This is a genomic window from Paracidovorax citrulli (genome assembly GCF_900100305.1).
Lineage (GTDB): Bacteria > Pseudomonadota > Gammaproteobacteria > Burkholderiales > Burkholderiaceae_C > Paracidovorax > Paracidovorax citrulli.
Genome location: NZ_FNEY01000026.1, coordinates 1 through 55206 on the forward strand (window position 1 = coordinate 1; position 55206 = coordinate 55206).

General features: G+C 69.3%; 51 protein-coding genes and 4 pseudogenes (1 of these 55 only partly in view). 20 read left to right on the forward strand and 35 right to left on the reverse strand.

The window, feature by feature from the left end:
• Window positions 1–120: 120 nt before the first annotated feature.
• From BLR99_RS23895 to BLR99_RS22695, 3 genes and pseudogenes are all read left to right on the forward strand, one after another.
• Window positions 121–308 (forward strand): annotated as a pseudogene (locus tag BLR99_RS23895) (RHS repeat-associated core domain-containing protein); the annotation flags it as partial.
• Complete coding sequence (locus BLR99_RS23900) at window positions 300–668, forward strand: polymorphic toxin type 47 domain-containing protein (RefSeq protein ID WP_434802316.1); 369 nt, start codon at window positions 300–302, stop codon at window positions 666–668. The pseudogene BLR99_RS23895 and the gene BLR99_RS23900, both read left to right, overlap by 9 nt.
• A 2-nt stretch (window positions 669–670) precedes the next feature.
• The gene (locus BLR99_RS22695) at window positions 671–1087 is read left to right on the forward strand and encodes a hypothetical protein (RefSeq protein ID WP_011796402.1); all 417 of its coding nucleotides are present in this window, start codon (window positions 671–673) and stop codon (window positions 1085–1087) included.
• Window positions 1088–1268: 181 nt separating this feature from the next.
• On the opposite strand, the pseudogene BLR99_RS23525 reads toward BLR99_RS22695, so the two are convergent.
• From BLR99_RS23525 to BLR99_RS16415, 7 genes and pseudogenes are all read right to left on the reverse strand, one after another.
• Window positions 1269–1376: pseudogene (locus BLR99_RS23525) on the reverse strand (IS5/IS1182 family transposase); the annotation flags it as partial.
• 251 nt (window positions 1377–1627) lie between these two features.
• Window positions 1628–2314: a class I SAM-dependent methyltransferase gene (locus BLR99_RS16390; protein WP_017438583.1), complete on the reverse strand. Its 687-nt coding sequence runs from the start codon at window positions 2312–2314 to the stop codon at window positions 1628–1630.
• Window positions 2311–3234, reverse strand: a complete 924-nt coding sequence (locus tag BLR99_RS16395) for an NAD(P)/FAD-dependent oxidoreductase (RefSeq protein WP_011796400.1) — start codon at window positions 3232–3234, stop codon at window positions 2311–2313. The genes BLR99_RS16390 and BLR99_RS16395 overlap by 4 nt, the downstream gene beginning before the upstream one ends.
• Before the next feature lie 2 nt (window positions 3235–3236).
• The gene (locus tag BLR99_RS16400; protein WP_074687374.1) at window positions 3237–3692 is read right to left on the reverse strand and encodes an Rrf2 family transcriptional regulator; all 456 of its coding nucleotides are present in this window, start codon (window positions 3690–3692) and stop codon (window positions 3237–3239) included.
• Between the two features lie 74 nt (window positions 3693–3766).
• Window positions 3767–4783 carry a S1 family peptidase gene (locus BLR99_RS16405; RefSeq protein WP_011796398.1) on the reverse strand — a complete coding sequence of 339 codons (1017 nt, stop codon included), beginning with the start codon at window positions 4781–4783 and terminating at the stop codon, window positions 3767–3769.
• 101 nt (window positions 4784–4884) lie between these two features.
• Complete coding sequence (cspE, locus tag BLR99_RS16410; protein WP_011796397.1) at window positions 4885–5097, reverse strand: transcription antiterminator/RNA stability regulator CspE; 213 nt, start codon at window positions 5095–5097, stop codon at window positions 4885–4887.
• A 237-nt stretch (window positions 5098–5334) separates the two neighbouring features.
• Complete coding sequence (locus BLR99_RS16415; protein WP_011796396.1) at window positions 5335–5943, reverse strand: NUDIX domain-containing protein; 609 nt, start codon at window positions 5941–5943, stop codon at window positions 5335–5337.
• A gap of 313 nt (window positions 5944–6256) precedes the next feature.
• On the opposite strand from BLR99_RS16415, the gene BLR99_RS16420 reads away from it, so the two are divergent.
• Entirely contained in the window at window positions 6257–7111 is an 855-nt protein-coding gene (locus BLR99_RS16420) for an IclR family transcriptional regulator (protein ID WP_011796395.1), read from the forward strand.
• Window positions 7112–7529: 418 nt separating this feature from the next.
• On the opposite strand, the gene BLR99_RS23695 is transcribed toward BLR99_RS16420, so the two are convergent.
• From BLR99_RS23695 to BLR99_RS16440, 4 genes and pseudogenes are all read right to left on the reverse strand, one after another.
• A complete protein-coding gene (locus tag BLR99_RS23695) occupies window positions 7530–7847 on the reverse strand; it encodes a tripartite tricarboxylate transporter substrate-binding protein (RefSeq protein ID WP_017440392.1) in 318 nt (105 codons plus the stop codon).
• Between the two features lie 107 nt (window positions 7848–7954).
• Window positions 7955–8581 (reverse strand): annotated as a pseudogene (locus tag BLR99_RS23700) (Bug family tripartite tricarboxylate transporter substrate binding protein); the annotation flags it as partial.
• Window positions 8539–9510, reverse strand: a complete 972-nt coding sequence (locus BLR99_RS16435) for a Bug family tripartite tricarboxylate transporter substrate binding protein (protein ID WP_011796393.1) — start codon at window positions 9508–9510, stop codon at window positions 8539–8541. The gene BLR99_RS16435 and the pseudogene BLR99_RS23700, both read right to left, overlap by 43 nt.
• 49 nt (window positions 9511–9559) lie before the next feature.
• Window positions 9560–10195, reverse strand: a complete 636-nt coding sequence (locus BLR99_RS16440) for a glutathione binding-like protein (protein ID WP_011796392.1) — start codon at window positions 10193–10195, stop codon at window positions 9560–9562.
• Between the two features lie 216 nt (window positions 10196–10411).
• Here BLR99_RS16440 and BLR99_RS16445 point away from each other — a divergent pair, with 216 nt between their 5' ends.
• The 6 genes from BLR99_RS16445 (at window position 10412) to BLR99_RS16470 (ending at window position 16874) form a co-directional block, all read left to right on the forward strand.
• Window positions 10412–10777, forward strand: a complete 366-nt coding sequence (locus tag BLR99_RS16445) for a Rossmann-fold NAD(P)-binding domain-containing protein (protein WP_049762173.1) — start codon at window positions 10412–10414, stop codon at window positions 10775–10777.
• Window positions 10778–10884: 107 nt separating this feature from the next.
• Entirely contained in the window at window positions 10885–13098 is a 2214-nt protein-coding gene (locus tag BLR99_RS16450; protein WP_011796391.1) for a TonB-dependent receptor, read from the forward strand.
• A gap of 14 nt (window positions 13099–13112) precedes the next feature.
• Complete coding sequence (locus tag BLR99_RS16455; protein WP_011796390.1) at window positions 13113–13886, forward strand: ABC transporter ATP-binding protein; 774 nt, start codon at window positions 13113–13115, stop codon at window positions 13884–13886.
• The gene (locus BLR99_RS16460) at window positions 13883–14869 is read left to right on the forward strand and encodes an ABC transporter substrate-binding protein (RefSeq protein WP_011796389.1); all 987 of its coding nucleotides are present in this window, start codon (window positions 13883–13885) and stop codon (window positions 14867–14869) included. The genes BLR99_RS16455 and BLR99_RS16460 overlap by 4 nt, the downstream gene beginning before the upstream one ends.
• A gap of 41 nt (window positions 14870–14910) precedes the next feature.
• On the forward strand, window positions 14911–15897 hold the full coding sequence (locus BLR99_RS16465) for a FecCD family ABC transporter permease (protein WP_074687378.1): 987 nt from the start codon (window positions 14911–14913) through the stop codon (window positions 15895–15897).
• Between the two features lie 254 nt (window positions 15898–16151).
• Complete coding sequence (locus BLR99_RS16470; protein WP_011796387.1) at window positions 16152–16874, forward strand: DUF2325 domain-containing protein; 723 nt, start codon at window positions 16152–16154, stop codon at window positions 16872–16874.
• 24 nt (window positions 16875–16898) lie between these two features.
• Here BLR99_RS16470 and putA read toward each other — a convergent pair whose 3' ends face one another.
• Entirely contained in the window at window positions 16899–20648 is a 3750-nt protein-coding gene (putA, locus tag BLR99_RS16475) for a trifunctional transcriptional regulator/proline dehydrogenase/L-glutamate gamma-semialdehyde dehydrogenase (RefSeq protein ID WP_048857767.1), read from the reverse strand.
• Between the two features lie 95 nt (window positions 20649–20743).
• On the opposite strand from putA, the gene BLR99_RS16480 reads away from it, so the two are divergent.
• The 3 genes from BLR99_RS16480 to rlmD all read left to right on the forward strand — a co-directional run bounded on the left by BLR99_RS16480 (window position 20744) and on the right by rlmD (window position 23195).
• Window positions 20744–21256, forward strand: a complete 513-nt coding sequence (locus tag BLR99_RS16480; RefSeq protein ID WP_011796385.1) for an Lrp/AsnC ligand binding domain-containing protein — start codon at window positions 20744–20746, stop codon at window positions 21254–21256.
• Between the two features lie 99 nt (window positions 21257–21355).
• On the forward strand, window positions 21356–21685 hold the full coding sequence (locus BLR99_RS16485) for a hypothetical protein (protein ID WP_011796384.1): 330 nt from the start codon (window positions 21356–21358) through the stop codon (window positions 21683–21685).
• Between the two features lie 34 nt (window positions 21686–21719).
• Entirely contained in the window at window positions 21720–23195 is a 1476-nt protein-coding gene (rlmD, locus tag BLR99_RS16490) for a 23S rRNA (uracil(1939)-C(5))-methyltransferase RlmD (protein WP_011796383.1), read from the forward strand.
• Between the two features lie 107 nt (window positions 23196–23302).
• Here the strand turns inward: rlmD and BLR99_RS16495 are convergent, their stop codons facing one another.
• Together BLR99_RS16495 and BLR99_RS16500 are read right to left on the reverse strand one after the other, a co-directional pair.
• Window positions 23303–23716, reverse strand: a complete 414-nt coding sequence (locus tag BLR99_RS16495; protein ID WP_017438666.1) for a hypothetical protein — start codon at window positions 23714–23716, stop codon at window positions 23303–23305.
• A gap of 137 nt (window positions 23717–23853) precedes the next feature.
• On the reverse strand, window positions 23854–24546 hold the full coding sequence (locus tag BLR99_RS16500) for a Bax inhibitor-1/YccA family protein (protein WP_011796381.1): 693 nt from the start codon (window positions 24544–24546) through the stop codon (window positions 23854–23856).
• Window positions 24547–24784: 238 nt separating this feature from the next.
• On the opposite strand from BLR99_RS16500, the gene BLR99_RS16505 reads away from it, so the two are divergent.
• A complete protein-coding gene (locus BLR99_RS16505) occupies window positions 24785–25192 on the forward strand; it encodes a GlcG/HbpS family heme-binding protein (RefSeq protein WP_011796380.1) in 408 nt (135 codons plus the stop codon).
• 185 nt (window positions 25193–25377) lie between these two features.
• Here BLR99_RS16505 and hemP read toward each other — a convergent pair whose 3' ends face one another.
• The 6 genes from hemP to BLR99_RS16535 all read right to left on the reverse strand — a co-directional run bounded on the left by hemP (window position 25378) and on the right by BLR99_RS16535 (window position 28770).
• Window positions 25378–25599: a hemin uptake protein HemP gene (gene hemP, locus BLR99_RS16510; RefSeq protein ID WP_017438665.1), complete on the reverse strand. Its 222-nt coding sequence runs from the start codon at window positions 25597–25599 to the stop codon at window positions 25378–25380.
• A 97-nt stretch (window positions 25600–25696) separates the two neighbouring features.
• Window positions 25697–26104, reverse strand: coding sequence for an ExbD/TolR family protein (locus tag BLR99_RS16515; protein ID WP_011796378.1), 408 nt, complete (start codon window positions 26102–26104; stop codon window positions 25697–25699).
• Between the two features lie 6 nt (window positions 26105–26110).
• Window positions 26111–26827 carry a MotA/TolQ/ExbB proton channel family protein gene (locus BLR99_RS16520; RefSeq protein ID WP_011796377.1) on the reverse strand — a complete coding sequence of 239 codons (717 nt, stop codon included), beginning with the start codon at window positions 26825–26827 and terminating at the stop codon, window positions 26111–26113.
• Between the two features lie 35 nt (window positions 26828–26862).
• Window positions 26863–27561, reverse strand: a complete 699-nt coding sequence (locus BLR99_RS16525; protein WP_011796376.1) for an energy transducer TonB — start codon at window positions 27559–27561, stop codon at window positions 26863–26865.
• Window positions 27562–27687: 126 nt separating this feature from the next.
• Window positions 27688–27963 carry a (2Fe-2S)-binding protein gene (locus BLR99_RS16530; RefSeq protein WP_011796375.1) on the reverse strand — a complete coding sequence of 92 codons (276 nt, stop codon included), beginning with the start codon at window positions 27961–27963 and terminating at the stop codon, window positions 27688–27690.
• 228 nt (window positions 27964–28191) lie between these two features.
• Window positions 28192–28770 (reverse strand): phasin family protein, encoded by a 579-nt coding sequence (locus BLR99_RS16535; protein ID WP_011796374.1) that lies wholly within the window; start codon window positions 28768–28770, stop codon window positions 28192–28194.
• A gap of 226 nt (window positions 28771–28996) precedes the next feature.
• Here BLR99_RS16535 and BLR99_RS16540 point away from each other — a divergent pair, with 226 nt between their 5' ends.
• Window positions 28997–29482 carry an acyl-CoA thioesterase gene (locus BLR99_RS16540; RefSeq protein ID WP_041828076.1) on the forward strand — a complete coding sequence of 162 codons (486 nt, stop codon included), beginning with the start codon at window positions 28997–28999 and terminating at the stop codon, window positions 29480–29482.
• Between the two features lie 63 nt (window positions 29483–29545).
• On the opposite strand, the gene ggt is transcribed toward BLR99_RS16540, so the two are convergent.
• Complete coding sequence (ggt, locus tag BLR99_RS16545) at window positions 29546–31555, reverse strand: gamma-glutamyltransferase (protein WP_011796372.1); 2010 nt, start codon at window positions 31553–31555, stop codon at window positions 29546–29548.
• Window positions 31556–31847: 292 nt separating this feature from the next.
• Between ggt and pncB the strand changes: the two genes are divergently transcribed.
• The 4 genes and pseudogenes from pncB to BLR99_RS16565 all read left to right on the forward strand — a co-directional run bounded on the left by pncB (window position 31848) and on the right by BLR99_RS16565 (window position 36788).
• Entirely contained in the window at window positions 31848–33056 is a 1209-nt protein-coding gene (gene pncB / locus BLR99_RS16550) for a nicotinate phosphoribosyltransferase (RefSeq protein ID WP_011796371.1), read from the forward strand.
• Between the two features lie 93 nt (window positions 33057–33149).
• A complete protein-coding gene (locus BLR99_RS16555; protein WP_011796370.1) occupies window positions 33150–34130 on the forward strand; it encodes a 2-hydroxyacid dehydrogenase in 981 nt (326 codons plus the stop codon).
• A 63-nt stretch (window positions 34131–34193) separates the two neighbouring features.
• Entirely contained in the window at window positions 34194–35618 is a 1425-nt protein-coding gene (locus BLR99_RS16560; protein WP_011796369.1) for a DNA recombination protein RmuC, read from the forward strand.
• A 1-nt stretch (window position 35619) separates the two neighbouring features.
• A pseudogene (locus BLR99_RS16565) lies at window positions 35620–36788 on the forward strand (MFS transporter).
• Here BLR99_RS16565 and BLR99_RS22700 read toward each other — a convergent pair.
• The 7 genes from BLR99_RS22700 to BLR99_RS16600 all read right to left on the reverse strand — a co-directional run bounded on the left by BLR99_RS22700 (window position 36782) and on the right by BLR99_RS16600 (window position 44056).
• A complete protein-coding gene (locus BLR99_RS22700) occupies window positions 36782–37618 on the reverse strand; it encodes a hypothetical protein (protein ID WP_011796367.1) in 837 nt (278 codons plus the stop codon). The pseudogene BLR99_RS16565 and the gene BLR99_RS22700 sit on opposite strands and share 7 nt — an antisense overlap.
• Window positions 37619–37752: 134 nt before the next feature.
• Complete coding sequence (locus BLR99_RS16575) at window positions 37753–38616, reverse strand: LOG family protein (protein WP_041828074.1); 864 nt, start codon at window positions 38614–38616, stop codon at window positions 37753–37755.
• 70 nt (window positions 38617–38686) lie between these two features.
• Window positions 38687–39067 carry a fluoride efflux transporter CrcB gene (gene crcB / locus BLR99_RS16580; RefSeq protein ID WP_011796365.1) on the reverse strand — a complete coding sequence of 127 codons (381 nt, stop codon included), beginning with the start codon at window positions 39065–39067 and terminating at the stop codon, window positions 38687–38689.
• A 39-nt stretch (window positions 39068–39106) separates the two neighbouring features.
• The gene (locus BLR99_RS16585; protein WP_011796364.1) at window positions 39107–40420 is read right to left on the reverse strand and encodes a TRAP transporter large permease; all 1314 of its coding nucleotides are present in this window, start codon (window positions 40418–40420) and stop codon (window positions 39107–39109) included.
• Window positions 40421–40505: 85 nt separating this feature from the next.
• Window positions 40506–41039, reverse strand: coding sequence for a TRAP transporter small permease (locus tag BLR99_RS16590; RefSeq protein ID WP_011796363.1), 534 nt, complete (start codon window positions 41037–41039; stop codon window positions 40506–40508).
• 7 nt (window positions 41040–41046) lie between these two features.
• Window positions 41047–42048, reverse strand: coding sequence for a TRAP transporter substrate-binding protein (locus tag BLR99_RS16595; protein WP_017438585.1), 1002 nt, complete (start codon window positions 42046–42048; stop codon window positions 41047–41049).
• 199 nt (window positions 42049–42247) lie between these two features.
• Window positions 42248–44056, reverse strand: a complete 1809-nt coding sequence (locus tag BLR99_RS16600; protein WP_011796361.1) for a M14 family metallopeptidase — start codon at window positions 44054–44056, stop codon at window positions 42248–42250.
• A gap of 156 nt (window positions 44057–44212) precedes the next feature.
• Between BLR99_RS16600 and BLR99_RS16605 the strand changes: the two genes are divergently transcribed.
• Complete coding sequence (locus BLR99_RS16605) at window positions 44213–47875, forward strand: hydantoinase B/oxoprolinase family protein (RefSeq protein ID WP_011796360.1); 3663 nt, start codon at window positions 44213–44215, stop codon at window positions 47873–47875.
• Window positions 47876–47929: 54 nt separating this feature from the next.
• Here the strand turns inward: BLR99_RS16605 and BLR99_RS16610 are convergent, their stop codons facing one another.
• From BLR99_RS16610 to lapB, 7 genes are all read right to left on the reverse strand, one after another.
• Entirely contained in the window at window positions 47930–48301 is a 372-nt protein-coding gene (locus BLR99_RS16610) for a monovalent cation/H(+) antiporter subunit G (protein ID WP_011796359.1), read from the reverse strand.
• Window positions 48298–48588 (reverse strand): K+/H+ antiporter subunit F, encoded by a 291-nt coding sequence (locus tag BLR99_RS16615; protein ID WP_011796358.1) that lies wholly within the window; start codon window positions 48586–48588, stop codon window positions 48298–48300. The genes BLR99_RS16610 and BLR99_RS16615 overlap by 4 nt, the downstream gene beginning before the upstream one ends.
• A complete protein-coding gene (locus BLR99_RS16620; RefSeq protein ID WP_011796357.1) occupies window positions 48585–49079 on the reverse strand; it encodes a Na+/H+ antiporter subunit E in 495 nt (164 codons plus the stop codon). The genes BLR99_RS16615 and BLR99_RS16620 overlap by 4 nt, the downstream gene beginning before the upstream one ends.
• Complete coding sequence (locus tag BLR99_RS16625; protein ID WP_011796356.1) at window positions 49076–50881, reverse strand: monovalent cation/H+ antiporter subunit D; 1806 nt, start codon at window positions 50879–50881, stop codon at window positions 49076–49078. The genes BLR99_RS16620 and BLR99_RS16625 overlap by 4 nt, the downstream gene beginning before the upstream one ends.
• Window positions 50882–50933: 52 nt before the next feature.
• Window positions 50934–51299: a Na+/H+ antiporter subunit C gene (locus tag BLR99_RS16630; protein ID WP_011796355.1), complete on the reverse strand. Its 366-nt coding sequence runs from the start codon at window positions 51297–51299 to the stop codon at window positions 50934–50936.
• Window positions 51299–54319 (reverse strand): monovalent cation/H+ antiporter subunit A, encoded by a 3021-nt coding sequence (locus tag BLR99_RS16635; protein ID WP_011796354.1) that lies wholly within the window; start codon window positions 54317–54319, stop codon window positions 51299–51301. The genes BLR99_RS16630 and BLR99_RS16635 overlap by 1 nt, the downstream gene beginning before the upstream one ends.
• Before the next feature lie 111 nt (window positions 54320–54430).
• Window positions 54431–55206, reverse strand: the 3' portion of a protein-coding gene (gene lapB / locus BLR99_RS16640; protein ID WP_011796353.1) for a lipopolysaccharide assembly protein LapB. It continues 382 nt past the right edge of the window; only the last 776 of its 1158 coding nucleotides appear in the window; the start codon falls outside the window, past its right edge; its stop codon occupies window positions 54431–54433.

A 55206-nucleotide genomic window follows, 5' to 3' on the forward strand; every position in this document is an offset into this window, starting at 1 on the left:
GAGCGCGACGGCATCTCCAATGCCGCGGCGACCGCATCGAATACGCAGCCTCGGGCTGCTTGATCGACGCGACAACTACCTTGACATGCTCCGGCACGAAACGAGCCAGCGACCGTGCCTATGCCGCAGAACCTGCGCTTGCAGGGGCAGTCCTGGACCGGAAGACCGGGCTGCACTACAACACCTTTCGGTACTATGACGCGGATCTGGGAGCGTTCACTACGCCGGATCCTATCGGGTTGGCGGGAGGAGTAAATCTCCATGAGTACGCGCCAAATCCGTTGTCTTGGATTGACCCGTTGGGATGGTGTAAAGGGCTGAGCGGCGGCAACTGGAAGTTCAATCCAGTCAAAGACGTCGACATGAGAGGTGGAGCGTCGTATCGCAGCGCTCTTGATGAAGCATTCCGAAGAACCGGTGTTCCAAAAGAACAGTTTACGGTAACGAAATGGGGTAAAACAATCGACGGCAAAAGCATTCCGGTTGAATACGCCGGACCAGGAGGCGCCAATGTTAATATGGATATCCCGTCTCTTGATAACGTTAAGTCAAATGGTGGTTTGGGAGAGGGGCCTCATCAACCCCATATTGGTTACCAAACTCCTGGGAAAGGGTCGAGTAGAACTCGAGGGCATATTTTTGTGGATAACGTTCCTGCAACGAGGTAAAGATGCAAAAAACTAAGATTTCAGAATTGCTGGACGCTTGCTCTGTTTTGAATTTGCCAGCAAAAGAAATAAGTGCGGAAAATTTTGAGGATAAGAAGAATGAAATATTCAAAAAATTCCGCCCGGAACAAACGGTAAACCATTATTCTATAGGCGGCGATTCGATAGTGCTACCTACGGAGGATTATGAGTTTACATTGTTTGAGAATTTCCCGGACATTGGTTTTTTGTTGTTTTTTGGCAATGATTCCAAAGAGGGGTGCCTTTCAATCGAGGGGCTTTCCAAGTTGTCGAAAATAATGGAGAATTGCTATGGAATGGAATATTTTGTTTCCGAACAGGATGCAAGTTTTTTGATATCTGTTAACTGGTATGTTATCAATTTGCAGGGGGCGGCCAAGGAATGGATGCCCAGGTAGTTTAAAAAGATCTGCAAAACCTCGCCCCTGCGCCCCGTGGCCGGATGAATCAGGTGCCGCAATGTGCGAGACCAGGCTGGTTCCCGCGCAATGCCCATCCGGCACGCAGATTTGGCCCGTGCAGCGGCCCTTGGGCGTATTCCAGGCGCATGTCTGCAGCACCACAACTGCCGCGTGCCATTCACACATTGTCCAGCGCAAATATCACCTGCAGCCGCGCAGTGTTCTTGGCCAAACCCCGGTAGCGCACCGTGGCGTAACCGAACTGCTGCTTGATCATCACCCGCGGCCAGGGCTGGGTGCGCCACAACCGAGTCAAGTTGCTGCAGGACATGTGCTACGGCTGCGAATGCGACGGCTACCGGCGCCTACCTGCCGCTTGCGACTGTGGCGGTCCGCTGGCGCCGGAGCATCCTGTCGCTGTGCTGGCATTGGCCGGCGAGGGGCCAAAAGCTGACCGGCTGCGGGCAGAGTACGTTCCATCGCGGTCACCCATGGGGACGCGAGCGATGCACACCCTTCCGCGGCCGGGCCGTTGCTTCAGGCCGCAACACTCCCGGCACGCGCCACCCACCCCTTGAAGGTGAAAGCGCAATAGAACAGCTCGATGTCCGTGAATCCCGCTTCGCGGAGCTGGTCGGCGTCCTGCTGCGGGGATAACACCGGCAGCCTTTGCCTGATCGCCGCGATGCTCCCTTCCGCCTGCGCCGTGGGCACGCCGGATGCCGCAGCGAATGCCGCATTGCGTGCGAGCCAGCGGTGCCCTGCAGGAATTTCGCTGTCAAAGCTGTGGTGCGCGACGACCAGGGGCGCTCCGGGCCTGAGCCGCGCGCGCAGCTGCTGCAGGGTCCGCAGGCGCTCGTTCGCCGGCAGGAAATGGAGCGTCAGCAGGCAGGTCGCGCCGTCGAAAGGGCCTGCCGGCGCACCGTCGATATAGCCTTCATGCAGGTGCACGCGCGGCGCGAGCGGGCCGAGCGTCGTGCGGGCGAGGCCGAGCATCTCGGCGGAGGGATCGACCCCGTCGAAGCGCCACGCCGGCTGCATCTCGGCGAAGGCCTTCAGTTCCAGCCCGCCACCGGCGCCGAGCACCAGGATGCGGGCGTCGGCAAGGGCTTGTTCTGCCAGCAGAACGCCGGCCATCCGGTGCAGGTCGTGCAGGCCGGGCACGATCCGCACGGTCCTCGCGGCGTAGCCCGATACGGCCGCAGGATCGGAGAACGGGGTCATCGCATGCGGTCTTCCACTGGCTGCGGTGCGAGGGTTTCGGGCCACACCAGCGAACGATGGACCTGTGCGCCCGCCATGGCGCCGTGGCCCACGGCCAGGGACAGCGAGTGGGGGATTCTCGCCACGTCGCCGCAGGCGAACACCCCGGCCACCGAGGTCTTGTTCTCGGCATCGGTGCGGACCTGGGTGCCCATCGGGGTGTCTTCCAGCACGCAGCCCATGGCTTCGGCGAGCGGACTGGAGGGGGACGTGCGCGTTGCCGTGAACAGGCCCGCGAAGCGCAGTTGCCGTCCGTCGGCCATTACCACGTCGGCATGCCCTTCGATCCTGTCGATGGGGGCTTCCTCGATGGCCACCCCCCGTTGCGCGAGGGTGGAGCGGGACGTGTCGGTCAGGTCCAGCGCGCGGTTGACGAGCAGGGTCACATCGCCCCAGTCGGTGAGCAATTCGGCCTGGTGGACGGACAGCGGACTGGCGCCGACGATGCCGATGCGGCCCTGGCCGAGTTCGTAGCCGTGGCAGTACGGGCAATGGAAGACGGCCGTGCCCCAGCGTTCGGCAAGGCCTGCGACGGCGGGAAGCCGGTCGGCCACGCCCGTGGCCAGCAGGATGCGGCGGGCACGGTGCGAACCGCCGTCGGACGTGGTGACCGTGAACGCATCCGCGGACCCCGTGACGGCCGTGGCACGCCCTTCCAGCCAGCTCAGAGACGGATAGGCGGCGAGCTGCCGGCGCGCATTCGCCGCGATGTCCTCCGGAGGCACGCCGTCCTGGCCCAGGAAGCCGTGCGAATGGCTGGCGAAGCGGTTGCGGCGCTGGCCCGCGTCGATCACCAGCACGGATCGGCGGGCCCGCACCAGCTGCAGGGCGGCAGCAATGCCCGCGTAGCTTCCGCCGACGATGATGGTGTCATATCGCATGGTCAACTCCTGGTGCGCCGTGCTGCCGCATGCCGGCGCGCGAAGTCGGCGGCCAGGTCGGCGGCCAGGTCGGCGAGGGTGATTTCCGAAAACCGCTTCAGCAGCAGCGCCTCGGCTTCCGCGAACGTGCCTGCCAGCGCCGCATTCACCGCTTGCTCCACCAGGCATTCCGGCGATTCGTTGCGGTTGCCGATGGCGAACATGGCGGGCTCGCCCAGCGCTTCGTGCAGCTGGCGCAGGGTGACGGTGCCCAGGTCCGCATGGATGCGCCAGCCGCCCGCGTGGCCTTTGTCCGACGTGACGATGCCCGCTTCCCGCAGGTACCCCATGGTGCGCCGGACGACGACGGGGTGGGTGCCCAGGCATTGGGCGAGGGCGTCGGAGGTCATGCGGCCCTCGTGCCCGGCCATGTGCAGCAGCGCATGCAGGACGGAGGACAGGCGGCTGTCGCGTTTCATGTAACTAATGATGTTGCATTGCGGGCGACGTGTCAAGGCGGGGCGCCGATCCGGCGCTCCTTCCGGCCTTTCTTCTAAGCCGGCCGGGTCAGAAGCATCAGGATATCCGCGTACCAGGCGCAATTGAGTCCGAGCGACTCGTCCCTGGCCAGGTCGCGGGTGAGCATGTCCATGCGCGTGGAATGCACTCCGAGCAACTGCCAGTTCGCCAGGGAGGCTCCGTCTGCCCGTCCTCCGCCCCTGCGCCGCAGGACAGGCGCGCCGCTGCTGCCACTGTGCGTCCTGGCGTCGGTCAGAAAGCAGCCCTGTTGCTGGAAGCGCACGCCATAGGCCGAGGCGATCGATGCGCCGCGGGCCACGGCGAGGTGGTGAACGGTGTCGTGGAACCCCAGAGGAAATCCGACGATCGCCAGGTTGTCTCCCATGGCCACTTGCTCGCCTGCGGCGTCGAGGTGCGTTGGCTCGAATGCATGCAGCACCACGTTGTCCGGCAGGCGGCCGGTGTGGATTTCTATGGCGGCAATGTCCACCGGCCCGCCCGTGTCGGTAGCCTGTCGCCACAACGCAATACCGTGACCGTAGAGCGGTATCGAGAAGGTGGCATAGGAGGTCAGATTGCTGGCGTCGGTATGGAATCCGATTTCGATGCGGTCCGGGAAGTGGCCGCTGGCCTCGTCGGAAAAGACATGCCGGTTCGTCACCAGGAACAGCAGGCCGTCGCGGCGGAAGAAGAAGCCGCTGGCGCCCGTCAGCAACCGGGTTCCGGCGTATGTGCGGACGTAGGTCGTGGCCAGAAGAATGGCTTCGACGGCCTGGCGCGGCGGAATGCTGGCCGCGGTCGTCGCGGCCGACGCAAGCATGGCATGCGTTCTGGCAATGTCCCGTTCGAAGGCGGCCAGCACGTGGTCCGAAACAGGGGTGTTCAGAATGACGGTCCGTGCAGCTTCGGCACGCGCTTCGAACGACCGCGCCAACATGCCGAGGGCGGTGGATGGCAATGCATCCACGACCGACGGAAGCAACGCGTCCAATGCGATCAGGCTCCCCTTGAGTTCGCAGATGCGCTCGGTGGCCTCCTGCAGATTTTTCATGGCAACGACGCCTTCCGGAAAAGAAAAAGCGCGGACGAGCCGCGCTTTTGAGTGGGATGGCCTGAGAGCAGGTTGGCTGGGCCTGGACGGCCCTTGGCCCCTCAGCTCACGACACGGATGTTGGAGGCCTGCGGACCCTTGGCACCCTGGGTGACTTCGAACTGCACGTGCTGGTTCTCGGCCAGCGTCTTGAAGCCGCCGCCCTGGATTTCACGGAAGTGGGCAAAGAGATCCTTGCCGCCGTCGTCGGGGGCGATGAAGCCGAAGCCCTTGCCTTCGTTGAACCATTTCACGATGCCGGTTTGTGTGGTCATGTCGATTTCCTTTCAAGGTTGCCGGAAGCCAAAAACGCATCCGGCGAAGAGACGCCAAGAAAATCACCAAGGGAGGTTCGACACAGCCGCCGGAAAAACCGGGAGAAGCGGAAAAAAACCGATGCAATGAAGGCCTTGCACATATCAACGAGGCCCATGGTACGCGCATTGTCGTCCGTGTGCCGGTTTCCCCGATTTATATTTTGCCGGGCCGCCCAGGCGGTTCCCCCATCGCGCTCAGCCGTGATCGCCAGTGCCTCCCGTGCGCGCAAAGAGATGCAGCGCGGCGTACTGCAGCAGCATGATGGTCTTGCCGTCGCGTATCGTGCCCGCATCGATCATCGCCAGCGCTTCGGCGATGCCGACTTCCAGCACGGCGATGTCCTCGCCTTCGGCCGCGATGCCACCGCCTGATGACTGCCGGTCCCCGGGCTGGTACTCGCCCACGAAGAAGTACAGGCGCTCCGTCACCGATCCGGGGCTCATGAAGGCATCGAATACCTGCCGCACCTCGCGTACGCGGAAACCCGTTTCCTCTTCCACTTCGGCGCGGATGCGGTCCTCGGGGGCGGCGTCGTCGAGCAGGCCGGCCGGCGTTTCGATCAGCAGGTCGTCGTGCCCGTTCACGAACGCGGGATAGCGGAACTGCCGGGTGAGGATGACGGTGCGGCGCCGCGGGTCGTAGAGAAGGATCGTCGCCCCGTTGCCCCGGTCGTAGGTTTCGCGCGCCTGGCGCTGCCAGCTGCCGTCGCTGCGCTGGAAGGAAAACGTGGTCTTCTTCAGGACGTACCAGTCGTCCGAAAGGGTCGTGACGTCTTCGATGCGGATACGGTGGGCAATGCTCAATGGGGTCTCCTGGCGCGCCTGTCGAGGCCGATCCCGGCAGTCTATCCATTGGCCGGCGGACGCCTGCCGGGAACGTGACGGGCTGTACGCCACTCCTGCCCGGGCGGCACGCCGCCAGGGTCGTTGTCGTCATGCCCGCAGTCTGTGTCGCGGTGCGCGGTCCGATAAGGATGATGGTGTACCTATATCGGCCATGTCTATTGGCCATTGCGCCGGACCCGGGGCCGTCCTGCGCGGGGGGCGGTGGCCGGAGCCGCCCGCCGGTTCGCTACCATCGGGCATGGTCATCGCATTCGAGGGAGGCACAGGTTTCATGGAGCAGACAAGCGGACGCAAGGCACAGCGGGCGGGAGCCCGTGCAACGAAACGGGAGGCCGGCATCGCGGCGGAGGCGGCGTCTGCCGCGGCCGACGCGGGGCGCTCCCCGGAATCGAGCCTGTCGCGCCTGCTCGCCACGCTGGGGCTGTTCTCCACGGCCAGGCCCTCCTTGATGGCCGACGAGATTGCCGCCGAGCTGGGCGTGCCCCAGAGCACGGCCTACCGGTACATCCAGGAACTCACGAAGGTGGGTCTGCTGGTGCGGCTGGACCGCAGCATCACGCTGGGCCCCCGCATCATCGAACTGGACCGCTGCATCCGGGAATCCGATCCGGTGATCCGCGCCGCGGTGCCGCCGATGCGCGAACTGGCGGAGCAGACGGGGCTGGACGTTTTCCTGTCCAAGCTCTACGGCCATTCCATCATCACGGTGCACACGGAATCCCATGATCCCCAGCCGCGGCTGCGCTATGGGCGGGGCCGCCCGGTCCCCGTGCTGCAGGGCGCCAGCTCCAAGGCCCTGGTGGCGTTCCTGCCGGCCGCGCGGCTGCGGCGGCTGCACCAGGAACTGGCCGGCGAATCCGGCGACGTGCCCTCCTGGGAGGTTTTCTACGAGATGGCGCAGCGCATCCGCCGCGACGGCTACTGCCGCACGTCGGGCGAGCTGAACGAGGGCCGGACAGGGGTGTCGGCGCCGATCTTCGGGCGCGGGCGGCTGGTGGTGGCGAGCGTCACGGCGCTGGGCAGCGACGCGCGGATGGCGCTGTTCAAGGAAGAAGCCATCGCCGAACTGGTGCAGCGCACGGCCCACATGGTCAGCGTGCGCCTGTCGGCCGACGGACACCTGTAGGGGCGGGCCCTTCCGTCACAGGGCGATGTTCGCGCGCCGGACGATCGGGGCGGCGCGCGACAGCGAATGCCGCCAGATCTCCACCGCCTGCTCCGGCGTGCTCGTCACCGGCTCCAGTCCCAGTGCCACCATGCGGGACTGCACCTCCTCCTGGGCGACGATGTCGCGCAGGGCTTTCGCGAGCGCCGCGATGGCCGGCGCGGGCGTGCCCGCGGGGGCGATCGCGATCAGCCGGGCGATGGTGTCCGTGCCGCCGCCCGCGGCGAAGGGCACGACGAGGCTGACCGGCCTGTTGGGCCATGGCGCCGCCCGCGCGGGGATTGCGTGCGCGGCGGCCAGGGCGGCCAGGGTGCCGAGGGTTCTGCGGCGGGACAGGCGAGAGGTCGGGGTGGCATGGGTGTTCCGGCGGAAGAGGGAATCATTCGGGACGGATCTGCCGTTCCCTGACGACGCGGGCATAGGTGGCGCGGCCTTCGGCGATCCGCGCGGCCATTTCGCCGGGCGTGCTGTAGGCCGGGGTGAAGCCCAGCGGACCGAACGCCCGGGCCACGGTGGCCGAGGCCAGGGCGGCGCGCATGGCCGCGTTGAGGCGGGCCACGATGTCCGGTGGTGTTCCGGCCGGTGCCAGCAGGCCGAAGAAGCCCTGGATCGTGAGTTCGGGCAGGCCGGCCTCGGCGGCGGTGGGGGTGTCGGGCAGCGCCGGATCGCGCTGGTGGCCGGTGGTGAAGAGCGGCACGAGCTGTCCGGCGCGCAGGGCGCCCAGCAGGGGCCGGTCGCCTCGTCCATGAGCTGGGCGTCGCCACGGATCACCGCGTCCTTGGCCATGACGGCGCCCTTGTAGGGAACGTGCGTCAGCTGGACGCCGCTCACGGCCATGAAGATTTCGCCCAGCAGGTGGTTGCTGGAGCCCATGCCCGCCGAGGCGAAATTCAGCTGCCTGGGGCGGCTGCGGGCCAGCGCGATGAATTCCTGCAAGGACCGGACACCGAGCGCCGGACCCGTGGCGAAGACGAAGGGCTGGGTGGCGCCCAGGCTGACCGGCACGAGCGTGGCCACATGCTCCTGGTGGGGGTAGAGCGCCGGCGCGGCCGTGAGGCTGCTGCCGCTGCCCCACAGCAGGGTGTAGCCGTCCGGCCGGGCCTGGGCCGCGGCCTTGGTGCCGATGCGCCCGCCTGCGCCGGATCGGTTCTCGACGATCACCGGTTGCCCGAGCTGCGCGCCCAGCTCCTGGGCCACGGCCCGGGCCGATACGTCCGTGGACCCTCCGGGCTCGAAGGACACGATGAGGGTGACGGGGCGCGCCGGGTAGCCCTGCGCCGTGGCGGGCGACGGGCCGCCCAGGGCCGCGGCCGCGGCGAGCAGCAGGCCGGCAGAGCGCGCGGCGGGAAACAGTCGGCGGATCATGGTGGGGTCCCTCGGGTGGTGGATCAGTCCAGCGACAGGTCGGCCTGGCGGGCCACGCGCCGCCATTTCTCCAGTTCCGCCTGCAGCTTGCGGGTGAATTGCGCGCCGTCGGCGGCGGTCGCGGCCACGCCGCGCGCGTCCAGCCGGGCCTGCATGTCGGGCGCGCGGATCACCTTGTCCAGTGCCGGTGCCAGTGTCCTGACGACGTCGGCAGGGGTGCCCGCGGGGGCGAACACGCCCATCCACCCCTCGGCGGCCACCGCGCCATAACCCAGCTCCTGGAGCGTGGGCAGGTCGGGCAGGGACGCCAGCCGCCGGGGCGAAGGCGTGGCCAGCGCGCGGAGCTTGCCGGCCTTCAGCTGGGGCAGCACCACTGCGGCGGTATCGAAGGTGAAATCCACATCGCCCGCCAGCAGCGAACCCATGGCCTGCTGGCTGCCCTGGAACGGAACGTGGGTGGCCTGGGCGCCGGCCGCATGGAGGAACAGCTCCGCGACCAGGTGGTTGGTGGAGCCCATGCCGAAGGAGGCGTAATTGAGTTTGCCGGGCCGCGCCTTCGCCGCAGCCACGAGATCGGGCAGAGTCCGGATCGCCGACGCCGCCGGCACGGCGAGCACGAATCCCACGCTGCCCACCTCGGCGATCGGCTCGAAATCCCGCAGCAGGTCGTAGGGCGCGGTCTTGCGGGTGACGGGGTTGATCAGCAGTTCGGCGCCGGTGCCGAAGAGCAGGGTGTAGCCGTCAGGCCTGGCGCGGGCCACCGACTGCGCTCCGATCACGCCGCCGGCGCCCGCCCGGTTCTCGACGACCACGGCCTGGCCCAGTTCCACCGCCAGTTTCTCCGCGATGAGCCGCGCCGCTCCGTCGGTGCCCCCGCCCGGCGGGAAGGCCACCACCATCCGGATCGTGGTGTCTGGGTAGCCGCCGGCCAGGGCGGGAGCCGGGGCCGCGGCGGCCAGGCAGGCGAGAAGCAGCAGGTGGCGGAGCGTGCGCATGGTGTCGGTCCTGTCGATCAAGGGAGCCGGATGGACGCGGGGCGGTGGGTCAGCGTGCGGCCGCCGCCCGTTCCCGCTCGCCCTGGGCCGCGGCTGCGGCCTCGGCCGCCAGGACGGCGGGCCGGCCCCCGCAGCGGGCCAGGTAGGCCTCGAGGTGGGGCCAGCCGCCGGTGTCGATGGCATGGGCCCGCGTCCACATCGCGATCGTGTAGCAATGCGCGTCGGCCAGCGTGAAGGTACTGCCGGTGAGGTAGTCACGGCCGTCGAGCTGGCTGTCCAGCCACCCCAGCCTGGCCTGCAGGTAGCCGCGCGCGATGGCCTTGTACTCCGGCGGCGTGACGGTCTTGAACAGCGGCATGAAGCCGCCCTTGTGCAGGTCCGCGGCGACGAAGCTCATCCACTCCAGCACCCGGTAGCGCGCCAGCCCGGCTGCGGGCAGCAGCGTATTGCCGGGGCATTGGTCCGCCAGGTACTGCGTGATGACGCAGCCCTCGCTCAAGTGCTGGCCGTCGGGCAGCTGCAGCGTGGGCACCGTGCCCTTGGAATTGATGCGCAGGTAGTCGGTGCCATCCTGCAGCCGCTTGGTCTTCATGTTCACCCATTCCAGATCGAGCGGCAGGCGGAGCTCGCGCGCGACGATGTCCACTGCGAGCGAACATCCTCGCACTTCGTGATAAAGCTTCATGGCGGACGGCCTCTTTGATGGGTGGAAAATTGTCGAATTACTGCTATGCGATAAATATGCCAATCAATGGGGCTGAGGAATACTGGTGTAAACACCGAAGAAGCCGCTGGTCTGCGCGATGGAGGTGCGTGCAGGCGCGCTGAGCGTGCCGCTGGCTGTACGCCAGCGCGGCTGCTCGCATCGTGATGGTGATATTTCTGTATTGCGGGAAAAGGGGTGAAAGCGCCGGCCGACCCCGTGGCGCGGATCAACGCCATGGGGCTGCGCCACCTCACGCAGGCGCTGCTGCCCCGCATGCCCGAGGACGGCGGCGTGGTGAACGTGGCCTCGATCCCGGGCGCCGAGCGGCCGCGGCGGCTGGAGCCGCACCGCGCGCTCGCGGCCACGCAGGACTTCGCGGCGGGCAGGCCTGGCTGGCGAAGCACCCCGGGCCCCCAGGAGACCTGTTACCGGTACTTCAAAGAGGCGCCCTCCAGCGACGAAGTGGCGGCCGCTATCGGCTCCCTGTGCAGCGACGCGGCGCGCTGGTTGAGCGGAGTGAACCTGCCCGTGGACGGCGGACTGGCATCGACCTGCGTCTGACGCACGCTCTGCATGGGTGCCATGATTTTTGTTAATGCAACACGATTGCGTTAACATCGGCAACAGCGGCACCGTCGAGCGTGCCCGCGTGTCGCCGACAATATTCCATGCCTTTCTCTTCCGTCTCCGGGCCCCGCGCGTGGGCTGTCCTGCTGGGTGCCGTGCCCGTGGCTGCCATGGCGCAGTCGCCCGCTTCCGATTCGTCGCCCACCCAACTGCCGCCGGTGGAGGTGCGCGAGCGCGCCGAAACGCCGCGCCTCGCGCAGCCTGCCGCCGCGGCCTCGCGCCTGGGGCTGACCGTGCGCGAGACGCCGGCCTCCATCGACGTGGTGCCGCGCGAGATGCTGGCCGAGCGCGGGTCGCGCACGGTGTCGGAGGCCGCGCAGGCGGCCGTGGGCGTGCTGGCGGGGGATTTTCCTGCGGAGCCGGCTGCGTTCTCCATGCGCGGCTTCGCCAACAGCCAGATCAACACCCTCTACAACGGCATCAAGATAGGCCCGCCGAACATGACCTCGCGCGTCATGGGCACGGCGAATCTCGAACGCGTGGAGTTCCTCAAGGGACCCGCGTCGCTGATGTCGGGCGAGGGCGCGGCCGGCGGCGCGGTGAACTTCGTCACGCGCGCGCCGCACCGCGGCCCGGTGGAAACCGAGGTGACCGCCGCGGCCGGATCCTTCGGCGAGCGGCGCCTGTCCGTCGGCACCGGCGGCACCACGGCCCGGAAGGACGTGGACTTCCGCCTCGACGCGAGCGGTTCGGACAATGACGGCTTCGTGCGGGACACGGGCCAGCGCCTGTGGCACCTGTCGGGCGGCCTGGACTGGTACCTGCGGCCGGGGCTCAAGCTGTTCGTCGCCGCTGAAGTGCAGCGCGACCGCGGCCATCCGTACTGGGGCACGCCGCTGGTCTCCGCGGCGGCGCCGGGCATCCAGGCGCAGCCGGGCGTGGTGTCCGGCACCTATGTGTCGGGCTTCAACGGCAGCGTGCTCGCACCGGTGGCCATCGACCGCCGCACGCTGCGCACGAACTACAACGTGCTGGACAACCGCAACGAAGCGCGCGAGACCTGGCTGCGCACGGGCGTGGACTGGCGCATCGACGCCGCGTGGACGCTGCGCAGCCAGCTCTACCGCTACACCGCCACGCGCTCGTGGCTGAACAACGAGGTGCTCGCGTTCAACACCGGCACCGGCCTGGTGGACCGCGAGCGTTTCTTCGTGGCGCAGGACCAGACGACCACAGGCAACAAGACCGAACTGCAGTGGGACGGTCGTCTGGCAGGCCGGGAAAACCGCTTCGTCGCCGCGCTGGAACTGAGCGACACGGACCTGGACCGCCCCGGCGCCGCCAACTTCCCCGGCGACAGCGTGTCGCTGATTTCACCCGACCGCGGCTTCTACGGCCCGCTGGTGCAGCAGCGGCAGACCACGCGGTTGCGCAATGCGGCGGTCGCGCTGGAGGACCGGCTGCGCATCACGCCCGCCGTGGCCCTCATTGGAGGCCTGCGGCACGAATCCATCGAACTCGACCGCACCTCCACCGACGCGGCGGGCGCGGCGCGCCGCGGCTTTCCCTACGGCAAGACCTGGCACCCGACCACCGGCCGGCTGGGCCTGACGTGGGAGCCCGCGGCGGGCACCATGCTCTACGCCCAGGCCGCGACGGGTGCCGACGTGGCCGCCAACAACATCTTCCTGCTCGGCCCCGGCCAGCCGCTGGAGCTCACCCGGGCGCGCAATGCCGAGGTGGGCGTCAAGCAGGGCTTCTGGCAGGACCGCGGCGAATGGACGCTGGCCCTCTACGATGCCGAGCGCCGCAACGTCTATGCGGGGCAGGGTGGCCAGTCGCTGGCGCGCGCCGGCGCGCTGCGATCGCGTGGCGCGGAGCTGTCCCTGGCGCTGCGCCCCGCGGCCGCCTGGAGCGTCTGGACGCAACTGGCCTTCAACCGTGCGCGCTACGATGATTTCGTGCTGGCCAACGGTACATCCTTCTCCGGCCACACCCCGCCCAACACCCCGAAGGTGATGGCCAGCGTCGGCGCGGCCTACCGCTTCACCGCGGGCCTGCCGATGCAGATCTCCGCTTCGCTGCGGCACGTGGGCGAGCGCTTCCACAGCGACGCCAACACGGTCCGCCTGTCGGCCTACCGCGTGATCGATGCGGCCTGGAGCGTGGACGTGGCCCCGGGCACCCAGCTCACCCTGCGGGGCCGCAACCTGGCCAACAAGGTCTATGCCGCCTGGGCGGATCCGTTCTACCCGGACCAGATCCTGCTCGGCGCGCCGCGCAGTTTCGAGCTGGCCCTGCGCTGGACGCTCTGACGCGGGCTGTGGACATGGTCGTGGCATTGCAGGCCGAAGGCCTCGGATGGAAGTCGCCACGCGGCGACTGGCTGCTGCAGGACGTGGGGCTGGAAGCCGGGCGCGGCGAGTGCGTGGCGCTGGTCGGACCCAACGGCGCGGGCAAGAGCACGCTCATGAAGCTGCTCGCGGGCCGCATGGCGCCCTCTGCAGGGGCGGTGCGCTGGGGCGGCCGGGACATGGCCTGCTGGCCGGCGGGCGAACGGGCGCGCAGCGTGGCGGTGCTGGGCCAGGACGACGTGGCGCAGGGCAGGCTCCGGGCCCGGGACTACGTGGCGCTCGGCCGGCTGCCGCACGAGGGCCGCATGGCGGCCGCCGACCATGCCCGCGCCGTGGACGGTGCGATGCGCACCTGCGGCGTGCAGGCCCTGGCGGAGCGCCCGCTGGGCAGCCTGTCGGGCGGGGAGCGCCAGCGCATGCACCTGGCCCGCGCGCTGGCCCAGGCCCCGGAGCTCCTGCTGCTCGACGAACCCACCAACCACCTCGACCTGGCGGCGCGCGCGGACGTGCTGTCGCTGGTCCGCGGCCTCGGCATCACCGTGGTGGCCGTGCTGCATGAACTGGCGCTGGTGCCGGCGTTCGCCGACCGGACCTGGGTGCTGCAGGCCGGCCGCCTCGTCGCCGAGGGGCCGCCCGCCCGGGCGCTGGGCGCGGAATGCGTGGCGCGGGTGTTCGGCATGGAGCTGGTGCACACGCGGCACCCCCGGCATGGCGGCACGCTGTGGTCATTCGAACGCGAGGCCGCATGAGCTGGCGGCAAAGGATCGCCGGTCTGGCGCTCTCCATGGCGCTGGCGCAGGTGGCCGTGGCGGCGGATGCTCCCCCGCCGGATGCCGGCTCCGCGTTCCCCGTGACGGTGTCCAACTGCGGGGAGCCGCTGCGCATCGAAAGGCCTCCGCGCCGGCTGGTCGTGCACGACCTCAACATGACCGAAATGGCGCTCGCCCTGGGCCTGCGTCCGGCGCTGGTCGGCGTGACGGGCATCACCGGCTGGTACAAGCAGCCCGGCGAGGCGCTGCTGCGCACGCTGGACGGGGTGCCCGAACTGGCGCCCAGGTACCCCACGATGGAAACGCTGGTGGCGGCGCGGCCGGACCTGTTTTTCGCGGGCTGGTACTACGGCATGCAGCCCGGCGGCGACGTGACCCCCGCCACGCTCGCGCTGCGCGGCATCCAGGCGCTGGTGCTCACCGAAAGCTGCGCGCAGAACCGGGCCGACAAGCCGCGCGCGACCATGGACCTGCTCTATGGCGACGTGCTGCGCCTGGGGCAGGTGTTCGGCCGCACCGCGCAGGCGCAGCGCCTCGTGGACGGCTGGCGCGCGCGCGTGGCCGCGGCCAACCGTCCCGCGCTGGAGCGCCGGCCCGGTGTCTTCGTCTATGACTCCGGCGAAGACAAGCCCTTCACCGCCGGCCGGGCGGCCATGCCCACCGCGCTCATCGACGCCGCGGGCGGGCGCAACGTGCTGGACGACCTGCCCATGAGCTGGGGCACCGCCGCCTGGGAGGCCGTGGCGCAGCGCAATCCGCGGTTCGTGATCCTGCTGGACTACCAGAACGGGCAGGGGCCGGACCATCTGGAACGTGTGCTGCGGGAGCATCCCGCCATGCGCCTCACGGATGCCGTGCGGGAAGGGCGCTTCATCGTGTTGCGCTATGCCGAACTCACGCCCGGGCCTGCCAACATCGGGGCGATCGAGAAGATCGCGCGGGCGCTGCGGGGCGCGCGGTGAACGCGCCGGGAACCGCGCATCCAGCGCGCTGGCGGCGCTGGATGCCCGGCCTGCTGGGGCTGGCGCTCGCGGCGCTGGCCCTGCTGTCGCTCAAGTCTGGCGGGGTGGAGGTCGGCTGGCAGGACGTGTTTTCCGCCCTGGGCGCCAGCGAGGCTGAGGGCACGGGCGCCATGGCGCAGACCATCGTGCGGGATCTGCGCCTGCCGCGCGTGCTGCTGTCCATGGCCGTGGGCGCGGCGCTCGCCCTCGTGGGCAGCCTGCTGCAGACGACGACGCGCAACGACCTGGCCGACCCGTTCCTCTTCGGGCTGTCGTCCGGGGCATCCGCGGGCGCCGTCGCCGTCATCACCCTGGCCGGGAGCGCGCTGGGCATGTGGACGCTGCCGCTGGCCACCTTCGCGGGGGCCCTGGTCGCCGCCGGGGCCGTGCTGCTGATCGCGCAGGGCGGCCAGGGACAGGGGCCCGCGCGGATCGTGCTGGCCGGGGTGTCGGTATCGTTTCTCTTCGGGGCGCTGACCCACGCGCTGATTTTCGCGGGAGACCAGCGCGCAGCCCATTCCGTCGTGTTCTGGTCTCTGGGTGGGCTGGGCCTCGCCCGCTGGGACAACCTCTGGCTGGCCGGAGCGGGACTGCTGGCACCGGCGCTGTTCATCGCACGGCGCCACCGGGCGCTCGATGCGCTGCTGGCGGGCGATGACACCGCCCACAGCCTGGGCGTGGAACCGCAGCGGCTGCGCCGCCAGGCCTTCGTGGTGGCGGCCTTCGCCACCGCCTGCTGCGTGGCGCTCACGGGCCTCATCGGATTCGTCGGACTCATGGTGCCCCATCTGGCGCGCCGCATGGCCGGGCCGCTGCACCGCGCATCCTCCATGGCGGCCGCGGCCCTCGGCGCCGCGCTGCTGCTGGCCAGCGACCTTGCTGCGCGATCGCTGCTGGGCGCGCAGGAACTGCCCGTGGGCATCGTGACCTCGGGGCTGGGGGCGTGTTTCGTGATCGTGCTGCTGCGGCGCGGCAGCGGCACCATGTGAGCCTGGACAGGGCATCGCAAAAAAAGCCTGGCTACGCGGGCAAACCGTTGGCTGGCAAAAACGACCCTTGGGACCTGGTGCAGGTCCGGAGTCGCCCCACGATGAAACCTGTCTGGGTGGCTGCCACGCCGTAAGTGGCGAGTGGCGGCAGCGATTGACGGCAGTGTAGCATTAAATGAGAATGCTTATCAATACATTCTTTAGCCGGATGGTCATTGCATGATCTCCGGCCATGCCTTCTGGAGGAGCGTTGCATGGAAGGTTTTCCGGAACCGGTGCTGGATGAGCATCGAGCGCTGTTGGCGGAGTACGGGCGGGCGCAGCAGCGCTGCAGCCGGGACCTGGCGGAGCAGGCGCGGCGTATCGAGGCGCTGCAGGCCGAGGTGGTGAAGCTGCGGGCGCGCGCGCTCGTGGCGGAAACCGCGCTGGCGTATGCACGGGAAGATCGGCGCAGCCAGGAAGAGGCACTGCCCGGCCTGCGCCGTCGGCGGGCCCTGGCCCGGCAGGTGGAGGGGCTCACGCAGCGGCTGCAGAACCTGATGCGGGAAGTGCTGCATTGGCAGTGGCGCGCGGCCGCGCGGGCCGGCGCGGCGCATGCCGCCGGAGCGGGGAAGGGGGCGGCCGGCCGGCCGGAGCCTGCCATGCCGGCTCCGCACGCCGTGGTGTGCATCGCGCGCGGACCGGGCGGGGCGCTGGTGGCACAGCCTTTCGGCCCGGGGGAATCTCCCCCTTCGGGCGATGCCGGGCAGCCCGGCGCGGCTTCCAGCCTGCCCGGCGACGCGGCGGCCTTCGAGGCCAGCCTGCGGGCCGCGGATTTCGTGATCTGTCAGACCGGCTGCGTGGGCCACGACGACTATTGGCGCGTGCAGGACCACTGCCGCCGCACCGGAAAGCCCTGCGTGCTGGTGGACCAGCCGCAGGTGGTGCATGTCGTGCGGGGACTGTCGCGGCCGGCTCCGGCCGTGGCCGAAGGCTGAGACCGCCCGGGGCCGGCTGCCGGCTCACTCCATGGTCATGAGGCTGGCATTGCCGCCGGCCGCCGCGGTGTTGATGCTGACCGCGCGCTCCAGGACCAGGCGTTCGAGCGGCACCGCGGCATCGCCGGGCGCATGGCCCGCGACGCCGACGATCGGCCCCGGCCGCGCGGCCATCGCCTGGCACACCTCGCGCAGCGATGCCTCGGTGCCATGGTGCAGCACGGCATCCACGGCCACCGCGGGCGCACGCCAGTCCGCCACGAGCACGATGCGCTCCTGCACCGTCGCCGGCAGAGTAGCGCGCAGCGTGGCCGCGGCCGAAGGCCAGACGGCGTGCCCGTCCACGGCCAGCACGGCGGCCAGCTGCAGCAGCCGGTCCGCATCGGCATCGGCCAGACAAAGAATGCGTTCGCGCGGTGCCACGCCGTATTGGTTGCGCTCTCCCGTGGGGCCGGGCAGCGTGCGGAGGCTGCCGGCCGGCGTGTCCTGCGCGAACTGGCGGCAGGCCGCTTCCAGCGCGCCCTGGCCGGCGCTGCGTGCCCAGTCCGCCAGGGCCTGCAGCGGGGCCGGGGCGGCGGGCGCATGGCCTTCACCGGTGTCCGGGGCGGCCATCGCGGCGATGGCTGCCCGCGCAGCGCCGCCGGGTGCCTGTGCCACCAGTCGCAGCAGGTACAGCGGACCGCCGGCCTTCGGCCCCGTGCCCGACAGGCCCTCGCCGCCGAAGGGCTGCACGCCGACGACCGCGCCCACCATGTTGCGGTTCACGTAGAGATTGCCCGCGCGGGCACGGCGCAGCACGCGTTCCACCGTTTCGTCGATGCGCGTGTGCAGGCCCTGGGTGAGGCCGTAGCCGGTGCCCGCGATGCGGTCCAGCAGCGTGTCCAGCCCGCTGCGCGGATAGCGCACCACGTGCAGGACCGGGCCGAAGACCTCGCGCTCCAGCTCCGACAGGTCCTTCAATTCGATCAGCGTGGGCGGCACGTAGGTGCCCTCGGCCCCGGCATGCGGCGGCACGGGCACCTGGTGCACCGCGCGGCCACGCTCGCGCAGGGCCGCCACGTGGCGCAGGATGCCGTCGCGCGCTTCGGCGTCGATCACGGGGCCCACGTCCGTGGCGAGCTGGTCGGGCCGCCCGATGCGCAGTTCCGCCATGGCGCCGCGCAGCATCTCCAGCACGCGGTCCGCCACGTCCTCCTGCAGGCACAGCACCCGCAGCGCCGAGCAGCGCTGTCCCGCGCTGTCGAAGGCCGAGGCGACGGCATCCGCCACCACCTGCTCCGCCAGGGCGGATGAATCCACGATCATCGCGTTCTGGCCGCCCGTCTCGGCGATCAGCGGCACCGGCCGGCCGGTAGCGTCCAGGCGGCCCGCCACGCTGCGCTGCAGGATGCGGGCCACATCGGTGGAGCCGGTGAACAGCACGCCCATCACGCGCCCGTCGCCCACCAGCCGGGCACCCACGGTCTCGCCCTGGCCGGGCAGCAACTGCACGGCCGCGCGCGGCACGCCGGCGCCGTGCAGGATGCGCACCGCCTCGGCCGCCACCAGCGGCGTCTGCTCGGCGGGCTTGGCCAGCACCACGTTGCCGGCGGCGAGCGCGGCCGCCACCTGCCCCATGAAGATGGCGAGCGGGAAGTTCCAGGGGCTGATGCATACCACGGGGCCGAGCGGCGCCCATGCGTCTTTGCCTGTTTCCGTGCCGAACAGCGTCTCCACCTGGGCCGCATAGAAACGCAGGAAGTCCACCGCCTCGCGCACCTCCGCCACGGCGTTCGCGCAGGTCTTGCCCGCTTCGCGCACCAGCAGCGACAGCAGGGCGGGTGTGCGCTGCTCCAGCGCGTCGGCGGCGCGGCGCAGCGCGGCGGCCCGCTCCGCAGGGGGCGTCGCGGCCCAGGCGGAGGCCGCCGCCTGCGCCCACCCCAGCGCCTGGTCCACGTCGCCTGCGCTCGCCTCCTGCACCGTGCCCACCACGTCCGCATGCCAGGCGGGGTTGCGTACCGGCAGGCGAGGTCCTGCCTGCACCGGCCCGGCGAGCAGCGGTACCGCCTCCCAGTCCTGGTGCGCGTGGCGCTGCAGGGCATCGGACAGCTGCGCGAGGACCGCTTCGCTCGCGAGGTCCAGCCCTGCGGAATTGCGGCGCGCAGGGCCATAGAGCGCGGGCGGCAGCGGAATGCGCGGGTTCACCTCACCCGGCATCGGCTCCGCGTCCACCGCCGCCACCGGGTCGGCCACCAGGGTCTCCAGCGGCAGGGTGGCGTCGGCCACGCGGTTCACGAACGAGGTGTTGGCGCCGTTTTCCAGCAGCCGGCGCACCAGGTAGGCCAGCAGCGTCTCGTGCGTGCCGACGGGCGCATAGACCCGGCAGGGCCGGTCCAGCCCCGCAGCGCCCACGACCTGCTCGTACAGCGGCTCGCCCATGCCGTGCAGGCACTGGAATTCGTACTGGCCCGGCGTGTAGCGCTCCGGGCCGGCCAGCTCGTGGATGGCGGCCAGCGTGTGCGCGTTGTGCGTGGCGAACTGCGGATAGACGGCGTCCGGCGCCGCGAGCAGGCGGCGCGCGCAGGCGATGTAGGACACGTCGGTGTGCACCTTGCGCGTATAGACCGGGTAGTCCTCCAGCCCGTCCACCTGGGCCCGCTTGATCTCGCTGTCCCAGTACGCGCCCTTGACCAGCCGCACCATCAGGCGGTGGCCGGTGCGGCGCGCGAGATCGATCACGTGGTCGATCACGAACGGGCAGCGCTTCTGGTAGGCCTGGATCACGAAACCGATCCCGTTCCAGCCGGCAAGCGATGGCGCTGCGCACAGCGCTTCGAGCAGGTCCAGCGAAATCTCCAGCCGGTCGGCTTCCTCGGCGTCGATGTTCAGCCCGATGTCGTAGCCGCGCGCCAGTTCCGCCAGCCCCAGCACGCGGGGGAGGAGTTCCTGCATCACCCGGCCGTGCTGGGCCCGGCTGTAGCGCGGATGCAGGGCCGACAGCTTGATGGAAATGCCGGGGCCCTCGTACACGCCGCGGCCCGCGGACGCCTTGCCGATGGCATGGATCGCGTCCACGTACGACTGCAGGTAGCGCTCGGCATCGGCCGCGGTGAGCGCGGCTTCGCCCAGCATGTCGTAGGAATAGCGGAAGCCCTGGGCCTCGCGCGGGCGGGCATTGGCCAGCGCCTGGGCGATGGTCTCGCCGGTCACGAACTGCTCGCCCATCATGCGCATGGCCACATCCACGCCCTTGCGCACCAGCGGTTCGCCGCCGCGCGCCGTGATGCGGCGCAGCGCCGCGCCCAGGCCTTGTTCGCTGTGCGTGGCCACCAGCCTGCCGGTCAGCAGCAGGCCCCAGGTGGCCGCATTCACGAACAGCGAAGGGCTCTTGCCCAGGTGCGACTCCCAGTCGCCGCCACCGATCTTGTCTCGGATCAGCGCGTCGCGCGTGGCGCTGTCGGGAATGCGCAGCAGGGCTTCGGCCAGGCACATCAGCGCCACGCCCTCCTGCGAGGAGAGCGCGAACTCCTGCAGCAGGCCCTGCACCCAGCCGGCCCGGCCGCCCGCGCCCTTGCGCTCGCGCAGGCCTCCGGCCAGCCGCAGTGCCAGGGCATGCACGCGCCGGGCCGCGGCACCGTCGATGCGCGCTTCTTCCAGCAAGGGCGCGACGGCCTCCGGCTCGGGAATGCGGCAGGCCGCGGTGATCGCGTCGCGCAGCGGCGCGGCCGCAGTCGCGGGCCGCGGCGCGAAGGCCGAGAAAGGCCGGGTATGCAGGGAGGGGTGCGGGGCGTTCATGGCAGAGCGGTCCGGGGGCGGGACGAAGGTGGAGTGAATGCCTGCGATCATCTCGCCGAGTCGGTTGAATTAATGCGCAAAAATACCGATCATGAATGAATGTTTCACTATGGATCGGAGGTAACGTGGATGAAATCGATAGGGTGGACCGCAGAATCCTGGCAATCCTGCAGGACGACGGCCGCATCTCCAACATCAAGCTCGCCGAACGAGTCGCCCTGTCGCCCACCGCCGTGCTCGCGCGGGTGCAGCGGCTCACGCGCGAGGGCTACATCCTGGGCTACGAGGCGCGGCTCAATCCGCAGAAACTCGGCGCCGGCATGCTCGTGTTCGTCGAGGTGCTGCTGGACCGCACCACGCCCAACGTGTTCGACCAGTTCAAGGCCGCGGTGCAGGTCCACCCGGCCATCATGGAGTGCCACATGGTGGCGGGCGGTTTCGATTACCTGCTCAAGACCCGGCAGGCCGACATGAACGCCTACCGGCAGTTCGCCGGAGAGGTGCTGTGGCAACTGCCCGGCGTGCGCGAAACGCGCACCTATGCGGTGATGGAAGAGGTCAAGCACTCCTTCCATCTCGCGCTGGACGAACGCGCCGCGCGCTCCTGAGTCCCTGGCCGGCCCGCGCATGCCGCAAAGTCCGCAATAATCGGCGTCGCGCCGACCGGTTCCGGCCCGTCCCGCCACCCCTACCCAGGAGCTCTGCCGATGTCCGCCTGCCGTTCCGCCCTGTTCGCCGCCGCCGCGCTGTCCGCGGGACTGTGGAGTGCCCCGGCCTCCGCCGCGTGCTACGTGGTCTATTCCTCCAGCCAGCAGGTGATCTACCGGTCGCAGACGCCCCCGGTGGACCTCGCGCAGCAGATCCACCAGACCCTGCCGCGCGTCGCGCCGGGTTCCACCCTGGTCTTCTCGCTGGACAGCAGCGATTGCCAGATCGAATTCAACCGCCTTCCCGCCAGTGCCTCGGTGCCCGGCTCCCGCGTGGGCCTGCCGCCTTCCGATCCCGTGCCGCGGCTGGTACGCCCTGCGCGCAGCTGACCGGCCACTGCGGCCGGCCTGAGACAATCGGGGGATGAGCGACCCCACAGAACATCCCGAGATCCTCCAGGACCCATCTTCCTCCGCGCCCGTGCAGGGGCGTACCGACCTCCCGCCCGGCTGGCTGGAAGTCACCTCCATGGACATGGACGCCCAGGGCGTGGCCCGCAGGCCCGACGGCAAGGTCGTCTTCATCGATGGCGCACTGCCCTTCGAATGGGTGAGTGCCAGCACCCACCGCAAGAAGAACAACTGGGAGCAGGCGAGCCTCACCGCCATCCACCGCGAATCCCCGCAGCGCGTGCGCCCGGGGTGTCCCCATTTCGGGCTGCATGCCGGCGCCTGCGGCGGCTGCAAGATGCAGCATCTGCACGTCGGCGCCCAGGTGGCCGTCAAGCAGCGCGTGCTGGAAGACAACCTCTGGCACCTGGGCAAGGTGAAGGCGGAAACCGTGCTGCGGCCCATCGAAGGGCCTGCCTGGGGCTATCGCTACCGCGCGCGCCTGGCCGTGCGGCACGTCGAGAAAAAGGGCAAGGTGCTGGTGGGTTTCCACGAGCGCAAGAGCCGCTACATCGCCGACATGGAAGTCTGCCCGGTGCTGCCGCCCCATGTGAGCGCCATGCTGCTGCCCTTGCGCGCACTGATCGCGTCCATGGACGCACGCGACACCTGCCCGCAGATCGAACTGGCCTGCGGCGATGACGTCACCGCGCTGGTGCTGCGCCACCTGGAGCCGCTGTCCGAAGCCGACCTGGGCCGGCTGCGCTCCTTCGCCGCCGCGCATGGCGTGCAGTGGTGGCTGCAGCCCAAGGGTCCGGACACCGTGCACCTGCTGGACGAGGGCGGCCCGCAACTGAACTACGCTTTGCCGGATTTCGGCATCACCATGCCCTTCAAGCCCACCGACTTCACGCAGGTCAACCCGCACATCAACCGCGTGCTGGTCACGCGTGCGCTGCGCCTGCTGGATGCGGGCCGCACCGACCGGGTGATCGACTGGTTCTGCGGCCTGGGCAACTTCACGCTGCCCATCGCCACGCAGGCCCGCGAAGTCGTCGGCATCGAGGGCAGCGAGGCGCTGGTGGCCCGCTCGCGCGAGAACTACCGCAAGAACCAGGACGACCGGCCGCAGGGGCAGGCGCTGGCCCCCGCCACGTTCGTGGCGCGCAACCTGTTCGAGATGACGCCCGAAATGCTCATCGCCGACGGCGTGGCCGACAAATGGCTGGTCGATCCACCGCGCGAGGGCGCGTTCGCGCTCGCCAAGGCCCTGGCCGACATCCACCAGGCGCGCATCGGCGCGGAAGATGCCCCGGCGCTGCCCGCGTCGGCCGAAGGCTGGACGCCGCCGCAGCGCATCGTCTACGTGAGCTGCAATCCGGCCACGCTGGCGCGCGACGCGGGCCTGCTGGTGCACCAGGCGGGCTACCGCTGCGTGGCGGCCGGCGTGGTGAACATGTTCCCCCACACGGCGCATGTCGAGAGCATGGCGGTGTTCGAACGCGTGTGAGATCGGAAATGCGTTCCCGGAACCGGGTGCTGCTGCTTGAGTGGCCCAACGGCAGGCCTTGAAGGGTTGGCCGGGCCGGCCGGCGGGCCTGCAGTGCGAATGCGGCTTCAGCTCCGGCTGCGGCCCGACCCGCCTTCGCGGGTTTCCTCCGCGCGGCCTTCCTCTGCGCGACGGGCCGGGGTGGTCGGGGGCTTCTCCAGGTTGCCCAGCACCGAGGGCGCGCCCTCCAGCTTGTTCTCGCGCATGTACTGGTCCATTTCCTTCCAGCCCGCGAACACCTGGGCCTTCGAGGCCTTGGGGTTGAGGGTGAAGCAGTCCTCCAGTCCCCGCAGCGCGTGGCGGCAGGCGCCGCCGATCGCCTTGGCCTCGGCTTCCTTCTGCACTGTGCGTGGATCGGGCCCCAGCCCGGGAATGTCGCAGGCCGACAGCAGCAGCGGTGCCGCTGCGCACGCCACGAGCCAGGAAAGCCGGCGGCCGGGCGGGCGGCGGGCGGAGGAGGGGGCTGTGTGGCGGTGTGGCATGTTCCAGTCATTATCGGCCGCTGCGCCCGATCATTGAGGCCTGCGTGCGCCCATCCTGAGGAAAAGCAAAAAGGCCTCCGCGGGGGAGGCCTTCCTGCTGCTGGAGGGCCCGGGGCCCTCCGGTGCGTGCCGGGGCGTCAGTCGCGCTCGCCGCCCATGATGCCGAGCAGGGCCAGCAGGCTCTGGAACACGTTGAAGACGTCCAGGTACAGCGCCAGCGTGGCGCTGATGTAGTTGGTCTCGCCGCCGTCGATGATCTGCTTCAGGTCGTACAGCATGTAGGCGCTGAAGATGCCGATGGCCGCCACCGAGATGGCCATCATGCCGGCCGAGGATCCCACGAACACGTTGATGACCGAGCCCACCAGCAGGACCATGGCGCCCACGAAGAGCCACTTGCCCATGCCGGAGAGGTCGCGCTTGATCACGGTGGCGAGGCTGGCCATGACCAGGAACACGCCCGCCGTGCCGGCGAAGGCCGTCATGACGAGGTCGGTGCCGTTCTTGAAGCCCAGCACCATGCCGATCAGGCGCGAGAGCATGAGGCCCATGAAGAACGTGAAGCCCAGCAGCACCGGCACGCCGGCCGCCGAGTTCTTGGTCTTCTCGATGGCGAACATGAAGCCGAAGGCGCCGCCCAGGAAGACGATCAGGCCCACGCCGCCCCGCAGGGACTGCGTGATGCCGGTGGCCACGCCCAGCCAGGCGCCCAGCACCGTGGGCACCATGCTCAGTGCGAGCAGCCAGTAGGTATTGCGCAGCACACGCTGCCGCTGCTCCTGCGATACGCCGTAGCCCGCAGAGCCCAGAACGGTGACTTGATCATTCATCTTCTCTTGCTCCCTTTGCCTGTTGAGGCCTGCGAAGTGCAGACCGGCAAATTCTAGGTGGTGGCTTCCAGCCCGCTTTCAAATAACCTTTGCCACTCCCGACCTTTTGGGATGCAGTGTTTTGCCATGGACAGCCCGGTGGAGGGCGACGCGGGAGATATCCTCCGCAGGTTCCGTACCGGCCGGACGCGGTCGCGGCCTGCCGATCCTCCATCCGTTTTCCATTCCACCGGATCCCATGAAGACCAAACCCGAACTCGAATTCGCCGACGTCAAGAAAATCGCTGCCGCCGCGGAGGCGGAAGCCGTGCGCAACGGCTGGGCGGTGACCATCGCCATCGTGGACGACGGCGGCCATCTCCTCTCGCTGCAGCGCCTGGACGGTGCCGCACCGCTGTCGTCGCACATCGCCCCGGGCAAGGCCCGCACGGCCGCCCTGGGCCGCCGCGAGAGCAAGGTGTACGAAGACATCATCAACGGCGGCCGCACCGCCTTCCTGACGGCACCCTTCATCGACGGGATGCTCGAAGGCGGCGTGCCGATCCTGAAGGACGGCCAGTGCCTGGGCGCCGTGGGCGTGAGCGGCGTGAAATCCAGCGAGGACGCGCAGATCGCCCGCGCCGGCATCGCGGCCATCGGCCTCTGATCCGGCCCGCGCCGGCGCCCGCACTCCCGCGGTGCAGACCACAAGCAAAAAACCGGCCTCGAAAGGCCGGTTTTTCTTTGGGAGGCGCTGTGGGAAAAAAAGCCTGGCTACGCGGGCGAACCGTTGGCTGGCGAATACGACCCGGCGGACCGGCAGGCGGTCCGGGAGTCGCCCCACGATGAAACCTATTTGGTGAGGATCAGCTTGCCGAGCTTCGTGGCCTGCAGGCGGTAGATGGAGCCGTTGTGGAAGATCGCCACGGTCTTCTGCCCCTTGAGCAGTTCGCTGCTGTCCACCGCGGGCGCCGCGGACGAGGTGCGGCCATGGGTGTCCGCCTGCCGGTCGGCGACGCCCGGGGCGCCGAAAAAGGCTGCGGAGGGGGACAGGGCGGTCAGGCTGGCATGCATGGTTTCGGATCCTCGGTGCGTTGGCAATGAATTAATGATAACCATTCTCAATTGAGCGTCAAGGCCGGCCCCGGCTTTATTGCAAGTATTTGTTGCCTCACTGCGGATCGGTGACGAAGCCGATCTTGCGAACGCCGGCGCGCTGCGCGGCCGCCATGGCCTGGGCCACGCGTTCATAGCGCACTTCCTTGTCGCCGCGGATGTGCAGATCGGGCTGCGGGTCCTTGGCAGCCTCGGCCTTCAGGCGGGGCTCCAGCTCCTCGTCGCCGATGTCGGTCTCGTTCCAGTGGTACTTGCCGTCGGCCGTGACGCTGAGGCGGATGGTCTCGGGCTTGACGTTCTCGCGCTCGGCGGAGGCGCGCGGCAGGTCCACCGGCACGGCATGCTTCATGACGGGCACGGTGATGATGAAGATGATGAGCAGCACCAGCATGACGTCCACCAGGGGCGTCATGTTGATCTCGTTCATCACCTCGTCGGCGTCGTCCTGGGTTCCGAATGCCATGGCGCGTCAGCCTTTCTTGATGGGCAGGACCTTGCCCTGGTCGGCAGGGGCGCTGACGCGGGCGCCGGTCACGAAGTAGGCGTGCAGGTCATGCGCGAAGCTGTTGAGGCCGTTCAGGATGGACTTGTTGCCCCGCACCAGCGCGTTGTAGCCCAGCACCGCGGGGATGGCCACCGCCAGGCCCAGCGCGGTCATGATGAGCGCCTCGCCGATGGGGCCGGCCACCTTGTCGATGGTGGACTGGCCGGATGCGCCGATCGCCACGAGGGCGTGGTAGATGCCCCAGACGGTGCCGAAGAGGCCGATGAACGGCGCGGTGGATCCGACCGAAGCCAGGACCGCCAGGCCCGACTGCAGGCGGGCGGTGAATTCGTCGATGCAGTTGCGCAGGCTGCGCGTGATCCAGTCGCTCACGTCGAGGCTGTCGTGCAGGTGCGCCTTGGTGTTGCGGTGGTGCGCGGTGGCTTCGCGACCTTCGAGCGCGAGATGCCGGAACGGATTCGACGGATCGTTGCCCAGCTTTTCCATGCCGGCGGCGAAGTCTTCGCTGTGCCAGAAGTCGCGCGCCCCGCGGGCATGTTTCTTGAACTTGATGATGTCCAGCGCCTTGATGAGGATGACGATCCACGAGGCGAGCGACATGCCGAGCAGCAGCACGGCGACGGCCCGGGTGACGAAATCACCCTGGATCCATACGTTGGCAATGCCGAAATGCGATTCCATGAGAACTCCTGAAGCTGAAAAAGGTTGCGAGACGTTTAATCGAGGACGAAATTGACCGGAACGAGGTTCCACATGGCTTCCGGCACGCCGTTGCGCTTGCCGGGCACGAATTTCCAGCGCATCACGGCATCGACCGCCTGGCGGTCCAGCCGGTCGAAGCCGCTGGACTTGTTGACTTCCACTTTCTGAGGCAGGCCGTCCGTGCCGATCAGCACCCGCAGCACGACCTTGCCCTGCTCGCCGAGCCGGCGGCTGATCGCCGGATAGGTGGGCTTGGGGTTGTTCAGATAGGCCGCGTCGCTGGACGGCAACTCGATCTTGGGAGGCGCCGGCGGCGCGGGCGGTGCCGGCGGTGGCGCGGGCGGTGCCTGCGGGGCAGCGATCGGAGGTGCGGGAGGCTGCGGCTCGGTGATGCCGACCGGCGCGTTCGGCGCGGGCGCGGGATCCGGGATGGCCACGGGCATGGGCGCGGGGCGGGGAGCCGGCGTGCGGGGCGCGGGCTTGGGAGGCGGCGGCGCCGGCTTCGGGGGCGGTGGCGCGGGCGGTGGCGGAGGTGCCGGCGGAGTGATGAACTCGCTGAGCACTTCCGCGGGAACGATGATCTCGGCGGCCTGGCGCACCAGGCCGGATTGCAGGGCCCAGAGGCCCGCGACGTGCAGCAATACGACCGAACCTGCGATCACCGCATTGCGGCTCACGCCCCCGGGGGAGCCATAGCGATCAAACTGGGACATAGGAAAGGGGTGTCTGCCTGCGCAGTGGAAGGAGGCCCGGCGCGGTTGGGCATCGCCGGGCAGTGCAGGAGGAAAGAGGAATTGCTTACTTATGGAAGATCCACCACATGGATCCTACGACGAGGATCAGGCTGCCAGCGAGGATGCAGAGGAGTTCCATGCTTTGCTCTCCAGGATGGGTTGGGCGAGCTGGATGGTCTGCGGCGCGATCTCTTCCTTGTGCAGGGCGGCCACCGAATGCTTGGTGCCACAGCGGGCGACGACGTCGCGCGCGCAGGATTCGCAGCGGCCGCACTGGGTGGCCACGCCGAGTTCGAACTGGATTTCGTCGAAGCTCAACCCCGCATGCGCGTGGCGTGCGATTTCCCGGTCAGAAACCCGGCGGCATACACAAACGATCATGGGGCTGCAGTCTTGGCTGGTGTGGATGACGATGCATTATAAATGCGAATTCATCGCATTTGCAATCATTGGAGTCTGGCATCGCAAGAATGTTCCCGCCTCCGTGGGCGTGGTGCTGGCATGGCCTCCGTGCGGGCGTAAAAAAAGCCCGGCAGGTGCCGGGCTTTGAAATGGATCCAGGAACGTGGCGTTCGGAGGATCCAAGGAGACAACGGGTAGGCCCGCGGCTCAGCGCTTGCGCATGGCGGCCGAGGTGGCTGCTGCGGCGGCGTTGGTGGCCGTGGCAGCATTGGCGGTGGCCGTGTTGGTCACCGCGTTGAAGTTGGCTTCGGCCGCGTCGCTGGCCTGCTTGACGGCCTTCTGGACGGTTTCGAAGGCGTTGTTGGCGGCGGACACGGCGCTCTTGAACACGGCCACGCCGGTTTCGGTGCCGGCGGGGGCATTGCGGGCAGCGGTGTCCACCAGGTTGCTGAAGTTGCGCTGCATCTCGGCGGCCTGGGCTTCGAAGGCGCGGCCGAACTCGGCGGTGGTGCCGGAGGCGATTTCGTACAGGTGGCGGTTGTAGGCGGCGGTCTTCTCGGCCAGGGGCTGGAAGAAGGCGGCTTGCAGCGAGAGGAGTTCCTGGGCGTCCTTGACCGACAGCAGGGCCTGCGTGTGGGTGGCGGCTTCGCTCAGGGTGGCGCGCGAAGCGGTCACGTTCAGTTCGACCAGCTTCTCGACGCCTTCGAAGGCCTTGTTCGTGAGGCCGAACAGCGTGTCCAGGTGGGCCTTCTGGGAAGCGATGAGTTGCTCGGGGGTCAGCGACATGGGTATCTCCTCTGAAAACAGTCCGGGGGGCGGACATAAGCGAAGTGGATGGAACCGCGCTACGCCATGTTCATGTTGCAGTGCAGCATGGGACGAATTCTAGAGACTTTGCCTCGTGGTGCAAGCCTTTTTGCTGCACTGCAGCATGTTTAGAGTCGTTCCTCCAGAAATGCCGCCTGCGCCGCAGGAGCCGTCCTTCCAGGTGCGGCTGGCAGAATGGGCCGCCATGACCACCGCCACGCCTCGCGCCGCCCCGCCGGCGCCGCGGCGCGCGCCCGAGGCGCGCGACCGCTATCCCCTGTTCCGCAGCATCACCACCCGCTGGGCGGACAACGACATCTACGGGCACGTCAACAACGTCGTCTATTACAGCTGGTTCGACACCGCCGTGAACGCCTACCTGATCGAGCAGGACGCACTCGACATCCATGGCGGGGACACCATCGGTCTGGTGGTGGAAACGCAGTGCAATTACTTCGCGCCGCTGGCGTTCCCGCAGACCATCGAGGCGGGTATCCGCGTCGCGCACCTGGGTTCGAGCAGCGTGCGCTACGAGGTCGGGCTGTTCGCCCGGGGCGAGCCGCTCTCGGCCGCCGCGGGCCACTTCGTGCATGTGTATGTGGGCCGGGAGGACCGCCGGCCGCGGACGCTGCCGGAGCCGCTGCGCCGGGCGCTGGAGCCGCTCGGCCCGGCCAACGCCGCGGCCCGCTGAGGCGGGCCATCCGGCGGCTGCCGCATCCGGCGCCGACGACAGCCGGCACCGGATGCCGGTGCGTCAGGGCTTGAAGGTGTCGCCCAGGACCACGCCTTCGCGCCGCGGATCGGCGCCGCCCTGCAGCACGCTGGCGCCGTTGCGGTTCACCCGCAGGATCGTGGCCGTGCCGCTGGACTGGGCGGAGGTCGAGACCGTATGGCCCAGCGCGCGCAGGCCGGTGATCAGGGGATCATCGTTGCCGTTGTTCGCCGTGTTGACGTTCGGATGCTCGCCGCCGACCGAGGTGGTGGCGCTGTTGCTGGCGCCGAAGTCCACGAGCGACGTGGCCTGCTGCGCATCCAGGCCCCAGTCGAGCGCGCCGACCACGGTCTTCACCACGTACTGGATGATGGTGCCGCCGCCGGGCGAGCCGGTGCCCATCACGAACTCGCCGATGCCGCCGTCGGCAGCCTTGCGGAACACCAGGGTCGGGGCCATGGAGCTGCGGGGGCGCTTGCCGGGCTCCACGCGGTTGGCGACCGGCGCGCCCGAGGCATCCGTGGGCGTGGAGGCGAAGTCGGTGAGCTGGTTGTTCAGCAGGAAGCCCCGGGTCATGTGGAAGGAGCCCATGCTGGCTTCCACCGTCGTGGTCATGACCACGGCGTTGCCCTCCTTGTCCACGATGGTGAAGTGCGTGGTGCCGCGTTCCTCGAGCGGCACGACCCCGGCGGCGGCGGTGCCGAAATCGCCCGCCGTGGCGGTGCCCATGCTGCGGGTGGTGCTGATCAGGCCGGCGCGCGCGCGCAGGTACGACTTGTCGAGCATGCGCGCGGGGGAGCCGCCGGGCAGGGGGACGAAGTCGGTATCGGCCACGTACTTGTCGCGGTCGGCGTAGGCCAGGCGCTCCGCCTCGCTCACGAGATGCACTCCCATCACCGTGGGCTTGCCTCCCTCGATGTCGATGGCCGTGGGCTTGTGTCGCGAAAGATCGAAGTTCTCCAGGATGCCGAGCGCGGAGGCCACGGCGATGCCGCCGGAGGAGGGGGGCGACATGCCGCACACCCAGTAGTCGCGGTAGGTGGTGCAGACCGGATCGCGGCGCTTGGCGCGGTAGTCCGCCAGGTCGCTCAGCTGCGTCAGGCCCGGCGTGATGGCGACGGCCGGCGAGCCGCCGCTGGTGGCCTGGATCTTCGCGACGATGCCCTGGGCGATCGGGCCCGTGTAGAAGGCATCGGCGCCGTTGCGGGCGATGGCGGACAGCGTGTCGGCGTAGGCGGTGTTCTTCAGCACCGTGCCCAGGGCCTTGGGTGTTCCATCGGCATTGAAGAAGTAGGCCACGGCTTCCGCGTCGCGGGCCAGGCCGGAGGCGGAGCCGGAAATCGCCGCGGCCATGCGGCCGCCGATGGGGAAGCCGTCGCGCGCCAGTTGCTCGGCCGGCTGGAACAGGTCGCCCCAGGCCAGACGCCCGTGGTCGCGGTGGGCCAGCTCGAGCATGCGGACCGCGCCCGGCGTGCCGATGGAGCGCCCGCTGGCGCGCGCGCCGCCCGGCTGCGGCGCGGTGCGGTCGGTGTCGCTGACCCAGCGCAGGTAGTTGGCGGTCGCGGCCGCCGGGGCGGTCTCTCGGCCGTCGTAGGCCTGGACCTTCTTCTGGACGGCGTCGTAATGCAGCATGAAGGCGCCGCCTCCGAGACCGGAGGATTGCGGCTCCACGAGCCCGAGCACCATCTGCACGGCGACGGCCGCGTCCACGGCCGAACCGCCTTTCTTCAGCACCTCGCAGCCGGCACGCGATGCGTACGGATTGGCCGTGGTCACCATGTACTGTTTCGCATGGACCGCGGTCTTGCCGACGCGGTAGCCCGAAGCCGGCTCGGGCGCGGCCGGGTCGCCCGGCAGGCCGGAGCCGACCGTGACCAGTCCGTTGTCGCTCGTCACGGCGCAGGCGTTGTCCTGGCCTGGCACGAGGGCCGTTCCGCCGCTGCCGCTGCCGCCGCAGCCCGAGAGGGCCAGCAGCGCGGCAGCCAGCGCTGCGGGAAGGCCCCATGCGGGGGGCAGGGAAGATGGTGAGTGAGGCTTGCCGAGGCTATGCATCCGGAATCGCTTTCTTGTTGGTGGAGGATGGTTGAGGGGTGCGCGGTCTCCGGGAGGCTCCCTTCCCGGGGCGCCCCGCAAGCATAGGTGGTTCGCCGGGGCCGCGGGAGAGACCGGGGGTGTCCGGCCCGCATCGTGGAACTGCACAGCCCGCGCCGGCGGGCAGGGCGCGGCCGCGGTGCCTGGGCGCGCGCACGCGATGGCGCGCTTGGTGACACAATGCACGGCGCGCCTGCAGCTTTCCCTTCCGCGCCCCGGCCCCGCCGCCGGGCCGCGCGCCGATGCCTCTTCCATGATCATCACCAGCCTGCTCGATACCGACCTGTACAAGTTCACCATGATGCAGGTGGTGCTGCACCAGTTTCCCGGAGCGCAGGTGGAATACCGCTTCCGGTGCCGCAACCCCGGCGTGCAGCTCGCGCCGTATGCGGCCGAGATCCGCGACGAGATCCGCTCGCTCTGCAGCCTGCAGTTCCAGGACGCGGAGCTGATGTACCTGCGCTCGCTGCGCTTCGTGAAGAGCGATTTCGTGGACTTCCTGGGGCTGTTCCGCCTCAACGAGAAATACATCACCGTCACGCCGCTGGCCTCGGGGGAGATCGACATCCGGATCGCCGGGCCGTGGCTGCACACCATCCTGTTCGAGATCCCGGTGCTGGCGATCGTGAACGAGGTGTACTTCCGCAATACGCAGAAGGTGCCGGATTTCCCCGAGGGCCGCCGCCGGCTGGACACCAAGATCGCCCAGTTGCAGGCGGACGGTCTGGGGGAGCTGAAGATCGCCGACTACGGCACCCGGCGGCGCTTCAGCCGCGCCTGGCACGAAGAGGTGCTGCGCGTGCTGCTGGCCCGCCTGGGCACGGGCGACCGCCGCACCGACGGCCGCGCGGGGCCCGGGCAGTTCGCGGGCACGAGCAACGTGCTCTATGCGATGAAGCTCGGGGTCACGCCGCTCGGCACCATGGCGCACGAATACCTGCAGGCCTGCCAGGCGCTGGGCCCGCGGTTGCGCGACAGCCAGATCTACGGCTTCGAGATGTGGGCGCGCGAATACCGCGGCGACCTGGGCATCGCGCTGTCCGACGTTTATGGCATGAGCGCCTTCCTGCGCGATTTCGACCTGTATTTCTGCAAGCTGTTCGACGGCGCGCGGCATGACAGCGGCGATCCGTTCGCCTGGGGCGAGCGGCTGCTGGAGCACTACCGCCGCAACCGCGTCGATCCGCTCACCAAGACGCTGATCTTCAGCGACGCGCTCACGGTGCCGCGCACGATCGAGCTGTTCCGGCAGTTCCACGGGCGCTGCCAGCTCGCTTTCGGGATCGGCACCAACCTGACCAACGACCTGGGCTGCGAGCCGCTGCAGATCGTCATCAAGATGACGCGCTGCAACGGCCAGCCCGTGGCCAAGCTGTCCGACACGCCCGGCAAGGGCATGTGCGACGACGAGAAATACCTCGCCTACCTGCGGCAGGTGTTCGAGATACCCGCCCCGGCCTGATCCGCCGCGCTTCGGCGCACCGCGCGTCCGTCCGTCCGTCAGTCCGCTCCACGCGGTTCGGCCCCGTCCTTCTTTCACCAGGAATCCACGTCCATGACCCGACCCCGCATCCTCGTTGCCCGTGCCATCTTCCCCGACGTGGTGAACCGCCTCGCCGGGCACTTCGAGGTGGAGGCCAACCCGGAGGACGTGATCTGGAGCCCGGCCGAACTGGCCGAGCGCCTCGCCGACAAGGACGGCGCCCTCACCACCGGCAGCCAGCGCATCGACGCGGCGCTGGTCGCGGCATGCCCGCGCCTGCGCATCGTCGCCAACATGGCCGTGGGCTACAACAACTTCGACGTGGACGCGCTCACTGCCGCAGGGGTGCAGGCCACGAATACGCCCGACGTGTTGACGGAGACCACGGCGGATTTCGGCTTCGCGCTGCTCATGGCCACGGCCCGGCGCGTGACCGAGAGCGAGATCTACCTGCGCGAAGGCCGCTGGAGCAAGTGGAGCTACGACATGTTCGCGGGCTCGGACGTGCACGGCTCCACGCTGGGCATCCTGGGCATGGGGCGCATCGGACAGGGCATCGCGCGCCGCGGCGCGCACGGCTTCGGCATGAACGTGATCTACCACAACCGCTCGCGCCTCCCGCCGGAGCTCGAGGCCGGGTGCAAGGCCCGGTATGTGTCCAAGGAGGAGCTGCTGCGCGAGGCGGACCACCTCGTGCTCGTGCTGCCGTACACGCCCGAATCGCACCACGCCATCGGCGCGGCCGAGCTCGCGCAGATGAAGCCCACGGCCAACCTCATCAACATCGCGCGCGGCGGCATCGTGGATGACGCCGCGCTGGCGCAGGCGCTGCGCGAGCGGCGCATCGCCGCCGCAGGCCTGGACGTGTTCGAGGGCGAGCCGAAGGTGCATCCGGACCTGCTGACGGTGCCCAACGTGGTGCTCACGCCGCACATCGCGAGCGCGACGGTGCCCACCCGGCGTGCGATGGCCAACCTCGCGGCGGACAACCTGATCGCGTTCTTCGATGGGCGCGGCGCGCTCACGCCCGTGAACACGCCCCGGCCCCGTTGAGGGCCGCTCCATCGCCCGCCGGTCCCCGGGGCCGGCAGTTGACAACGAAACGTCTGGATTGGCATGTCGATTGAATGGCTGGCGGTGTTCGCGTTGCTCGCGCTCATCACCGTGCTCCTGGGGGTGCTGCTGCTGCGCAGCCCCCGACCCGAGCTTCCACCCGAATGGGCCATGCGGCTGCAGCGCCTGGAGCAGGTGGCCCAGGCCACCCAACTGGCCGTGGCGAAGAACGACGGCGCGCTGGAAGGCATGGCCCAGCAGTTGCGCGGTTTCACGCAGGCCACGCACGCGCACCTGGAGGGCCAGCGGGAGGTGCTGGACGAACGGCTCGCGCAGGCGGTGCACGATGCCCGTTCGGGCCGCGCGGAACTGCGTGAAGGCTTCGACGCCTTCGAGGCCAGGCTGGGGCAGCGGATGGCCCAGGCGCAGGCCGATGCCGCCGTGGCCCGCCGCGAACTGGCGGATGCCCTGGGCGCCTTCCGCGCCGAGCTGACGCAGACCTCGGAATCGCTGCGCGCCGCGCTGCACGAGCGCCTCGCGGCCATCCAGTCGGACAACGCGGCCCGTCTGGAGGAGATGCGCCGCACCGTGGACGAGAAACTGCACGCCACGCTGGAGCAGCGGCTGGGCGAGTCGTTCAGGATGGTGAGCGACCGGCTCGAGCAGGTGCACCGCGGCCTGGGCGAGATGCAGACGCTGGCCGCCAGCGTGGGCGACCTCAAGCGCGTGATGACCAACGTGAAGACGCGCGGCACCTGGGGCGAACTGCAGCTGGGCGCCATCATCGAGAACGTGCTGGCGCCGGAGCAGTACGCACGCAACGTGAAGACGGTGCCGGGCAGCGACGAACTGGTGGAGTTCGCCATCCGCCTGCCGGGGCGGGGCCAGGAGGAGCCGGTCTGGCTGCCCATCGACGCGAAGTTCCCGGTGGAGTCCTACCAGCGCCTGCTGGACGCGCACGACGCGGCGGACAAGGCGGCCGTCCTCGCGGCGGGCAACGCGCTGGAGGCCGCGGTTCGCTTCGAGGCGCGCAAGATCGCCGCCAAGTATGTGTCGCCGCCGCACACGACCGATTTCGCGGTGCTGTACCTGCCCACCGAAGGGCTGTTCGCCGAGGTGGTCCGCCGTCCGGGCCTCGTGGAGGCGCTGCAGGGCGAATGCCGGGTGATGGTGGCAGGGCCCGCGAACCTCGCGGCGATGCTCAGCAGCCTGCAGATGGGTTTCAAGACGCTGGCGATCGAGAAGCGGTCTTCCGAGGTGTGGGGGCTGCTGGGCGCGGTGAAGACGGAATTCGCCAAGTTCGGCGATGTGGTGGAGGCCACGCGCAAGTCGATCGATGCCGCGGCCAAGCGGTTCGACGAGGTGGGGGTGCGCACGCGCGCCATCCAGCGGCGGCTGCGGGACGTGCAGGAGCTGCCCGCCGCGCAGGAGGACTCGGCCGCGTCGCTGGGTGCGCCCGTGGATTCCGGGACGCAGGGGCAGGTCTGAGATGGACGGGGCGCTCGCACGGCTGATCGCCGGCCAGGTATGCATCCACGCCAGCATGACGGGCATGCGCCTCGCGGCCCCGCTGCTGGCGCTGCGCGAGGGCTACAGCGCCGCGGCCGTGGGCACCCTGCTGGCGCTGTTCGCGCTCACCCAGGTATTCCTGTCGCTGCCCGCGGGCCGGTATGCCGACCGCCACGGCCTGAAGCGGCCGGTCGGCTGGGCGGTGGGCGTGGCCTGCGCGGGCGCGGCCGGAGCGCTCGTCTGGCCGGCTTTCCCCATGCTCTGCCTGGCCGCGCTGCTGACCGGCGGGGCATCGGGCGCGGCCATGATCGCGCTGCAGCGCCACGTGGGCCGCGCGGCGCACGATTCCGAGCAACTGCGGCGGGTGTTCAGCTGGCTGGCCATCGGCCCGGCGGTGTCGAACTTCGTGGGGCCGTTTTTCACAGGCCTGCTGATCGACCATGCGGGGCCCGTGCCCGGCAGCACCGAAGGCTACCGCGCGGCCTTCGCACTCACGGCGATGCTGCCGGTGGCGACGTGGTTCTGGGTGCGCGCCACGGTGGAGCTGCCCCCGATCGTGGCGCCCGAAGGCGGCACGCGCCCCCGCGCCTGGGAACTGCTGGGCCATGCCGGGTTCCGCCGGCTGCTGTTCGTCAACTGGCTGCTGTCCTCCTGCTGGGACGTGCACACCTTCGTGGTGCCGCTGCTGGGGCACGAGCGGGGTCTGTCCGCTTCGGTCATCGGCTCCATCCTCGGTGCCTTCGCCATCGCGGCCGCGGCCATCCGCGTGCTCATGCCGATCGTGGCCGCGCGCCTGAAGGAGGCCGCCGTGGTGACGTGGGCCATGGTGGCGACCGCCTTGCTCTTCGCCGTCTATCCGCTGCTGCCCAGCGCGTGGGCGCTCGGCCTGTGCTCGGTGCTGCTGGGGTTCGCGCTGGGTTCGGTGCAGCCCATGATCATGAGCATGCTGCACCAGATCACGCCCCACCATCGCCACGGCGAGGCGCTGGGCCTGCGCCTCATGGCGATCAATGCGTCCAGCGTGGCGATGCCCGTGCTGTTCGGCTCGGCCGGCGCGCTGATCGGCGTGGCCGGACTGTTCTGGGTGGTGGGGGTGTCGTGGGGCTGGGTTCGAGGGTGGCGCGCCGGCTGGGGGCCGTTGATCAGTGATCCCTGCGCATCCCGGCCGAATTGGGGCGCGAAGAAAGCACACCGTTGTCGATCAGGTGCAGCAGCCCGCGTATGAGTTGACCAAGGTCCCCGTGTGCAGCGTTAAGAGCGGCGACGACCTCTCGGCGCGCACTTCCCGCGCGCAAATCCATGAGATGGTCGGTCAACTGTGGCAGGCGGTTGCCCACCAAGGCCGCGAGGCTCCCGGCAGGCGGGGGCTCATTGCCAAACGTCATGGCCTCGTTCATGGTCTCGTTGAACAGTTCAGCGCTGATGATCGTGTTCCTGCCGGAGGCCGCGGCCTCCCGTTCTGCCTCCTGTCTCAGCGCCTCAATAGCATTCGCGGCATCCCGGATGATGTCGCCCGTCAGGATCAGCATGGTGCGCGCGAGCAGCAGGGTGACGCCGGCGCTTGCCACCCGGACTCCGGTCACGGCCGATGCTGGATCATTGCGGCTTACGCTGGCGACGGAGTAGGCGGCGCCTCCGGCCGCCATGGTGAGGCCGGTGGTCAGGATGGGGTGGTTCGCGGCTCCGCGTGCCGCTGCCATCCCCGCCCGGGCGCCTGCGCGTGCCAGTTGGGCGCCTTCGCCTGCCGCGGACTGCGCCGTGCGCTGTAGCGTCTGCAGTGCGGTTCGCAGGCGACCCTGTTGTTCTTCATGGCCGGTGCGCGCCCGACTGGACGATTCGGGGCGTTCTGGAGGTCCGCCTTCGGCGGCGGTGTGCCGTGAGCTGGTGCGCTGGCGCGCAGTGGTGCTCGATCCTGCGTAGCTGGAGGACGCACCCTGACTGGCGCTGGAAGATGCTGTGTTCGAGTTGATGCGGGGCATTGGGGCTCCTGTCTTGTATGCCCCCATTCTTCGCCTGTCGGGCGCTGTGCCCAGGACGCGCGCGAAATGCATGTCCAACGTGCGAAGCTGCCCGCGAACGCCCCAGGCGCCGGACGTCGTGCCCGGGCGTCCACTCACAATTTGTAGAACGCCTTGATGAACCCCCAGGCCTCTTCCGGATCGTCCGTGTGGCGGAAGAGGTTCAGATCGTCCGCCGAGATCGTGCCCTGTTCCACCAGCGCGTCGAAGTTGACGAGCTTTTTCCAGAATTCGGTGCCGAAGAGCACGATGGGTACGGGCCTGGCCTTGCCGGTCTGCACCAGCGTGAGTACCTCGAACAACTCGTCGAGCGTGCCGAAGCCGCCAGGGAACGCCACCAGCGCCTTCGCGCGCATCATGAAGTGCATCTTGCGCAGCGCGAAGTAGTGGAACTTGAAGGACAGCGACGGCGAGATGTAGCGGTTGCCGCTCTGCTCGTGCGGCAGGGCGATGTTGAGGCCCACGTTGAGCGCTCCGGCTTCGTGCGCGCCGCGGTTGGCGGCCTCCATGATGCCCGGGCCGCCGCCGGTGCAGATGTAGATGCGGTCAGAGGGTGGAAGCTGCTGGCTGTAGTTCGCCACGACGCCGGCGAAGCGGCGCGCGAGGTCGTAGTAGCGGGCATTGCGCACGGCCAGTTGCGCACGCGCGATGCGGGATGCGTCCCCGCTGGCCTCGGCATCGGCCAGTTGCTGCGCGGCGTCTTCGGGCGCCAGGAAGCGCGCGCTGCCGTACACCACCACGGTGTTCTCGATACCCTGGGCGGTCTGGCCGAGGTCGGGCTTGAGCATCTCGAGCTGGAAGCGGATGCCGCGCGTTTCGCGGCGCAGCATGAATTCGGGGTCCGCGAAGGCGAGCCGGTAGGCATCCGCATGCAGGGGATTGCCGTTCACGGCATGGTTGTGCAGCTCGGCCCAGGCGTTGGCCAGCCGGCTTTCGTTGAGTTCGGTGTTGGATTCCATGGAAGCGATGGTGCGGAGGGAAGATGGCACGGCCGTGGCCATGCGGGAACAGTGGCAAGTGTGCGACAAATCAGCGGGCCAGCCACCACAGCGCCGAGCGCATGCCGGCCCAGGTGAGGGCCAGCGAGCCGCCCAGGTGCAGCGCGATGGTGCCGAACGCCAGCCCGAAGCGCTGTTGCATGAGCATGGTCACCACTTCGCCGGAGAAGCTCGAGAAGGTGGTGAGCGTTCCCAGGAAGCCGGTGATCACCAGCAGGCGCCACGCGGGATCGATGTCGGGGCGGCTGGTGAACACCGCCAGCGCGATGCCGATGCAGTAGCCCCCGATGAGGTTCACGGCCAGAGTGCCCCAGGGAATGAGCCCGCCCGGATTGAGCCAGAGTGCGAACCCCCAGCGCATCAGGGCGCCGACGCAGGCAGCCAGGCAGATGACGGCGATATTGAGCAGCATGCCCCGGAGTATGTCAGCACGCGCGGGCGCGCCCGGGGTTCACCCTCCGTCCTTGCCCATCACCAGGTCCGGCAGCACGGTGACGATCTGCGGGAAGAGGGTGATGAGCGCGATGCAAACCACCAGGCATACGAAGAACGGGATGGCAGCGCGGGCGATGGTATTGCTGTCCTTGCCCGTCATGTTCTGCAGCACGAAGAGGTTGAACCCTACCGGCGGCGTGACCTCGGCGATCTCCACCAGCAGCACGATGAAGATGCCGAACCACACCAGGTCGAAGCCGGCTTTCTGGATCATCGGCAGTACCACCGCGCTGGTGAGCACGATCATGCTGATGCCGTCGAGCGCGGTGCCCAGCACCAGATAGACCAGTGTCAGCACCGCGATCAGCGCGTAGGGCGGCAGGTGCATGGATTCGACCCATTCGGCCAGCTCGCGCGGTATGCCGGTGAAGGCCATGGTCTTGGTGAGGAAGGCCGCGCCCGCGAGGATGAACATGATCATGCAGCTGGTGCGTGTCGCGCCCATCAGTCCTTCGGAAAAATTCCGCCAGGTCAGCGACCGGCTCCAGAGGGCCAGCCCCAGGGATCCCGCCACGCCGAAGGCCGCGCATTCGGTGGCCGTGGCGTAGCCCGCGACCAGCACCCAGACGATGAACACGATCAGCGCCGTGACGGGAATGAGATTGCCCGACCGCCTTATCTTCTGGCGCAGCGTGGTGGGCGGGTCGGCCGCCGGCACCCGGTCGGGATGCCGCAGGCTCCACCAGCCGATATAGCCCGAGAAGAGCAGCATGAGCAGCAGCCCCGGCAGGAAGCCCGCCAGGAAGATCCGGATGATGGAGGCATCGGCGGCCACCGCGTACACCACCATGGTGATGGAGGGCGGGATGAGGATGCCCAGCGTGCCGGCCGTGGCCAGCGAGCCGAGCGCCAGGCGCTCGTCGTAGCCGCGCCGCAGCAGTTCCGGCAGGGCGACCTTGCTGATGGTGGCGCAGGTGGCGGCCGAGGAGCCCGACACCGAGCCGAAGATGCCGCAGCCCAGGATGGTGGTGTGCATCAGCCGGCCCGGCACCCGGTTGAGCCAGGGCCGCAGCCCTTCGAACATCTCCTCGCTCAGCCGCGTGCGGAACAGGATCTCTCCCATCCAGATGAAAAGTGGCAGCGCGGCCAGTTCCCAGCTCGCGTTGCTCTCCCAGAAGGCGGAGAACAGGTTCTTGCCGGGCTGCGTGCTGGTGAAGAAGGCCTGCCCGACCCAGCCGCAGATGGCCAGCGTCATCGCGATCCAGACGCCGCCCGCGAGCAGCACGATCATCAGCAGCAACAGGATGCCGCCCACCATCAGGATGTCCATGGCACTGGTCTTTCTGCCGCGCAGGGCGCAGCTTGGATTCTCGGAAACGGCGGCGGGAGAGGGGAGGAAGCGCCTGCGGTGCGCCTCAGATGTCGGCGGAGAAGTCCCCACGTGCATGGCGCTCCTCGACCGCGCGCACGAAGCTCGGCGTCCCGCCGCGCAGCACGATGAGGAATTCGTCCAGGACCGCCACCAGCAGCAGCACCGAGCCGATCGCGAAGCTCAGCTGGGGGATCCACATCGGCAGCGGCAGCAGGCCCTGGGCCACGTCATTGAACTCCCAGCTCTCATGGGTGAACAGGCAGGCGGACCAGGCGAGATAGGCCGTCGCCACCGTGCCGATGGCGAGCGCCGCCAGTTCGAAAGCGCGCCGCGGGCGCGGCGGGAGCCTTTCGAGCAGCAGGGTGACGCGCACGAAATCGCCGTGCTTGAAGGCATGGGCCATGGCGAAGAAGGCGGCCGCCGCGCAGAGCCAGGCGACCACGTCGTTCAGCGCGCCGGTGCGCACCCCGGCCTCGCGCAGGACGCTCTGGGCGATCATCAGCGCGCAGATCAGCGCGACGCAGGCGGCGCCCAGGGCGCCTGCCGCGAGGTACAGGCGGTCGAGGAAGCGACGCACGGCCGCCTCACTTGGCCGCGGCGACCGGTGCGGACTTGCGGTAGGCCGCGATGATGGCCTCGCCGTCCGGTCCCGCCTTGCGCAGCCAGTCGGCCAGCATCACGTCGCCCACCTGGCGCAGGTCGGCGGTGAGCTTGGCCGGCGGCGGCAGGATCTTCATGCCCTTGTCGGTCAGGGCCTTCTTGTACCACTCGTTCCTGTCCGCACTCAGCTTCCAGCCGCGCGTCTCGGCCTCCGCGGCGGCCTTGAGCAACCCGTCCTGCGCGGGTTTGTCGAGCGCGTCGAAGGCCTTGCGCGACACGATGACGGCATTCTTCGGCAGCCAGGCCTGCGTGTCGTAGAAATACTTGATGCTCTCGTAGAGCTTGCTGTCGTAGCCGGTGGAGCCGGACGTCATCATCGACTCCACCGCGCCGGTCGCCATCGCCTGCGAGAGTTCCGCGGCCTGGATGGTCACCGGCTGCGCGCCGATGAGCTCCGCGATCCTGGCGGTGGCGGGGCTGTAGGCGCGCCACTTGATGCCGCGCAGGTCCGCCACCGAGCCGATTTCCTTCTTGGTGTAGATGCCCTGCGGTGGCCACGCCACCGCATAGAGCAGGCGCAGTCCCTGGGCGCCGAGCAGGCGCTCCAGAACGGGCTTCTGGGCTTCGTACAGCCGCCGGGAATCGGTGTACGAGGTGGCGAGGAAGGGGATGCCGTCCACGCCGAAGACGGCGTTCTCGTTCTCGAAGTTGGGCAGCAGGATCTCTCCCGCCGGCGCCTGGCCGCCCTGCACCGCGCGCTTGATCTCGTTGGCCTTGAAGAGCGATGCGTTCGCGTGCACCGTGATGCGCAGCTTGCCGCCGGTCGCGGCTTCCGCATCCTTGGCGAACTGCATCAGGTTCTCGGTGTGGAAGTTGGTGGCGGGGTACGCGGCCGCGAGGTCCCAGCGGACCTGCGCGGCGGACGGCGCTGCGGAAAGGACGCCGGCCAGGGCGAGGGCGAGGAGGGGAACGGCTCTGCGCTGCATAGGTGCTCCGGAAGGAAAGGTCATCCAGGAAGGGCTGTGCGGCCCGGTACCGCGAACGCCGACACGGGCCGCCAGGGGCGCATCGAATGTAAGCGGGGCGCAGGGGATGGGCACCCCGGGTGCGACCCCGATGCCCCAACCTCCGCGCTGGTGCTATGCATGTCCCGTGCCAGGCGCGCTGCCGGGCCGGCGGGGGGCCTCAGCGGCCGGCCATGATGTCCTGCCACGCCCGCTCGGCCGCGAGCACCGCCGCGCATTGCGCGCCGTGCGCGAAGCGGAATGCTTCGCCATGGACGGTTTCGTCGGGAAACTCCGTGATGAGCGTCACGGGTGTGCCGTGAGGCGTTTCCGATACGGTGACGGCCGTGCCGTGGATCTGCTCGAACGTCAGCGGGCCCGCGTGGCGTTCATAGAGGGCCATCTGGCGCGCATTGAATTCCGGCAGGCCCGGTACATTCCGCAGCTCGGCCGCCACGCGCTCCAGCAGCTCGCGGGCGCGGCCGTCCCAGCCGGGGTGGTGCCGCAGGATCAGGAAAAATCCCTTGGGAATGGTCCACAGATCGAAACCGAGGGGGATGTACCCCGTGAGCGGACGCGTCCATTCGTGGGCGGGATAGCCGTGCAGATTGAGGTGCAGCTGCGCGCCGGAAACGGCCAGGGCCTGCTCGACGGCTTCCCGCTCGTACAGCGGTGCGCCTTCCCGGTATTCCAGGTCGTCCCCCAGCGCGGTATAGCGTGCGGCGTGCTGCATGTGGCACGGATGGTGGGCGCCCAGTTCGCGGTGCAGCGCATAGCCGTCGGGGTTCTTCAGCGGCAGCAGCGCGAAGTGCGCGCCCGGCTGCGCGGCCAGGGCATGGCCGGCGCGCAGGGCCCCTACCACGCCGGAGGTTTCGTTGGCATGCTGGCCACCGCTCACCAGGACGGGGAAGCGGCTGCCGTGCAGGTAGCGCCATCCGATGGAGCGTCCCTGCCGGGAGCGTGCCACGAAGGCATCGCCGCCCAGCAGATCCAGTTCGAGCGCGATGCGCGCGGCGGATGGCGCCTTGCCGAGTGCCTCCAGGGGCTGGTCTGCATCCGTGTCCGCCCAGGCCGCGGCGTCCTGCGCGCCGGTATCGAAAGCACGCAGCTCTACCCGGACGCGTGGTGCGGTGCCCGGGGCGGCCCGGCGGACGTCGGGCACGATCTGGCCCGGCTGCAGCCGACGATCGCCGGGAGGGCGGCCCGAGTGCTTCTGGAAGAACTCGAGCAACCCGAAGTACAGGTCCTCGTGCATGGCCTCATAGGTGCTGACGCACTCGTGGCCGACATCCAGCCGGCATTCGTAGCCGGGCAGGTCCACGCGCAGGTCCAGTCGTTCGAAATAGGGCTCCTGCCGTGGCCAGGGGTGCGACCGGACGGCATCCACCGCGCACCAGAACAGGCATTCGAATTCGGTGTCCTGCGCTGCGTCCAGCAGGTCGCCGGCGCCGTCGGCGGTTCCCGCGCGCAGCCACCCGGAAGGACACAGTTGGGGGGTCCCGGTCACATCCGGCCGGACCCGGTTCGGCGCGAACACGCGATGCGACTGCCGCGCTCCGCCGGGAAAGACCAGATCGATCTCGTAATGCCGCTCGCTGCTCCCGGCCTCGAAGATGAATTCGCAATCCGGCACCAGCGCCGCGAGTGGATAGGCTTCCAGCAGAAAGCGCCGCGGGCTGGCGGCGGGATGAACGGGATAGCGCACCAGAGCGGTGACCGGGCGCTCCCCCGTGGAGCAGGCGGGCCATTCCTCGATGCACCAGTGGACGAGTGGCTTGTAGGCGCTGCGCAGGCGCGCACGGACCCCTGCCGCGGCCAGTTGCCGCTCGGCCGCGCGGCGCTCCGGGGCGCCCTCGAACAGCCAGCCTTCGATGAACCGCCCCCGCCATTCGGGCGTGGCGAAGCGCGCGAGCCAGTCGTCGAGCGTGCGGGGTTCGATGGCATCGAGCAGGGTGGATGGCACGAGAGGGCGGTCGGGCGATGTGGTCATGGCGTGGTCGTCGGCAGGCGGCGGGCGCAGCCGGGCACGATCCCCGCAAAAACTCCAGGGGCGCGCGCGGCCGGCCACCCCTACATTATGGAAACCGGGCGGACAGCCGCGCCTGCGTGGCGGGCGCCGACCGCAATTTCTGGACGAGGAAACAACATGGCAGGAAACAGCTGGCAGTTCTGGGTGGACCGCGGAGGCACCTTCACCGACATCGTCGGGCGCGGGCCCGACGGCGCGCTGGCCACGCACAAGCTGCTGTCGGAAAACCCGGAGCACTACCGCGATGCGGCCGTGGCGGGCATCCGCCACCTGCTCGGGCTGCCGCCCGGCGCGCCCGTCACCCCCGACCGGGTGAAATGCGTGAAGATGGGCACCACGGTGGCCACCAACGCGCTGCTGGAGCGCAAGGGAGAGCCCACGCTGCTGGTGACCACGCGCGGCTTCCGGGACGCGCTGCGCATCGCGCACCAGCACCGGCCGCGCCTGTTCGACCGGCACATCGTGCTGCCCGAGCTGCTCTACAGCCGTGTCATCGAGGCCCAGGAGCGCGTGGGCGCGCACGGCGAGGTCGAGCAGCCGCTGGACGAGGCGCACCTGCGCGAGCGCCTCTGGGCGGCGTACGACGCGGGGCTGCGCAGCGTGGCCATCGTGTTCATGCACGGATGGCGCTTCACCGCGCACGAGGCCGCCGCGGCACGGCTGGCGCGCGAAGCAGGATTCACGCAGGTGAGCACTTCGCATGGCACGAGCCCGCTGATGAAGTTCGTCAGCCGCGGCGACACTACCGTGGTGGACGCCTACCTTTCGCCCATCCTGCGGCGCTATGTGGAGCAGGTCGCGGCCGAAATGCCGGGCGTGCCCCTTTACTTCATGCAGTCGTCCGGCGGGTTGGCGGATGCGCGGCGCTTCCAGGGCAAGGACGCCATCCTCTCGGGCCCGGCGGGCGGCATCGTGGGCATGGCTCGCACGGCCGTGGCGGCAGGCTTCGACCGGGTCATCGGGTTCGACATGGGGGGCACTTCCACCGACGTGAGCCATTTCGCGGGAGAGTTCGAGCGCGAGTTCGAGACGCAGGTGGCCGGCGTGCGCATGCGCGCGCCCATGATGGGCATCCATACCGTGGCCTCGGGCGGCGGTTCCCTGCTGGAATACGACGGTGCGCGTTTCCGCGTGGGGCCGGAGAGCGCTGGCGCCCACCCCGGCCCGGCTTGCTACCGGCGCGGGGGCCCGCTGGCCATGACCGATGCCAACGTCATGGTGGGCAAGATCCAGCCCGCGCACTTCCCCCGGGTGTTCGGTCCGTCCGGCGACGCCGCGCTCGACGCGGACGTGGTGCGCGAGCGCTTTGGCGAGTGGGCCGCCCGCACCGGCCGGCCGCCCGAGGACGTGGCGCACGGCTTCATCCGCATCGCCGTACAGCAGATGGCCAATGCCATCAAGAAAATCTCGGTCGCGCGCGGCTACGACATCACCTCGTACACGCTGCAGTGCTTCGGCGGGGCCGGAGGGCAGCACGCCTGCCTGGTGGCGGATGCGCTGGGCATGCAGCGCGTCTTCGTGCATCCGCTGGCCGGCGTGCTCTCGGCCTACGGCATGGGCCTGGCGGACCAGAGCGTGATCCGCGAGCAGGCGCTGGAAGTGCCGCTGGATCCGCAGGAATGGCCGGCGGTGGAGGCCGCATTGGCATTGCTGGCCGCCCGCGCCCGGGAGGAACTGCGCGCCCAGGGGCTGCAAACAGCAGCGGGCGAGGTCTCGGTACTGCGCAGGGCGCACGTGCGCTATGCGGGATCGGACACCGCGCTGCCAGTCCCCTTCGGCACGCCGGCGGAGGTCCGGGCCGCGTTCGAGGCCGCCTACCGCCAGCGTTTCGCCTTCCTCATGGCGGGCCGGGCGATGGTGGTGGAGGCCGTCTCGGTGGAAGCCATCGCGCCGGGCCAAGCGCCGTCCGAGAGCCTGCATGTGCTCCATCCGCCACGCGAGGTGCCGCGCCGGAGCACGGTGCGCGTCTATACCGAGGGCGTGGACGGCGATACGCGCTGGCACGAGGCGGCGCTGGTCGTGCGCGACGACTTGCGCCCGGGCGACGTGCTGCAGGGTCCGGCCATCATCGCGGAGCGCACCTCCACGACCGTCGTGGAACCCGGCTGGGAGGCCCGCCTCACCGCGCGGGACCATCTCGTGCTCGAGCGCCGCGCCCCCCGCGCGCAGCGCCATGCGGTGGGCACCACGGTGGACCCGGTGATGCTGGAAGTCTTCAAAAACCTGTTCATGAACATCGCCGAGCAGATGGGGCTGCAACTGCAGAACACGGCCCATTCGGTCAATATCAAGGAGCGTCTGGACTTCTCCTGTGCGCTCTTCGATGCCGAAGGCCACCTCATCGCCAACGCCCCGCACATGCCCGTGCATCTGGGCAGCATGGGCGAGAGCATCCGGACGGTGATCGCACGCAACGCCGGCCGCATGCGGCCCGGCGACGTGTATGTGCTGAACGACCCCTACCATGGCGGCACCCACCTGCCGGACATCACGGTCATCACGCCCGTGTACCTGGAGGAACGCGAGGGCACTGAGGCTGCCCGCCCGTCCTTCTACGTGGGCAGCCGGGGCCACCATGCGGACGTGGGCGGAGTCACCCCGGGCTCGATGCCGCCTTTTTCCACGCGCATCGAAGAAGAGGGCGTGCAGATCGACAACGTCAAGCTGGTGGAAGACGGCGTGCTGCGCGAGGCCGAGATGCTCGCACTGCTGTCCGGCGGCGAATATCCCGCCCGCAACCCGCAGCAGAACCTCGCCGACCTGAAGGCGCAGATCGCGGCCAACGAGAAAGGCGCGCAGGAACTGCGCAGGATGGCCGCGCAGTTCGGCCTGCCCGTCGTGCAGGCCTACATGGGCCATGTGCAGGACAACGCCGAGGAGTCGGTGCGCCGGGCCATCGCACGGCTGGCCGCACGCCTTCCAGAGGGTGCCTACGCACTGCCCCTCGACAACGGCGCGCGCATCCAGGTCGCGGTGCGCATCGATGCGGCGCGACGCAGCGCGGTGATCGACTTCACCGGCACCTCGCCCCAGCAGCCGAACAATTTCAACGCGCCCACCGCGGTGTGCATGGCGGCGGTGCTGTACGTCTTCCGCTGCCTGGTGGACGACGACATTCCCCTGAACGCAGGGTGCCTCAAGCCGCTGCAGGTCATCATCCCGCCGGGCTCCATGCTGAACCCGCTGCCGCCGGCCTCGGTGGTGGCCGGCAACGTGGAAACCTCCACCTGCGTCACCAATGCCCTGCTGGGCGCCCTGGGCATCTCGGCGGGCAGCCAGTGCACCATGAACAATTTCACTTTCGGCAACGAGCGGTTCCAGTATTACGAAACCGTCGCGGGCGGCAGCGGCGCGGGCGGGCTCTTCGATAGCTCCGGAGCGCTGTCGGGCGGCTTCCATGGAACCAGCGTGGTGCAGACCCACATGACCAATTCGCGGCTCACCGATCCGGAAGTGCTGGAATTCCGATTTCCCGTGCGGCTGGAGAGCTTCGCGCTGCGGCCCGGCTCTGGCGGCGCCGGACGCTGGCGCGGCGGCGACGGCGGCGTGCGCCGCATCCGCTTCCTGCAGCCGATGACGGCCAGCATCCTCTCCAACGGCCGGCGGGCCGGTGCCTTCGGCATGGCCGGCGGCACGGCCGGCCAGCCGGGCGTGAACCGGGTCGTGCGGGCGGACGGCCGCATGGAAGCGCTGGCCCACATCGGCCAAGTGGAAATGCAGCCGGACGACGTGTTCGAGATCCACACTCCCGGCGGCGGCGGGTTCGGCGGCACGACCTGACGGGTCCGGACGCCGCGGCGGGCGGGACCCTCGAGGGGCGCAGCCCCCCGGCCGTCAGGAGTCGCGCTGCGAGGTTTCGTCCGTCCGGCGGCTGAGGCTGGGCGGCACGTCGCGGCCCGCCCGCCGGGCACGGAACAGGGCGGCACGCATGAGGAAGATGTTGGTCACCGGCACCGTCACCGCGACGAACAGCGCGATGAGCAGCGGATGCAGCGCCAGCCCGTGTCCCGCGACCGAGAAATAGAGCAGCGTGCCGTGCATGATGCACCAGCAACCCATGGTGGCGATGATCGACGGGGCATGCACACGCTCGAAATATGTCTTGAGCCGTAGCAGGCCCAGCGAGCCCAGCATCGCGATGGCCGCGCCCGCCACGACCAGCACGGCCACGGCGATCTCGGCCCACAGCGGCAGGGCGGCCGTCATTCGATCACCTCGCCGCGCAGCAGGAATTTCGCCATCGCGGTGGAACTCGCGAACCCCAGCAGGGCGATGAGCAGCGCCGCCTCGAAGTAGTTGGTGCTGCCGTGGTAGATGCCCAGCACCAGCATGACCAGCATGCCGCTCTGGTACATGCAGTCCAGCGCCAGTACGCGGTCCTGGGCGGAAGGGCCCTTGAGGATGCGCACCAGCGCGAACACGATGCCCAGCGCGAGCATGGCCAGCGCGATGGGCAGGGCCCAGGAAAGCACGGGGCTGGTGGTCGTCGTCATGATTCGAAGATCTCCATCAGGGGGCGTTCGTAGCGCTGCTTGATGTGGCCGATCACGGCCTCGTGGCTGTCGAGCTCCAGCACGTGCAGCATCAGCACGGAGCGGTCCAGCGACAGCTCGGCCCATGACGTGCCGGGCGTGATGCAGACGATCACCGCCAGCACCGCCAGGCCGTTGGCGTCGCGCAGGTCCAGCGGGATCTGCACGAAGCCCGGGGGATGCCGGCGCTGCGATTTGAACGCCAGGAAGCGCACCACGTTCAGGTTGGAAAGCGAGGTGTCCACCATCACCGACAGCGCGAGGCGCAAGATCGCGCCGGGACGGCGCACGCGCACCGGCAGCGGCCGAAGGCCGCGCGTGAGCAGCGGTATCGCCAGGCCCACGATGGCCGCGAGGATGAGATGGCCTGCGCTCATCGAGTGGTTGAGCAGCAGCCACATGCCGGCCAGGGCGACGGACAGCAGCGGCGCGGGAAACAGGCGCTTCATCATGGCATCACCTTCGTTCCGGCCGGAGGCCGCGCAGCGACGTCGGCCGCCGGGACGCCCGCCAACGGAGCCGGAGGCGGCAACCTGCGTGCGATGGCGACCGTGCCTTCGGGCGTGACGGGGCCGGGCTTCGGCCGGGCCGACATCACGGCATCGATATAGCCGCCCGGCGCGTGCAGCGCGTTCGCCGTCGCCTGCGTGAAATCCATCATCCGGCCAGCCTGCAGCGTCAGGCCCACGCAGCAGGCCAGCAGCAACGCGATGGGAATGCCCTCCAGCACGCGCAATTGCGGAGCGGGGCGGTCGTGCGTGGTCCAGAAATGCCGCATGCCCGTGCGGGTGAGCGCGAGCAGGGCCATGAGCCCGGTGGCGATGAGCATCGCGAACAGCACCCAGCCCACCGCCGATGCCCGGACGCCGGCCGACGGGCCCAATCCGAGAGGGTTGAGCAGCGCCGTGAGCATCGCGAACTTGCCCACGAAGCCCGACAGCGGGGGCAGGCCCGCGATCACGAGCGTGCACAGCAGGAAAGCCAAGCCGAGGAGGGCCGCTGCCGCCGGGATGACGCGGCCCACCAGCACCATCTCCTGCTCGTCCAGGTTCATTTGCTGCGCCGGGATCAACTCGGGTGTGAGAAAGGGCGCATCATCGTCCCGTTCGTGCGGCGCGAGGGTGGAGCCGTCGTTGCGCCAGCGGTCGATCAGGTCGGTGAGCAGGAAGAGGGCGCTGATGGCCAGCGTGGAGCTGGGCAGGTAGAACAGCAGGCCCGCCGTCAGCAGGTTCTGCCCGAAGCCCGCGGCCGCCAGCAGCGTGCCCGACGACAGGATGGCCGCATAGCCGGCCAGCACGCCGATGCGCTGGGAGCCCAGCATGCCGATCGCACCGAACGCCATGGTCACGAGCCCGCCGCCTATGAGCCACAGGCTGCCGAACAGCGCCGATGGCCCGGCCTCGGCGCCGAACATCAGCGTCCACAGGCGCAGGATGGTATAGACGCCCACTTTCGTCATCAGCGCGAACAGCGCCCCGGCAGGAGCGCTGGCCGCGCTGTAGGCCGGCGCCAGCCAGAAATTCAGCGGCCACACCGCCGCCTTGATGAGGAAGGCCGTGGCCAGGATGCCCGCGGCCGCGTGCAGCAGGCCCCGGTCGGCATCGGCCACGTGGGGAATGGTCTGCGCCAGATCCGCCATGTTCAGCGTGCCCGTGATGCCGTAGAGCATCGACACGCCGATCAGGAACAGCGAAGATGCCGCCAGATTGATGGCGATGTAATGCAGGCCCGCCTGCACGCGCGGGCGCCCCGAACCGTGCAGCAGCAGCCCGTACGACGCGGCCAGCATGATCTCGAAGAACACGAACAGGTTGAACAGGTCCGCCGTCAGGAAGGCCCCGGCCAGGCCCATGAGCTGGAACTGGAACAGAGGGTGGAAATGCACGCCGGCACGGTGCCAGCGCGCCGCCGCGAAGACGATGGAGCACAGCGCGACGAAGCTCGTGAGCACGAGCATGAGCGCCGACAGCCGGTCCAGCGCGAGCACGATGCCGAAAGGCGCGGGCCAGTTGCCAGGCAGGTACACGCCCATCGTGGCCGGCTTGCCGCCCAGGTGCGTCCAGAACAGCAGCGCGAGCGATATGCACAGGCTGGCCAACGTGGACAGCAGGTTCATCCCCAGCTTCAGCCGCTGGCGCTCCTCGCGCAGCAGCAGCATGAGCGCCGCGGTCAGCAGCGGCAGCATGATGGGGGCGAGCATCAGGTGCGGCATGAGCGCCGACATCCCTTGCGAGAACTGGGCGGCCGCACTCATCGGCGGCTCCCGGCCGTGCGGCGGCTGTGGCGATGCAAGGCGCGTGCGGCGGTCATGGCATCTCCTGCACGTCGCGCGAATGCGATCCGTCCACATGGTCGGTGCCCGACATGCCGCGCGAGGCGAGCAGCACCACCAGGAACAGCGCCGTCATGGCGAAGCCGATCACGATGGCCGTCAGCACCAGCGCCTGCGGCATCGGGTCCGCATAGTGCTGCAGATCCTTCGCCACGCCCTCCACCAGCACGGGCTCCTTGCCCACGGCGAGGCCCAGGCGGCCCATGCTGAAGATGAACAGGTTCACCGCGTACGACAGCAGCGCCAGTCCCATGATGACCTGGTAGGTACGGGGGCGCAGCACCAGCCACACACCCGATCCCGCGAGCACGCCGATCGCGACGGCCAGAACGATTTCCATCAAGGGGTTCCTCCGGGTGCCGTGGCGGCGGCTCCGCCGCGGGCGCCGTCCAGCGCCACCGGCAGCTTGCTCTCGGCAGCCTGGGCCGCCTGCGCGGACTGCGCCGATTCCTCTGCCTCGCGCTCCTCCGCGAGGCGCGCATGGTAGCGGTGCCCGCGTACCGACTGGTGGGCGATGGCCGTGAGCATCAGCAGCGTGGCGCCCACGACCAGCGAGAACACGCCGATGTCGAAGAACAATGCACTGGCCAGATGGATCTCGCCCACCACCGGCAGGTGCAGGTGGGCCGTGTGGCTGGTGAGGAACGGGTAGCCGAAGAACAGGGCGCCCGCGCCGGTGCCTATCGCGAACAGCAGCCCGGTGGCGATCCAGCGGCGCGGATAGAGCGCGAGGTGCGCTTCCACCCACTGCGTGCCCGAGATGATGTATTGCAGCAGCAGCCCCACCGACAGCACCAGGCCGGCCACGAAACCGCCTCCGGGCTGGTTGTGGCCGCGCATGAACATGTAGAACGACACCAGCAGCGTGAAGGGCAGGAGCAGCCGCACCAGCACGGCGGGCACCATCAGGTAGCCGACGGCGGTATCGGTCGCGTTGCGCGGGTTGAGCAGGTCGGTCTGCAGATCGGCCGGCATGTTGCGCTGCTGCTCGGGCAGATCCATGGTCTCGCGCGCGGGCCGGAAACGCCGCAGCAGCGCATACACTGTCAGCGCGACGATGCCCAGCACCACGATCTCGCCGAACGTGTCGAAGCCGCGGAAGTCCACCAGCATCACGTTCACCACGTTGGTGCCGCCACCTTCGGACTGTGCGCGCTCCAGGTAGAACGTGGACGTGCTCTCGGGAAAAGGCCGGCTCATCATCACATAGGCCAGCCACCCGAGTCCGCCGCCGGCGGCCAGGGAGATCAGCAGGTCGCGGGCGCGCCGCAGCCGGGGCAGCCCCACCGCCGGTGCCAGCTCGCGCAGGCGCTCGTCGCGCCGGGGCAGCCAGCGCAGGCCCAGCAGCACGAGCACGGTGGTCACGATCTCCACCACGATCTGCGTCAGCGCGAGGTCCGGCGCCGAGAACCACAGGAAGGTGATGCAGGTGCAAAGCCCTGCGCCGCCCAGGAGGGTGAGCGCGGCCAGGCGGTGGTACTTGGCCTGCCAGGCCGCGGCCACGGCGCAGACCGAGCCCACCACCCAGATCGCCACGAAAGCCGGCGACAGCGGCAGCGTGCCGCGGTCGCCCAGCTGCAGGCCGCGGGACCACAGCGGCAGCGCCCCTGCCACGAGCGCCGCGCAGACCAGCCACAGCATCTGCCATTGCAGCCTCGGCGTACCCAGCATGCGGCGGCCGCGGTAGCCGGCCAGCGTCAGCAGCGTGAGCAGGGCCTCGAAAATGCGTCGCCCGCTCACGCGGTAGATGAGCGGCGCCGCGTCGATCCGGCCGGCCTCGCGCTGGCGGCGCAGGAGCAGGTAGAGCGCCGCGCCCCCCGCCAGCGCGATCAGGCTCATCACGAAAGGCGTGTTGAAACCGTGCCAGATCGCGAGGCTGTACTCGGGCAAATGCCCTCCGACCACCGGCAGGGCCGCAGTGTCCAGGTAACGGCCGACCGACCAGGCCGGCAGCGTGCCCACCACCAGGCAGGCCAGCACCAGCAGTTCCACCGGCACGCGCATCCAGTGCGGCGGTTCGTGGGGCTCCCGGGGCAGGTCTTCCGCCTTCGGCCCCCAGAACACATCCACCGTGAAGCGCAGCGAATACGCCACGCTGAAGACTCCGGCCAGCGTCGCGGCCACCGGCAAAGCCGTCGCGATGAACGGAGAGGCCTCCAGGAACACCGTCTCCGCGAAGAACATCTCCTTGGAGAGAAAGCCGTTGAGCAGCGGCACGCCCGCCATCGCCGCGCTGGCGACCATCGCCAGCGTGGAAGTCACCGGCATCATGCGCCGCAGGCCCGACAGACGCCGGATGTCCCGCGTGCCGCTCTCGTGGTCCACGATGCCGGCCGCCATGAAGAGCGAGGCCTTGAAGGTGGCGTGGTTCATGATGTGGAACACCGCCGCCACCGCCGCCAGCGGGCTGTTCAGGCCCAGCAGCAGGGTGATGAGCCCCAGGTGGGAGATGGTGGAGTAGGCCAGCAGCCCCTTGAGGTCATGCTGGAACATGGCCGCGTACCCGCCCACGAGCAACGTGCATATGCCGGCGCCGCCCACGATCCAGAACCACGGTTCCGTGCCGCCCATCACGGGCCACATGCGCGCCAGCAGGAATACGCCGGCCTTCACCATGGTGGCCGAATGCAAATAGGCCGATACCGGCGTGGGCGCCGCCATGGCATTGGGCAGCCAGAAATGGAAGGGGAACTGCGCGCTCTTGGTGAGCGCACCCAGCAGCACCAGCACCAGGGCGGTCAGGTAGAGGGGATGGCCGCGCACCAGGTCGCCTGCCGCCAGCACCTGGTCCAGGTCGTAGCTGCCGACGATGTGGCCCAGCACCAGCACGCCCGCCAGCAGGCACAGGCCGCCCGTGCCCGTGACGGTGAGCGCCATGCGGGCCCCGCTGCGCGCGTCCTTGCGGTGGTGCCAGTAGCCGATCAGCAGGAAGGAGAAAAGGCTGGTCAGCTCCCAGAAGAACACCAGCTGGATGAGGTTGCCCGAGAGCACCACGCCGCTCATGGCACCCATGAAGGCCAGGAAGAACGAGAAGAACCGCGGTACCGGGTCGGCGGCCGACATGTAGTAGCGCGCATACAGCACCACCAGCGAGCCGATGCCCAGCACCAGCATGCAGAACATCCACGCGAAACCGTCCATCCGCAGCACGAGGTCCAGACCCAGCGAGGGCAGCCAGGCGATCTCCTGCCGCACCATGCCGCCTGCCGCCACCTCCGGGAAATACAGCGCCGCCTGCACCGCGCAGAACAACGCCACCGCTCCGGCGAGCGTCGATTCGGCATTGCGCGCGTTCGCAGGCAGCAGCGCTGCGAGCAGGCTGCCGGCGAATGGCAGGAGAACGAGGAGGAGCAGGGACATGTGCGGACCATTCTACGGGGAAGGTCCGCGCAAACCGCTATGAAAACCCGAGCATGCTACGGTGTATCGGCGCACTCCGGGAGGGGGCCGGGCTGGACTGTGGACACGCTCTCACAGCTCTTCGACGCGCCGGGCGGGATAGCTGTCCCAGTTCTGGCAGCCGGGGCATTGCCAGAAATGCTGCCGGGCCTCGAATCCGCAGGCCGCGCAGCGATAGCGCGTGAGCGGCTTGGCGGCCTGGTCCAGCGCCCGCTGGACCTGCGGATGGAATTCCTCGTGTTCGAGTTTTTCCTGCGCCAGCCATTTGGCGGCGGCGACGAGCGAGGGCTCCTGCTCCAGGTGGCGTACATACCAGTCGCGCGGCGACCGGGCGGGATCGGCTGCGGCAGACTCCATGGCCACGATCGCGTCGAGCACGTCCAGCGAAGGCGCGCGGGCATAGTGCTCCTTCAGCAACTGCAGCACGTCGCTCTGGCGCCCGGTCGCACCCGCCAGTTCGATCAGCAGCGGCGCGGCCAGCGGCAGGGCGCCGGGGGACTGGCGGGCCAGTTCCTGGAGCGTGGCCATGGCCGCCTCGGCATGGCCGCGGCGCTGCTGCAGCCGGGCAAGCTCGATGCGCGGGCGCGGCGCATCCGGCGCGGTCGCCCGGGCTTCCTCGAACTGCGCCATCGCCGCATCCAGGTCGCCCTGGGCAGCACGCGCCAGCGCCTGCTCGCACAGGTAATGGGCCTGCCGGGCGCTGAAATCGCCCTGGTGGGATCCATGCATCTTGCGCGCGATCGCGGTGGCCTGGAGCCAGTCCCGCGAGCGTTCGTAGATGGCCAGCAGCGCCATGCGCGCCTGGCTCTCGAAGGGCGTGCCTTCCAGCCGCTGCAGCGCATCTTCAG

Coding starts and splice junctions, on each gene's coding strand:
- BLR99_RS22695 (WP_011796402.1), top strand. CDS start 671: ATGCAAAAAACTAAGATTTCAGAATTGCTGGACGCTTGCTCTGTTTTG.
- BLR99_RS16390 (WP_017438583.1), bottom strand. CDS start 2,314: ATGACCCCGTTCTCCGATCCTGCGGCCGTATCGGGCTACGCCGCGAGG.
- BLR99_RS16395 (WP_011796400.1), bottom strand. CDS start 3,234: ATGCGATATGACACCATCATCGTCGGCGGAAGCTACGCGGGCATTGCT.
- BLR99_RS16400 (WP_074687374.1), bottom strand. CDS start 3,692: ATGAAACGCGACAGCCGCCTGTCCTCCGTCCTGCATGCGCTGCTGCAC.
- BLR99_RS16405 (WP_011796398.1), bottom strand. CDS start 4,783: ATGAAAAATCTGCAGGAGGCCACCGAGCGCATCTGCGAACTCAAGGGG.
- cspE (WP_011796397.1), bottom strand. CDS start 5,097: ATGACCACACAAACCGGCATCGTGAAATGGTTCAACGAAGGCAAGGGC.
- BLR99_RS16420 (WP_011796395.1), top strand. CDS start 6,257: ATGGAGCAGACAAGCGGACGCAAGGCACAGCGGGCGGGAGCCCGTGCA.
- BLR99_RS16435 (WP_011796393.1), bottom strand. CDS start 9,510: ATGCGCACGCTCCGCCACCTGCTGCTTCTCGCCTGCCTGGCCGCCGCG.
- BLR99_RS16440 (WP_011796392.1), bottom strand. CDS start 10,195: ATGAAGCTTTATCACGAAGTGCGAGGATGTTCGCTCGCAGTGGACATC.
- BLR99_RS16450 (WP_011796391.1), top strand. CDS start 10,885: ATGCCTTTCTCTTCCGTCTCCGGGCCCCGCGCGTGGGCTGTCCTGCTG.
- BLR99_RS16455 (WP_011796390.1), top strand. CDS start 13,113: ATGGTCGTGGCATTGCAGGCCGAAGGCCTCGGATGGAAGTCGCCACGC.
- BLR99_RS16460 (WP_011796389.1), top strand. CDS start 13,883: ATGAGCTGGCGGCAAAGGATCGCCGGTCTGGCGCTCTCCATGGCGCTG.
- BLR99_RS16465 (WP_074687378.1), top strand. CDS start 14,911: ATGCCCGGCCTGCTGGGGCTGGCGCTCGCGGCGCTGGCCCTGCTGTCG.
- BLR99_RS16470 (WP_011796387.1), top strand. CDS start 16,152: ATGGAAGGTTTTCCGGAACCGGTGCTGGATGAGCATCGAGCGCTGTTG.
- putA (WP_048857767.1), bottom strand. CDS start 20,648: ATGAACGCCCCGCACCCCTCCCTGCATACCCGGCCTTTCTCGGCCTTC.
- BLR99_RS16480 (WP_011796385.1), top strand. CDS start 20,744: ATGAATGTTTCACTATGGATCGGAGGTAACGTGGATGAAATCGATAGG.
- BLR99_RS16485 (WP_011796384.1), top strand. CDS start 21,356: ATGTCCGCCTGCCGTTCCGCCCTGTTCGCCGCCGCCGCGCTGTCCGCG.
- rlmD (WP_011796383.1), top strand. CDS start 21,720: ATGAGCGACCCCACAGAACATCCCGAGATCCTCCAGGACCCATCTTCC.
- BLR99_RS16495 (WP_017438666.1), bottom strand. CDS start 23,716: ATGCCACACCGCCACACAGCCCCCTCCTCCGCCCGCCGCCCGCCCGGC.
- BLR99_RS16500 (WP_011796381.1), bottom strand. CDS start 24,546: ATGAATGATCAAGTCACCGTTCTGGGCTCTGCGGGCTACGGCGTATCG.
- BLR99_RS16505 (WP_011796380.1), top strand. CDS start 24,785: ATGAAGACCAAACCCGAACTCGAATTCGCCGACGTCAAGAAAATCGCT.
- hemP (WP_017438665.1), bottom strand. CDS start 25,599: ATGCATGCCAGCCTGACCGCCCTGTCCCCCTCCGCAGCCTTTTTCGGC.
- BLR99_RS16515 (WP_011796378.1), bottom strand. CDS start 26,104: ATGGCATTCGGAACCCAGGACGACGCCGACGAGGTGATGAACGAGATC.
- BLR99_RS16520 (WP_011796377.1), bottom strand. CDS start 26,827: ATGGAATCGCATTTCGGCATTGCCAACGTATGGATCCAGGGTGATTTC.
- BLR99_RS16525 (WP_011796376.1), bottom strand. CDS start 27,561: ATGTCCCAGTTTGATCGCTATGGCTCCCCCGGGGGCGTGAGCCGCAAT.
- BLR99_RS16530 (WP_011796375.1), bottom strand. CDS start 27,963: ATGATCGTTTGTGTATGCCGCCGGGTTTCTGACCGGGAAATCGCACGC.
- BLR99_RS16535 (WP_011796374.1), bottom strand. CDS start 28,770: ATGTCGCTGACCCCCGAGCAACTCATCGCTTCCCAGAAGGCCCACCTG.
- BLR99_RS16540 (WP_041828076.1), top strand. CDS start 28,997: ATGACCACCGCCACGCCTCGCGCCGCCCCGCCGGCGCCGCGGCGCGCG.
- ggt (WP_011796372.1), bottom strand. CDS start 31,555: ATGCATAGCCTCGGCAAGCCTCACTCACCATCTTCCCTGCCCCCCGCA.
- pncB (WP_011796371.1), top strand. CDS start 31,848: ATGATCATCACCAGCCTGCTCGATACCGACCTGTACAAGTTCACCATG.
- BLR99_RS16555 (WP_011796370.1), top strand. CDS start 33,150: ATGACCCGACCCCGCATCCTCGTTGCCCGTGCCATCTTCCCCGACGTG.
- BLR99_RS16560 (WP_011796369.1), top strand. CDS start 34,194: ATGTCGATTGAATGGCTGGCGGTGTTCGCGTTGCTCGCGCTCATCACC.
- BLR99_RS22700 (WP_011796367.1), bottom strand. CDS start 37,618: ATGCCCCGCATCAACTCGAACACAGCATCTTCCAGCGCCAGTCAGGGT.
- BLR99_RS16575 (WP_041828074.1), bottom strand. CDS start 38,616: ATGGAATCCAACACCGAACTCAACGAAAGCCGGCTGGCCAACGCCTGG.
- crcB (WP_011796365.1), bottom strand. CDS start 39,067: ATGCTGCTCAATATCGCCGTCATCTGCCTGGCTGCCTGCGTCGGCGCC.
- BLR99_RS16585 (WP_011796364.1), bottom strand. CDS start 40,420: ATGGACATCCTGATGGTGGGCGGCATCCTGTTGCTGCTGATGATCGTG.
- BLR99_RS16595 (WP_017438585.1), bottom strand. CDS start 42,048: ATGCAGCGCAGAGCCGTTCCCCTCCTCGCCCTCGCCCTGGCCGGCGTC.
- BLR99_RS16600 (WP_011796361.1), bottom strand. CDS start 44,056: ATGACCACATCGCCCGACCGCCCTCTCGTGCCATCCACCCTGCTCGAT.
- BLR99_RS16605 (WP_011796360.1), top strand. CDS start 44,213: ATGGCAGGAAACAGCTGGCAGTTCTGGGTGGACCGCGGAGGCACCTTC.
- BLR99_RS16610 (WP_011796359.1), bottom strand. CDS start 48,301: ATGACGGCCGCCCTGCCGCTGTGGGCCGAGATCGCCGTGGCCGTGCTG.
- BLR99_RS16615 (WP_011796358.1), bottom strand. CDS start 48,588: ATGACGACGACCACCAGCCCCGTGCTTTCCTGGGCCCTGCCCATCGCG.
- BLR99_RS16620 (WP_011796357.1), bottom strand. CDS start 49,079: ATGATGAAGCGCCTGTTTCCCGCGCCGCTGCTGTCCGTCGCCCTGGCC.
- BLR99_RS16625 (WP_011796356.1), bottom strand. CDS start 50,881: ATGAGTGCGGCCGCCCAGTTCTCGCAAGGGATGTCGGCGCTCATGCCG.
- BLR99_RS16630 (WP_011796355.1), bottom strand. CDS start 51,299: ATGGAAATCGTTCTGGCCGTCGCGATCGGCGTGCTCGCGGGATCGGGT.
- BLR99_RS16635 (WP_011796354.1), bottom strand. CDS start 54,319: ATGTCCCTGCTCCTCCTCGTTCTCCTGCCATTCGCCGGCAGCCTGCTC.